48 protein-coding genes and 5 pseudogenes (2 of these 53 running past the window's edge) are annotated in these 57,671 nt (G+C 41.2%); 36 read left to right on the top strand and 17 right to left on the bottom strand.

Going from position 1 to position 57,671, the window contains the following annotated elements; translation table 11 throughout:
• The 3 genes and pseudogenes from LEP1GSC190_RS21085 to LEP1GSC190_RS10535 form a co-directional block, all read right to left on the bottom strand.
• Positions 1 to 1,102, bottom strand: the 5' portion of a protein-coding gene (locus LEP1GSC190_RS21085) for an Ig-like domain-containing protein (RefSeq protein ID WP_002747839.1). 401 nt of this gene lie to the left of the window's left edge; the window shows 1,102 of its 1,503 coding nt (coding positions 1-1,102); its start codon is at positions 1,100 to 1,102; the stop codon falls past the left edge of the window.
• 314 nt (positions 1,103 to 1,416) lie between these two features.
• A pseudogene (locus LEP1GSC190_RS10540) lies at positions 1,417 to 1,851 on the bottom strand (IS110 family transposase); the annotation flags it as partial.
• A 148-nt stretch (positions 1,852 to 1,999) separates the two neighbouring features.
• On the bottom strand, positions 2,000 to 2,872 hold the full coding sequence (locus LEP1GSC190_RS10535) for an LIC_11366 family protein (RefSeq protein WP_036048247.1): 873 nt from the start codon (positions 2,870 to 2,872) through the stop codon (positions 2,000 to 2,002).
• Between the two features lie 63 nt (positions 2,873 to 2,935).
• Between LEP1GSC190_RS10535 and asd the strand changes: the two genes are divergently transcribed.
• From asd to gmk, 19 genes and pseudogenes are all read left to right on the top strand, one after another.
• Entirely contained in the window at positions 2,936 to 5,167 is a 2,232-nt protein-coding gene (asd, locus tag LEP1GSC190_RS10530) for an archaetidylserine decarboxylase (RefSeq protein ID WP_036035388.1), read from the top strand.
• Positions 5,168 to 5,401: 234 nt separating this feature from the next.
• Positions 5,402 to 5,734: a DUF971 domain-containing protein gene (locus LEP1GSC190_RS10525; RefSeq protein ID WP_002747969.1), complete on the top strand. Its 333-nt coding sequence runs from the start codon at positions 5,402 to 5,404 to the stop codon at positions 5,732 to 5,734.
• A 773-nt stretch (positions 5,735 to 6,507) separates the two neighbouring features.
• Positions 6,508 to 7,569: a flagellar motor switch protein FliN gene (fliN, locus tag LEP1GSC190_RS10520; protein WP_002747806.1), complete on the top strand. Its 1,062-nt coding sequence runs from the start codon at positions 6,508 to 6,510 to the stop codon at positions 7,567 to 7,569.
• Entirely contained in the window at positions 7,566 to 8,375 is an 810-nt protein-coding gene (gene fliO, locus LEP1GSC190_RS10515; RefSeq protein WP_036035391.1) for a flagellar biosynthetic protein FliO, read from the top strand. The genes fliN and fliO overlap by 4 nt, the downstream gene beginning before the upstream one ends.
• Before the next feature lie 37 nt (positions 8,376 to 8,412).
• Positions 8,413 to 9,201 carry a flagellar type III secretion system pore protein FliP gene (gene fliP, locus LEP1GSC190_RS10510; protein WP_002747827.1) on the top strand — a complete coding sequence of 263 codons (789 nt, stop codon included), beginning with the start codon at positions 8,413 to 8,415 and terminating at the stop codon, positions 9,199 to 9,201.
• The gene (fliQ, locus tag LEP1GSC190_RS10505; RefSeq protein ID WP_002747735.1) at positions 9,198 to 9,461 is read left to right on the top strand and encodes a flagellar biosynthesis protein FliQ; all 264 of its coding nucleotides are present in this window, start codon (positions 9,198 to 9,200) and stop codon (positions 9,459 to 9,461) included. Before fliP ends, fliQ begins: the two co-directional genes overlap by 4 nt.
• A gap of 6 nt (positions 9,462 to 9,467) precedes the next feature.
• Complete coding sequence (gene fliR / locus LEP1GSC190_RS10500) at positions 9,468 to 10,250, top strand: flagellar biosynthetic protein FliR (protein WP_002747835.1); 783 nt, start codon at positions 9,468 to 9,470, stop codon at positions 10,248 to 10,250.
• A complete protein-coding gene (locus tag LEP1GSC190_RS10495) occupies positions 10,247 to 11,632 on the top strand; it encodes an EscU/YscU/HrcU family type III secretion system export apparatus switch protein (protein ID WP_002747753.1) in 1,386 nt (461 codons plus the stop codon). Before fliR ends, LEP1GSC190_RS10495 begins: the two co-directional genes overlap by 4 nt.
• Positions 11,633 to 11,641: 9 nt before the next feature.
• The gene (gene flhA, locus LEP1GSC190_RS10490; RefSeq protein WP_002747809.1) at positions 11,642 to 13,759 is read left to right on the top strand and encodes a flagellar biosynthesis protein FlhA; all 2,118 of its coding nucleotides are present in this window, start codon (positions 11,642 to 11,644) and stop codon (positions 13,757 to 13,759) included.
• Between the two features lie 51 nt (positions 13,760 to 13,810).
• Positions 13,811 to 15,100, top strand: a complete 1,290-nt coding sequence (flhF, locus tag LEP1GSC190_RS10485; RefSeq protein WP_002747784.1) for a flagellar biosynthesis GTPase FlhF — start codon at positions 13,811 to 13,813, stop codon at positions 15,098 to 15,100.
• A gap of 26 nt (positions 15,101 to 15,126) precedes the next feature.
• Entirely contained in the window at positions 15,127 to 16,038 is a 912-nt protein-coding gene (locus LEP1GSC190_RS10480; RefSeq protein WP_002747794.1) for a MinD/ParA family protein, read from the top strand.
• Between the two features lie 3 nt (positions 16,039 to 16,041).
• Positions 16,042 to 16,518 carry a hypothetical protein gene (locus tag LEP1GSC190_RS10475; RefSeq protein ID WP_002747895.1) on the top strand — a complete coding sequence of 159 codons (477 nt, stop codon included), beginning with the start codon at positions 16,042 to 16,044 and terminating at the stop codon, positions 16,516 to 16,518.
• 156 nt (positions 16,519 to 16,674) lie between these two features.
• On the top strand, positions 16,675 to 17,475 hold the full coding sequence (gene whiG, locus LEP1GSC190_RS10470) for an RNA polymerase sigma factor WhiG (RefSeq protein ID WP_002727432.1): 801 nt from the start codon (positions 16,675 to 16,677) through the stop codon (positions 17,473 to 17,475).
• A gap of 25 nt (positions 17,476 to 17,500) precedes the next feature.
• The gene (locus LEP1GSC190_RS10465; RefSeq protein WP_002747888.1) at positions 17,501 to 19,486 is read left to right on the top strand and encodes a FapA family protein; all 1,986 of its coding nucleotides are present in this window, start codon (positions 17,501 to 17,503) and stop codon (positions 19,484 to 19,486) included.
• A gap of 7 nt (positions 19,487 to 19,493) precedes the next feature.
• Positions 19,494 to 19,847 (top strand): hypothetical protein, encoded by a 354-nt coding sequence (locus tag LEP1GSC190_RS10460; RefSeq protein ID WP_002747993.1) that lies wholly within the window; start codon positions 19,494 to 19,496, stop codon positions 19,845 to 19,847.
• A 48-nt stretch (positions 19,848 to 19,895) separates the two neighbouring features.
• Positions 19,896 to 20,394, top strand: a pseudogene (locus LEP1GSC190_RS21080) (hypothetical protein); the annotation flags it as partial.
• Between the two features lie 128 nt (positions 20,395 to 20,522).
• A pseudogene (locus LEP1GSC190_RS21075) lies at positions 20,523 to 20,996 on the top strand (hypothetical protein); the annotation flags it as partial.
• Positions 20,996 to 21,277: a DUF370 domain-containing protein gene (locus LEP1GSC190_RS10450; protein WP_002727460.1), complete on the top strand. Its 282-nt coding sequence runs from the start codon at positions 20,996 to 20,998 to the stop codon at positions 21,275 to 21,277. The pseudogene LEP1GSC190_RS21075 and the gene LEP1GSC190_RS10450, both read left to right, overlap by 1 nt.
• Before the next feature lie 56 nt (positions 21,278 to 21,333).
• Positions 21,334 to 21,834, top strand: coding sequence for a guanylate kinase (gene gmk / locus LEP1GSC190_RS10445; protein WP_338034141.1), 501 nt, complete (start codon positions 21,334 to 21,336; stop codon positions 21,832 to 21,834).
• Positions 21,835 to 21,895: 61 nt separating this feature from the next.
• Here gmk and LEP1GSC190_RS10440 read toward each other — a convergent pair whose 3' ends face one another.
• The 3 genes from LEP1GSC190_RS10440 to LEP1GSC190_RS10430 form a co-directional block, all read right to left on the bottom strand.
• A complete protein-coding gene (locus LEP1GSC190_RS10440; RefSeq protein WP_002747943.1) occupies positions 21,896 to 22,759 on the bottom strand; it encodes a hypothetical protein in 864 nt (287 codons plus the stop codon).
• Positions 22,760 to 22,792: 33 nt separating this feature from the next.
• The gene (locus LEP1GSC190_RS10435) at positions 22,793 to 24,769 is read right to left on the bottom strand and encodes an ATP-dependent DNA helicase (RefSeq protein WP_002747897.1); all 1,977 of its coding nucleotides are present in this window, start codon (positions 24,767 to 24,769) and stop codon (positions 22,793 to 22,795) included.
• Between the two features lie 118 nt (positions 24,770 to 24,887).
• Entirely contained in the window at positions 24,888 to 26,480 is a 1,593-nt protein-coding gene (locus LEP1GSC190_RS10430; protein ID WP_002747804.1) for a sodium-dependent transporter, read from the bottom strand.
• Positions 26,481 to 26,839: 359 nt separating this feature from the next.
• Between LEP1GSC190_RS10430 and clpB the strand changes: the two genes are divergently transcribed.
• A complete protein-coding gene (clpB, locus tag LEP1GSC190_RS10425; protein ID WP_002748023.1) occupies positions 26,840 to 29,413 on the top strand; it encodes an ATP-dependent chaperone ClpB in 2,574 nt (857 codons plus the stop codon).
• A gap of 39 nt (positions 29,414 to 29,452) precedes the next feature.
• Here the strand turns inward: clpB and LEP1GSC190_RS21070 are convergent, their stop codons facing one another.
• On the bottom strand, positions 29,453 to 29,515 hold the full coding sequence (locus LEP1GSC190_RS21070) for a hypothetical protein (RefSeq protein WP_117340819.1): 63 nt from the start codon (positions 29,513 to 29,515) through the stop codon (positions 29,453 to 29,455).
• A gap of 1,069 nt (positions 29,516 to 30,584) precedes the next feature.
• On the opposite strand from LEP1GSC190_RS21070, the gene LEP1GSC190_RS10415 reads away from it, so the two are divergent.
• The 8 genes and pseudogenes from LEP1GSC190_RS10415 to LEP1GSC190_RS20590 all read left to right on the top strand — a co-directional run bounded on the left by LEP1GSC190_RS10415 (position 30,585) and on the right by LEP1GSC190_RS20590 (position 38,045).
• Positions 30,585 to 32,063: an adenylate/guanylate cyclase domain-containing protein gene (locus tag LEP1GSC190_RS10415; RefSeq protein WP_036035395.1), complete on the top strand. Its 1,479-nt coding sequence runs from the start codon at positions 30,585 to 30,587 to the stop codon at positions 32,061 to 32,063.
• Between the two features lie 67 nt (positions 32,064 to 32,130).
• The gene (locus LEP1GSC190_RS10410; protein WP_002747759.1) at positions 32,131 to 32,655 is read left to right on the top strand and encodes an ATP-binding protein; all 525 of its coding nucleotides are present in this window, start codon (positions 32,131 to 32,133) and stop codon (positions 32,653 to 32,655) included.
• Between the two features lies 1 nt (position 32,656).
• A complete protein-coding gene (locus tag LEP1GSC190_RS10405) occupies positions 32,657 to 33,028 on the top strand; it encodes a hypothetical protein (protein WP_002747741.1) in 372 nt (123 codons plus the stop codon).
• A gap of 5 nt (positions 33,029 to 33,033) precedes the next feature.
• Positions 33,034 to 34,428, top strand: a complete 1,395-nt coding sequence (locus LEP1GSC190_RS10400; protein WP_036048250.1) for a class I SAM-dependent methyltransferase — start codon at positions 33,034 to 33,036, stop codon at positions 34,426 to 34,428.
• A gap of 16 nt (positions 34,429 to 34,444) precedes the next feature.
• A complete protein-coding gene (locus LEP1GSC190_RS10395; RefSeq protein ID WP_002747983.1) occupies positions 34,445 to 35,842 on the top strand; it encodes a PP2C family protein-serine/threonine phosphatase in 1,398 nt (465 codons plus the stop codon).
• A gap of 387 nt (positions 35,843 to 36,229) precedes the next feature.
• Positions 36,230 to 36,664: pseudogene (locus LEP1GSC190_RS21065) on the top strand (IS66 family transposase); the annotation flags it as partial.
• Between the two features lie 584 nt (positions 36,665 to 37,248).
• The gene (locus tag LEP1GSC190_RS20595) at positions 37,249 to 37,596 is read left to right on the top strand and encodes an IS5 family transposase (RefSeq protein WP_036048251.1); all 348 of its coding nucleotides are present in this window, start codon (positions 37,249 to 37,251) and stop codon (positions 37,594 to 37,596) included.
• Between the two features lie 47 nt (positions 37,597 to 37,643).
• Positions 37,644 to 38,045 carry an IS5 family transposase gene (locus LEP1GSC190_RS20590; protein ID WP_036036267.1) on the top strand — a complete coding sequence of 134 codons (402 nt, stop codon included), beginning with the start codon at positions 37,644 to 37,646 and terminating at the stop codon, positions 38,043 to 38,045.
• On the opposite strand, the pseudogene LEP1GSC190_RS10370 reads toward LEP1GSC190_RS20590, so the two are convergent.
• The 3 genes and pseudogenes from LEP1GSC190_RS10370 to perRA all read right to left on the bottom strand — a co-directional run.
• A pseudogene (locus tag LEP1GSC190_RS10370) lies at positions 38,031 to 38,720 on the bottom strand (transposase); the annotation flags it as partial. The gene LEP1GSC190_RS20590 and the pseudogene LEP1GSC190_RS10370 overlap by 15 nt on opposite strands.
• Positions 38,721 to 38,786: 66 nt before the next feature.
• Positions 38,787 to 39,650: a flagellar hook-basal body protein gene (locus LEP1GSC190_RS10365; protein ID WP_002747920.1), complete on the bottom strand. Its 864-nt coding sequence runs from the start codon at positions 39,648 to 39,650 to the stop codon at positions 38,787 to 38,789.
• Positions 39,651 to 40,093: 443 nt separating this feature from the next.
• Positions 40,094 to 40,549, bottom strand: a complete 456-nt coding sequence (gene perRA, locus LEP1GSC190_RS10360) for a peroxide-responsive transcriptional repressor PerRA (RefSeq protein WP_002747713.1) — start codon at positions 40,547 to 40,549, stop codon at positions 40,094 to 40,096.
• A 262-nt stretch (positions 40,550 to 40,811) separates the two neighbouring features.
• On the opposite strand from perRA, the gene LEP1GSC190_RS10355 reads away from it, so the two are divergent.
• Complete coding sequence (locus LEP1GSC190_RS10355; RefSeq protein WP_173380625.1) at positions 40,812 to 41,303, top strand: ankyrin repeat domain-containing protein; 492 nt, start codon at positions 40,812 to 40,814, stop codon at positions 41,301 to 41,303.
• The gene (locus tag LEP1GSC190_RS10350; protein ID WP_002747754.1) at positions 41,303 to 42,760 is read left to right on the top strand and encodes a catalase; all 1,458 of its coding nucleotides are present in this window, start codon (positions 41,303 to 41,305) and stop codon (positions 42,758 to 42,760) included. Before LEP1GSC190_RS10355 ends, LEP1GSC190_RS10350 begins: the two co-directional genes overlap by 1 nt.
• A gap of 126 nt (positions 42,761 to 42,886) precedes the next feature.
• Here LEP1GSC190_RS10350 and LEP1GSC190_RS10345 read toward each other — a convergent pair whose 3' ends face one another.
• Together LEP1GSC190_RS10345 and LEP1GSC190_RS10340 are read right to left on the bottom strand one after the other, a co-directional pair.
• Positions 42,887 to 44,392 (bottom strand): di-heme oxidoreductase family protein, encoded by a 1,506-nt coding sequence (locus LEP1GSC190_RS10345; RefSeq protein ID WP_002747869.1) that lies wholly within the window; start codon positions 44,390 to 44,392, stop codon positions 42,887 to 42,889.
• Positions 44,393 to 44,407: 15 nt separating this feature from the next.
• Positions 44,408 to 45,928, bottom strand: coding sequence for an RCC1 domain-containing protein (locus LEP1GSC190_RS10340; RefSeq protein WP_002747796.1), 1,521 nt, complete (start codon positions 45,926 to 45,928; stop codon positions 44,408 to 44,410).
• A gap of 190 nt (positions 45,929 to 46,118) precedes the next feature.
• Between LEP1GSC190_RS10340 and LEP1GSC190_RS10330 the strand changes: the two genes are divergently transcribed.
• Positions 46,119 to 47,651 (top strand): NADase-type glycan-binding domain-containing protein, encoded by a 1,533-nt coding sequence (locus LEP1GSC190_RS10330; RefSeq protein ID WP_174232271.1) that lies wholly within the window; start codon positions 46,119 to 46,121, stop codon positions 47,649 to 47,651.
• A gap of 140 nt (positions 47,652 to 47,791) precedes the next feature.
• The gene (gene lsa20, locus LEP1GSC190_RS10325) at positions 47,792 to 48,382 is read left to right on the top strand and encodes an LIC11469 family lipoprotein adhesin Lsa20 (protein WP_036037176.1); all 591 of its coding nucleotides are present in this window, start codon (positions 47,792 to 47,794) and stop codon (positions 48,380 to 48,382) included.
• Positions 48,383 to 49,011: 629 nt separating this feature from the next.
• On the opposite strand, the gene LEP1GSC190_RS10315 is transcribed toward lsa20, so the two are convergent.
• A complete protein-coding gene (locus tag LEP1GSC190_RS10315; RefSeq protein ID WP_173380633.1) occupies positions 49,012 to 49,746 on the bottom strand; it encodes an MORN repeat-containing protein in 735 nt (244 codons plus the stop codon).
• 1,094 nt (positions 49,747 to 50,840) lie between these two features.
• Positions 50,841 to 51,116, bottom strand: a complete 276-nt coding sequence (locus LEP1GSC190_RS10310; RefSeq protein ID WP_001028883.1) for an RNA recognition motif domain-containing protein — start codon at positions 51,114 to 51,116, stop codon at positions 50,841 to 50,843.
• A gap of 47 nt (positions 51,117 to 51,163) precedes the next feature.
• Between LEP1GSC190_RS10310 and LEP1GSC190_RS10305 the strand changes: the two genes are divergently transcribed.
• Positions 51,164 to 51,388, top strand: coding sequence for a hypothetical protein (locus LEP1GSC190_RS10305; protein ID WP_002748046.1), 225 nt, complete (start codon positions 51,164 to 51,166; stop codon positions 51,386 to 51,388).
• A gap of 932 nt (positions 51,389 to 52,320) precedes the next feature.
• Here LEP1GSC190_RS10305 and rktP read toward each other — a convergent pair.
• From rktP to LEP1GSC190_RS10285, 3 genes are read right to left on the bottom strand one after another with little or no spacing between them, the layout of a single operon-like run.
• The gene (rktP, locus tag LEP1GSC190_RS10295) at positions 52,321 to 53,418 is read right to left on the bottom strand and encodes an Arg-Lys translocation region protein phosphatase RktP (protein ID WP_002747998.1); all 1,098 of its coding nucleotides are present in this window, start codon (positions 53,416 to 53,418) and stop codon (positions 52,321 to 52,323) included.
• Position 53,419: 1 nt separating this feature from the next.
• Entirely contained in the window at positions 53,420 to 54,235 is an 816-nt protein-coding gene (gene tatC, locus LEP1GSC190_RS10290) for a twin-arginine translocase subunit TatC (RefSeq protein ID WP_086004817.1), read from the bottom strand.
• Positions 54,232 to 54,489, bottom strand: coding sequence for a Sec-independent protein translocase subunit TatA/TatB (locus LEP1GSC190_RS10285; protein WP_002748039.1), 258 nt, complete (start codon positions 54,487 to 54,489; stop codon positions 54,232 to 54,234). Before LEP1GSC190_RS10285 ends, tatC begins: the two co-directional genes overlap by 4 nt.
• Positions 54,490 to 54,918: 429 nt before the next feature.
• Here LEP1GSC190_RS10285 and LEP1GSC190_RS10280 point away from each other — a divergent pair, with 429 nt between their 5' ends.
• The 3 genes in view from LEP1GSC190_RS10280 to LEP1GSC190_RS10270 are tightly spaced (at most 51 nt apart) and all read left to right on the top strand, a layout consistent with a single transcriptional unit that may run on beyond the window.
• A complete protein-coding gene (locus tag LEP1GSC190_RS10280; protein WP_002747874.1) occupies positions 54,919 to 55,728 on the top strand; it encodes a hypothetical protein in 810 nt (269 codons plus the stop codon).
• Between the two features lie 51 nt (positions 55,729 to 55,779).
• Positions 55,780 to 56,094 carry a thioredoxin gene (gene trxA / locus LEP1GSC190_RS10275; RefSeq protein ID WP_002748033.1) on the top strand — a complete coding sequence of 105 codons (315 nt, stop codon included), beginning with the start codon at positions 55,780 to 55,782 and terminating at the stop codon, positions 56,092 to 56,094.
• A 23-nt stretch (positions 56,095 to 56,117) separates the two neighbouring features.
• A protein-coding gene (locus LEP1GSC190_RS10270) for a cAMP/cGMP-dependent 3',5'-cyclic-AMP/GMP phosphodiesterase (RefSeq protein WP_002748041.1) crosses the window boundary here: on the top strand, positions 56,118 to 57,671 show its 5' portion. It continues 606 nt past the right edge of the window; only the first 1,554 of its 2,160 coding nucleotides appear in the window; the start codon lies at positions 56,118 to 56,120; its stop codon lies beyond the right edge, outside the window.

Below are 57,671 nucleotides of genomic sequence, written 5' to 3'. Positions count from 1 at the left end.
CGTTTGAAATTGAAACCGTCCCATTGTTGGAAGAAGTCCAATTGACCTGAGAAGTAATATCTAATGTAGAATGGTCCGTAAACGTGCCGGTAGCGGTAAACTGTTGTGTCAAACCTTTTGCTATGGAAGGATTGGAAGGAGTAACGGAAATAGAAACCAACTCAGCTGGAGTGACTGTAAGTATTTGAGTATTACTCGTAATTGCACCGTTCGAAGCGGATATTGTGGAAGTTCCCGTGGTTAAAGAAGATGCAAGGCCGGAAACGCTGAGAGTAGCAACGGAAGTATTGGAAGAGTTCCAAACAACTTGTGTGCTAATATCCAGCGTAGAATTATCCGAATAGATTCCAGTTGCAGTAAATTGTTTGTTTCCACCGATAGGAACTCCAGGATTTACGGGAGTAATTTGAATCGATACCAGAGATACTGCAGCGGTAGTTACAACTAAGGATACACTTTTCCCCCCGAAAGAACCAGTGAGAGTAGTCGTAGAACTATAACTTATTCCTGTAAGACTTTTGCCATCGGGTGCAAAAGCTGCTGCTACAGGATTGGAAGAAGTTAACATAGCACCGGGATTCAAAGTCAGATCTTGAGTAGTATGATCCGAAAAAATTCCAATCAAGGAATATCCCCTTGTAAAGCCTACGGGCAAAGCTCCAGAACTTGCGGCAACAAGTTGAAGAGATACCAACGCTGCATTCGTTACTTGCACGGAAGTAGAAGCTTCTTGTCCTTGATATTTTGCAGTGATATTCGAAGTTCCCACTTCGATTCCGGTTCCAACTGAGGACTGACAATCCAAAATTGAAGAGTTTAAAGAAAGGATAGTGGATGAAGAAGTAATATCCGAATGAGTTCCGTCCTCAAAAATTGCGGTTACCTGAATTTGAGTACTCGTGCCTTTTGCGATGGAAGATTCGGTTGTTGTAATTTCAATCCGTTTTAGCGAACTTTGTGAAGATCCAAACGGCAGAAGAAGGCGAGAACTTCCTTTTTTTTTATTAACGGCCAGCCCTGTAGCTCCCGTAAGCATAGGCCAAACCATACAGCCTTGCAGAAACAAAAATAAAAAAGTCAGGATTAAAAAACTTTTCTTCATAACAACAACCTTCCATTTTTTTTACTCACTTTTTATGAGTTTCATCAAAAAACAATCTGAGTAATTTCAAGATTCAATGGTTTGATATACGTAAGAGAATATAAGAAATCGAATTAACAATCCTACCACATGATAACTTGACTCATAATGATATATAACTTAACGAAAAAAGTGCTTACGGAAATTGGATCCATGATAGGCCTTTCTGGTTATTATGTTTTCGGTTTGCTCATTTATCCTTGTTACTTTTGCTTAATTCATAAGTCATTTACACAAGCGCGCTTGACACCCTCTTTTAGGGTTTTGGACAAACTCTTTATACCTTTTCTCAAGAGAAACTTCATCAACCTCTGACGATTCCTTCCCAAATCCAAACGAAGACTGTCACAGATCTCAAGTAATCTCTTATCGCTTTCGTTTTCTTCACTCGGAACATGAATCGATTCCAATATTCCACTTCGCAATAATCTCGCTATTTTGCCTCGGTATCCTTCCAGGCACTACGATTGTGCAATTCACTCTTAAAGACTTTAAATATCTGTAAAGTGGATAACCGATGACCCCTGCTTCGTAACAACAATGGATTTCATTCCCTTCCGATTTTAACTTTTGGATGAATTTTTTGATCTGAGTTTCTTCGTGTTTGATTTTCTGTCCTTCACCAAAGCCTTCATATTGCTCGTTAAACATGCTATTTGGATCGTTTCTTTGTGGACGAATCTCCGTTGAAAAGAGAAATTTTCTACAATTGTCGGTAAGACGCAGGCGTCACTCGCTTCTATAAAATAAAGATTGAATATTCAAAAAATAAAAAACTAAGAACTTGTCCCAAAACAAGAAGATTGCGCATCAAAGTTTTAAACAACGTAAAAGATCGTGGAGACTTTGGGACAAACCCTAAAATTTTTGAACGATTCCGAAGAACAATGTAGTTGTCAAAACTTGAAATTCTAATTTGCGAGAGAATTGGCGGGTCACTAACATCGCGGTTTGGTTTGTGGATTCGGTAAGAAGGGTCACATTTCCGTTTTCGCTCAGATAAAAACTCGCAGATTCCCCGTTAAAGGTTCCGGATAAGGAAGGAATGTTGATCCAGGAAAGCGCAACTCCCAGTTGAAGGTTTGTGGATTCGGCGATCTTTCTGCTGACGGCTCCTTCCAAACGGAATTCGATTCCAGTTCCGGTCAAAGAACCTTCTTGGCGAAAGGTTTCTTTTACCGAAGTTGCGTACCCTTTGGAATCCCAATATACTTGAGACATTCCGATTCCAAAACCACTTTGAAAGATCCAGCGTTTATAATTCCATTCGTGCCAATACATTAGAAGAAAGTAAGGATTCGAAAGTTTAAAACTTAAATCCGTGTAAAAAGGTTCCGAAGAAAATTGTTTCAATCCAAACTTTTGCCATTCTCTGTAACCGCCGATGAGTCCGGCCCAACTTTCGGAAGAGATCTTTTTACGAAGGAATAATTCTCCCTGAGCAATACGGTTCGGAGGGTCGAGTACGGTTTTGGAAGCGACTCTAGGATCGTAGGTGTCGGTAAAACCTCTCAAGAAAGAATTGAGTCTATCTTCTCCTTTATATCCGATTCCTGCTCTAAGCCCAAATTCCCAGTAATGTTCCTCTAGGCTTGGTAGTTCCAACGCGGGTTTGGTAGAATGAGCTTTTGTTTTGGGAAATTCGCTTTCCGCCTTTAAAATGGATTCGGGAAAGAGGAAAAAAAATAAGACACTCAAGAAGATCCCGAAAATTTTGCTGGTAGCCCTCATAATTACAGAATTTATAGCAAGGGCTTCTATACAAAGCGGATTTTCTTCCTATCGGGTAGGATCATGTTGCAATTTCATTTTTTTCAGTTTTTCGATTGGGACTTAGTCAGATTCTTTTTTTACTTCTTGAGCTTTATCGGGATCTTCCTAACGTTCAGACTTCGCTTCCCACAACTCCGGTTTTTCTTTCTCGCCGTAAAAATTTTCTCGGGCAATATGGATCATAAGGGTTCCCGCGGAAGGTTGGTTCACTCACAAGCGTTTTTTTCCGGAACTGCGTCTTCCCTCGTTCCGGGCTCGGTGATCGGCTCGGCTTTGGCTTTGATGATCGGGGGGCCGGGAGTTTTATTTTGGATTTGGATTTCTTCCTTTTTCATCATGCCTCTTCGATTTGTCTCTTCCACACTCGCAATTCGTTTTAGAACCAAAGCCGCATCCGGAAGATATCTTTCCGGTCCGATGTATTTCATTGAAAGAGCGCTGAAAGCGAAATGGCTCGCGATGAGTTTTGCGACCGTAGGGCTTTTGACGGTACTCGTGATGGGCGGAGCGGTACCGATGTTATATGTGACTCATATCACAAATCGAGCTTTTGAGATAACTGGAATGACGGTTCCCTTTTTGTTATCCGTGATTCTCGTATTTATCGTGTTAGGTGGGGTGAGAAGAGTCGGAAAAGTTTCGGCGTATCTGGCTCCGATTGGGATTCTTTTGTTTTTTTTCGGATGTTTCTTTTTGTTTCAAAATTCCCTGATGGACTTTAAGTATTTTCTCCGTTTGTCGTTTCAAGAAGCGTTTCAACCTGCGGCTGCGGTTACGGGAGGAAGTTTTGTTCTAGCTAGAATTTTTGGTATGGCTTCTGGAATGTTCTTCGTTTCCACGGAAACCGGGATCGGCAAAAGCGCCGGATTATCCGGAGTCGTAAGAACGGATTATCCAGCAAAACAAGGTCTCGTGAGTATGCTTGCTACTTTTTTCGAAGGTTTCATCATTTCCACACTCGTGATCTACGTGCTTTCTTCTTATGGTGCGTTTAAGATGGAAGAGCAAGTTGTATTCTTAAACGCTTTGTTTCAAGGACATATCAGCCCCGTAAAACTCGCCTTTTTCGGTTCTTTTTTGCTATTCGGGGTCCTTTCGATCACTGGTTGGTTTTACACGGGAGAGCAGAATGCACTCTATATGTTCGGGGAAAGGTTTGCGAACTTTTTTAGAATGCTCTTTCTGGTTACGATTCTTTCAGCCGCTTATCTCTATGTGAAGAATGGAGACCGAATTCTTTTCGAAGTTTTCAGTTTGGGGTATTCTCTCTCGATCATTACCGCCGTTCCGGTTTTAATTTCTTTGGTTTTGCTTGAAAAAATTGCGAGAATGGAGTTGAGACGATTCTTAGCGGAAAGCGGAGCGAGATATGAAGTTTTAAAGGATTTTTATCTTCTAATATTGTCCATCGTTCCTAAAAATTTACTTTCTCTCTTATTTGGACTTCTTGCTTCTTTCAGGCTTCCGCGTTTTCTTTTGATCCCGATTCTGAAGGCATTTGCAAGAGCGTATAAAATCAACGTTGATGAGGCGGAATTCGAAATCCAGGAATATAATTCTCTCAACGCATTTTTCACGAGAGCCTTAAAAGCAGGAGCTAGAATTATAGATTCCGCAGACAATGAAATGGTATCTCCAGTGGATGCAAGAATTACCGGTTATGGGGATATCAATCAAAGGATTATCATTCAAGCTAAGGGAGTTGATTATAATCTAAAGGAGCTTTTAGGGGGAGGCGGGTCAAAGTATATAGACGATTTTACGAACGGAAAATACATCACGTTTTATCTTTCACCCCAGGACTATCATAGGATTCATTCTCCAGCGTATGGAAAAATTTTGGGTTATTACTACGAACCCGGAAAATTATTTCCGGTAAACGAGCTGGCGGTTTTTGGCATTCGAGGGCTTTTTCCGAAGAACGAAAGATTGATCACCTATCTACAGACCGAGTATGGAAAGGTAGCTGTCATCAAGGTGGGAGCTTCGAATGTAGGAAGAATTCGAGTGACTTACGACAATAAGATCGTGACGAACAGTCTCATTCGAACTGCGAGAACCGTAGAATATAAGGAAGTTTCGATCATGATTGGCAAGGGAGCTGAACTAGGACGGTTTGAGATGGGATCAACGGTGATTCTTCTTATGGAAAAAGATACTTTTCAGTTCGATGCACTAACCGTGAATGAGAAAATTACTTATGGAACCACGATCGGAAGATTTGGAGAGAAAAAATGTAAACTTCCTAAGTAGTTAGGAGTTATTTCAAAAACTTTCCATTCACCTTTGAAAGATCGTCGTCTGTAAATCAAGAAAAGATTTAGGATAATAGGTTGTAAGGATTTGTGAATCTGAAGTTAGGATTTTATTTTTGGAAAACAATCTGATACTGAAATAATATAAGAACGATTAGAAAATGCCAAATGCGATTTTGAAATTACTCGTATGAACCATTTCGATGGAAACGCGTAATTATGGATAAAAATGATGCAGCTGAGTTTAAAAGCGACTACGCCCGATCAGATTGATTTTGATGAAAACTATCTGAAGATTACTTGGAAAGACGGAGTGACTTCGGTCTTTGATTTGTTGGATCTTAGAAAACGTTGTCCTTGTGTCGTTTGTAAAGGAGGACACGGAGGAAAAATAGGAACTACTACCGGGGCGATCCAGTCAATTCGGCTTTATTCCGTTAACAAAGTCGGAAGATACGCGATCAATCCAATCTGGAGCGACAATCATCAAACGGGAATTTATTCTTATGATTCTTTGAGAATGTTTGCGGATGGTTTGGGAGGGGAGCTTGTGAAGGAGGATTGATAGATTCATTCACTCGAATTTTGAATGAAAAAAATCGACTTGAATGACTTAGTTGTTCGACTTTTCCTACAAAAACGTTCATTTTTTCCCAGCATAAACCGTAGGGCATTATCAAGTTTGTGCTTGGGAAACGAGCGGTGTTTGACAAAAGACTCGCTCGGACTTCAATAATTTTGGAGAAAGTTATGAGTAGTCTCGACTCGGATCGATTAAGTATCGGTCAATTTCTTGGGGTTCGTATATAATCTGCAGAATTTCAAGAACTGTAATTCCTACATTTTAAACTGGAGATGAAAGCCTGAATCAGAATCGAAGCTTGTGGATAAAGCTCCGTAATCGACATGTAAGGCTTTGGTCAGAATAGTCTTGTTCGAAGTTCAAGTGGCGCGGGGCGGGGATGCCGCGAGTCTGCTCGGTCCGCAAAAGCATTTTAAGCTGCGACTAGAGATAAAATTTATGGAAACTCACTTAAGTGCCCGTCTCAAAACTTCAAAATGTAGGAATTACTACAATCTTAAACGACAGGAAAAACCGCCAATGTGAGTAATCTGTAGGAACTCCCACGTTTTGTAGAAACTTGCTGGATCGTTTAGAGATATTTTTTTAAGGTTTTTAAGAGGTTCTAAGTCGAAGATAAGGGCTCGGTTTGTTTTTTTGAAAAAAGGTTGTTTTCGCCCGAAAATTAGATGGAATCAGGCTGGGAAGAAAAAAAGGGGTGACAAAAATCCTTTTCTTATGTCCCATAAACTAAAATTCCCGGGAGAGTTCCCAAAATGGGTGAAGGTTCCCTTTCACAGGAAGAGATTGACGCATTACTCGCCGGAGCAAGTGATTCATTTGATTCGGGTGCGGTGGCATCTAGTGCTACACAAAAAGAAGTTCCAGGAATGTCTCCTGTGGATCGGGATATCCTGTCGGATCTTCTTTCTTCCTGTTTTCAAGTCGCTGGGAATACATTAGGTGCCGTTCTTTCTCGCTCTTCTGCGTTTTTAAACCCGAATGTGGAAACCAAGTCTCGAAAGGATGTGGAATCCGAACTTAAATCGGGATCTTTTCTTTTATATTCGACTCTGTCTGGAAGTGTAAACGGGAGAATCGTTCTTACGATGTCTGCGGAAAATGCGGTGAAAATCGCAAATTCTATGATGGGGGGTTTTGAATCGGGAGAACTGGACGAAGCCCAAATACAGACACTTCGAGATTCTCTTACTCCTGTAATGGGAGCCTTAATTTCTCAAATCAGCACGAAAACCGGAGGCGGGGTAAATGGCTCTCCTTCTGAAACTAGAAATGTAACTTCTCCTGCCGCACTGGTTTTACCGGACGGAGAAACTATGGTGCGTGTCTTTTTTAACCTTACCATCGAAAGTATTCCTTCCTTTCGAGTTCAATTCTTACTCTCTCTATCCACTGCCTCGGATTTGTTGAATCTTTATCGCCGTTCTGGGAGTGTCGGCGGAGATATGGGCAATATGGGAATGGGCGGGATGGGAATGGGAGTTTCTCCAGGTTCCATGTCGGTTAAGTCGGTTGCGTTTCCAAATTTAGGAGCTGCAAGCGGTGCATCCAACACTCCGAACTTAAATCTTCTCATGGACGTTCAGATGAGCGTAACAGTGGAGTTAGGAAGAACCAAGATGTATATCAAAGATATCTTAGGTTTGGGTGAGGGTTCCATCATCGAGTTGGATAAACTCGCGGGTGAACCTGTCGATCTTTTGGTAAACGGAAAACTGATCGCAAAAGGAGAAGTTGTTGTTATCGACGAAAACTTTGGAGTGCGCGTAACGGATATCGTAAGTCCTACCGATCGGATCAAGCCGGAGGGCAAGTGAGCTTCTTAGGCATTTTTCAAATGGATGGAAGGAAAGTCTTTCCCATTTTTTCGGTTTTAATTATATTCAATTTTACTGTTGTTTCTTTGGCTGCTCAATCCGAAAGGGAGCTTATGGACGAGGCTCTTAAAAAAGAGTTGGGTCGTTCTTCTACCAAAGATGAAAATAAGAATTTAGAAACAAATTCCGACGTAAAAAAAACCGACTCTTCCAAAGCGGAAGCTCCTTCTGCCGGAGTAAAATCTTCTCCAAATAATTCTGCTGAAACGGAGACAAATCCGGTCGCGGAACGTTATAAAACTCAAGACGAAGGACCCGGAATCGCCGGGACTTTGTTCCGAGTTGTTTTTATTCTTGGGTTGCTTTGTGTAGCACTTTATTATATTCTAAAATATGTATCCAAAAATCGAGAAGGTCGCCTCCCAGTCCGGGGTGAGATGACCCTCCTTTCGAGTATGATGCTCGGACCGAACAAACAAATTCAGATCGTGGACGTTTCCGGAAAGTTATTGGTCCTCGGAGTTGCGGACAACGGAGTCAACTTGATTACGGAGATTACAGATATCGAAGTCAAACATAGGATTTTGCAAAAGAAAGAAAACTTTCAGCCTCCTGAGGGAGGTTTTTTAGTTACGGTTCTCGAACAGATCAAGGATTTGAATTCTCGGGTTTCCGTTTCCGGAGAGGAATCGAACGAAAAGATGAAAGCCGCCCGGGAAGAGAAACGAAAGCAGGCCCGTAAGAAATTGGATGAACTCAAAGAGAAAACAAGCTCGCTTGAAAGCGGGCTTTTCGATTTGAAATGACTTGAAAGAGTCGGGAATTTAGGAAAAGATTCTTCAGGTGAAAATGAGACATAAAAAACTTATCAAGAACATAACGTGGATATTCCTGCTTGTGGCGAGTTTGTCCCTAGGTTCTTCTTTTTTGGGAGCTCAATCTCGAATTCCAATTCCTAATTTGAACATCAACGTAAACGAGGCGAAGAACCCAAGAGAAACGAGCCTTTCTTTGATGGTTCTATTTTTGGTTACGATTCTTTCCCTGGCTCCTGCGATCGTGATGTCTCTGACTTCCTTTACGAAAATAGTGATCGTTCTTGATTTTGTGAGAAGGGCTCTTTCGATTCAGAATCTTCCGCCGAATCAAGTGATGATGGGTCTCGCTCTTTTTATGACTTTTTTTATCATGGCCCCTACATTGAATACGGTCAATGAAAGAGCGTTGACTCCGTATTTGGAAGGTAAAATCGATACGAACTCTTTCTTTGAAAAAGGAATGGTTCCGATTCGTGAGTTTATGATGCGCCAAATCGGAACTTCCGGTGCCAAAGACGTGGCTCTGTTTTTAAAAATTGGAAAAGTCGAAGAGGTGGAATCCTTCGACGACGTTCCTTCTTACGTTTTGATCCCGGCATTTATGTTGAGCGAAATCAAAAAGGCCTTTTGGATTGGGATTATCATTTTCATTCCGTTCATCGTGATCGATCTCGTGGTAGCATCGGCGCTTCTTTCCATGGGTCTCATGATGTTACCTCCTGTGATGGTTAGTCTTCCGTTTAAGTTGATTCTGTTTGTTCTTGTGGACGGTTGGAACCTGATTGTTTACGAATTGGTCCGGAGTTATAAATGACGGAACTCGACGCAATGACTCTCATACGGGATTCGCTTTATATCACTCTGAAAATTTCGTCTCCGATTCTCCTTACCGCTCTGGTCGTGGGTTTGGTTATCGGGATCTTACAGACTACTACCTCAATCCAGGAACCTACGATCGCTTTTGTTCCTAAACTCGTGGCTGTTTTTGTCGTGATCGTGATCTTTTCCTCTTGGATGATTCAGACGATGACGGATTATACTCGGAATTTATTTTTGATGATCGAGAAATTTTAGTATATTATGGAATACTTTATCAATCATTTTCAAACTTTTCTGCTGATCCTTTCAAGGTTGATGGGGTTATTGTCCGTTGCGCCAGTATTCTCCTATCCGTCGATCAGCGTTCCTCAGAAGATGATTTTTTCGTTTTTGGTTTCCGTGATTTTATTTCCGGTGACCGCCGGTTTTTTGCCTCCTGTTCCCGCAGATATGGGAAACTATGGACTTGTGGTTATCGCGGAAGTTCTGATCGGAATGCTTCTCGGTTTTTTGATTAGCTTGATCTTCGCGGCATTTCAAATGGCAGGAGAATTTTTTAACGTTCAATTGGGTTTTGGTTATGCGGAGATTTTGGATCCTGTGACCCAGACTAGTTTGCCTGTGATCAGTACACTTAAAAATCTTCTGGGAATGCTTCTCTTTTTGACTTTAGGCGCCTATCGAATCATGTTTGAAAGTCTTGCATATTCCTTTGAGAAGATTCAGGTTTTAAGATTTGTTCCCGAGATTCAAAACGGAATTTACAGGGCAATGGAAGACGCGGTCGGAGCGATGTTTCTCGTCGCGTTTAAGTTGTCCCTTCCCGTTCTTGGAATCATTCTGCTCGTAACTGTTTCAGAAGCTTTGATGGGGAAAGCCGCTCCACAGCTTAATATATTGCAGCTATCCTTTCCGATCAAAGTTACGATCGGCTTGATCGTGATGATTTTTATTACCCCTTATCTAATTTCACAGATGGGGGCGGCTTTCGATTTGTCCTTTGATAAAGTCAATCTGATGCTTCAAGGATGGCCGAAACAATGAAGGTGACTTTCTGGAAGAAAGGAGTTCTTGAAGTTAGGAGAAACATTCGTATTATCGTTTGGAGATTTTGCAGTAATTCCGAATTCTTCTGTAATGCAGATATAACCTCTCCTTTGTTAGGTGGGCTGATGAAAAGAATCGGTAGATTTTTCTCTATCACAAAAAAAATTTTCCTTCAACGACAATTTAATCTTTTTATCGGAACCTTTGCATTTGTTGCTCGTTGGCAATCTCGCTCTCTATGGATCGCTCGATTTTTAGGAACTCCGACAAATACCACCGCGCTCGCCGCCGATTTCAAAATTCATCTACAACTATTTGCAGCGGAAGATGAAGGTCGAACCGAGCCTGGGTCCGAGCGGAGAAGAAGGGAGGAACGAGAAAAAGGGAATGTTCCCAAATCTCCAGAACTTCCGGCAGCGGTTGTATTACTCGCTGGGGTAATCCTCATATATCTCATGGGAGAATATTTCTTCATGAGAACGTTTTACATTCTCCGTAAATATATTCACGGAGTGGGACTTAGAACCGATATCAGTTCCGAGTCCGTGACCGAACTTTTAAAAAACGCTTCCACGGATTTATTCACTTTACTTTGGCCTTTGCTCGGAATTACATTAGTTGGCGCTGTGATCGGGAACGTTGCACAGGTAGGATTTATCTTCACACCCCGCGCTTTGAGTTTTAACTTTAGTAGGATCAGACCCAACTTTAAGAAAGTCCTTCCGACACGTCAGACACTCTTTAACTTGGGAAAATCCCTCGCAAAGGTAGGATTGATTGCGTGGGTTTCTTACATAATTATCATTAAGGATTTTTTTCCGATCCTTATTTCTGGAGAGATGGGACTTGAACAGGCAGTTGCTCTCGTGATGAGTAGTTCCTTTAAGATCTTTTTGGTCGTAGGGATTATTCTTCTCGCGATCAGCATCGTAGACTATTTATATCAAAGATACGAATACGAAGAGTCTTTAAAGATGACTCCTTCCGAAGCAAAGAGAGAAGCAAAAGAATCAGACGGGGACCGCTCCCTTCAAGCAAGAAGAAGACAGCTCGCTCGGGATATGATGAATAAGCGAAAGATGCTCGCGAAGGTTCCGGAAGCGGACGTTGTCATTACAAACCCGACTCACTTTGCAGTGGCTCTGGAATACAAACCCGGAATTCACAAAGCGCCGATCGTAATTGCAAAGGGTGTGGACGACTTTGCGCTTCTTATCATTCGAATTGCAAGAGAAAATGGAGTTCCCACCGTGGAAGATCGTATTCAAGCTAGAGGACTTTACGAAGAAGTGGAACTTGGGGCGGAAGTTCCACAGCAATTCTATCGTGCGATCGCAACCATTCTCTCTCGTTTGGAATCTTTCCGGAAAGCCGTATAAGAGGAAATTATGGAAAAGAAATGGTGGAATCAATCCGACGTAATTTTAGGAGTCGGGGCCGTTGCGATCGTCGCAATGCTCGTTATTCCTCTTCCCGGACTTATATTAGATATTTTGATTATTGTTAGTTTGGCAGTTGGGCTTTTGGTTCTTCTAACTTCGCTTTCGGTCAACGAACCTGCTGACTTTTCGATTTTTCCGAGTTTACTTCTCATTACTACGTTGTATCGGCTTGCGCTCAACGTATCGACTACGAGACAAATCCTTTCTAAGGGTCCTGCGATGAACAGTCACGTCATTGATGCTTTTGGGTCTTTTATCATAGGAAGCGAGTCAGGACTTTCTAAATATGTGGTGGGATTTATCATATTTATTATTCTCGTTCTTGTTCAGATTCTCGTGATCACAAAGGGTGCGACTCGGATTTCGGAAGTTGCGGCTCGTTTTACTTTGGATGCCTTACCGGGCAAGCAGATGGCAATCGATATGGAACTTTCTTCCGGAAATATCAATGAGGAGGAAGCCAAAAAAAGGAGAAAGAGGATTGAAGCCGAAGTGGACTTTTACGGTTCCATGGATGGAGCGAGTAAATTTGTTCAAGGAGATGTACGAGCCGGACTTATCATCACCGCCATTAATCTGTTAGGCGGAGTGATCATCGGTTCTTCGATTCGAGGAGAATCCTTCACCCAGGCCATTGAAACCTACGGAAAGTTCACCATAGGGGACGGACTCGTATCTCAGATTCCCGCGCTGTTAACAACTGTCGCAACTGGTATCATTGTCACTCGTTCCGGTTCCGAATCGGATCTTGCCACTCAGTTCAAAAGTCAGCTCTTCAGTAATTCCAAGGTTCTTTATGTGGTTGCGGGAAGTTTGGGATTTTCCGCGTTTATTCCGGGACTACCGTTTATTCCTTTGGTTCTTCTTTCGGCGGGGATCGCTTACTTGGGATATTCGCTTGAGCAAACTGTCAAGGAGCAGCTCGAATCGATTGAGAAGAAAGAAAAAGAATCCGGTCAGGATCGTAAACCGAAAGATTTTTACGAAGAACTCAGGACTGATCCGATCGAAATCGAAGTCGGTTATCATTTAATTCCGTTAGTCGATACTTCCCAAGGGGGAGCGTTGCTGGACCAAATCAGCAATCTCAGAAAAAAGTTTGCTCAAGACAACGGAATTGTAATCCCTCCCGTGAGAATTTTGGACAACTTGGATTTGAATCCGGATACGTATTCGATCAAGATTAACGGAACTGAGGTGGGAACTTCCACGGTAAAGCCGGACAAGTTGATGGCTCTCAACACAAGTCCGGGAACGGCGGAATCGATTCAAGGAGAGGATTTCTTGGAACCTTCTTTCGGTCAAAAGGCGAAGTGGATTTCCTCCGAAGATAAGTCAGAGGCCGAAGCGAAGGGTTACACCGTGGTCGACGCGTCTACCGTGGTTGTTACACATTTAAAAGAACTTTTGGCGACACACGCATCTACCTTACTCGGAAGAGAGGAAGTCAAAAAACTTCTGGATCATTACAAAGCGAGTTATCCGACACTCATTGGAGAATTGGACGCGGACAAACCGGGTAACCTAGGAATCATCCAACAAGTGTTACAGAATCTTCTTAGAGAAGGCCTTGGAATCAGAAACCTCGTACCTATACTTGAATCGATTGCAAACAATTTATCTAAGTATCAGAATCCGTATATACTCACGGAATTGGTGCGACAGGCCGTTGCAAGAACCGTGGTGAAAGATTATCTTTCCATGGACGGTAAACTTCGGGTGATCACTCTTGAAAGTAGGATCCTCGATCGGCTTAATAAATCGATCACTCAGGACAGAATCGAAAACAGAGACGTTCTTTCTTTGGCCCCCGATTTTTACAGACGATTAATTGATAGCGTTGCCGAACTCTATCGAAATTTTCGAATCGAAGGAAAGTTTCCGATTTTTGTAGTAAACCGGGAGGTACGTTTACCATTTTCGTATTTACTCGCAAAGGAGTTTCCTCCTCGGAATTTTGGAGTTCTTGCGTACGAAGAAATACATTCTTCCGTGGATTCGGTTATAGAGGCCGAACTAAAACTTCCTCAAATACAAACCGTGGGAGTAGAGGAAGAAACATGATGTTATTGGAATATTCAATCTTTCTAAAAGGAAAAGATCAGGGAGTTAAATATGGAATTCGCTAAAATTCGTGGCAAAAGTTACCAAGACTGTTTGATGGAAATGAAAATGAAGTACGGTTCGGAAGCGACTGTAATTTCTCAAACCGTAGTTACCGAAGGCGGAGTGATGGGAACGGGGCTTCTCGCTAAGAAGATGATCGAAATTCAGATTGGGATTCCGGAAAAACAGGCTTCTCGTGAAAAAATAGAACGTAAACTTCAGGATCTAAAGGATCTTTTAAAACAAAAGTCTTACGTTACTCCGGAGAAAAAGAAAACACTCCAAACTTTAAAGCCTCTTTCTAGAGCTTTAGAAGAAAAGGAAACTACTACTACCGTTGCAGAACTTGAAGAAGTCATGACTGAACCGGAAAGAGTCGGTCTTTCCTTCGAAAGGGAACTTTTTGAAAGAAATTCTCCGAGCCGAAAAGAGACTTTTACTGTTCGAGGGAAAAAAGATTCTCCCTTGAGCAGATTAGGAGAAAGATGGGTTCGGGAAGGAATGAGCCAGGGTTATGTGGAAGAAATTCTTTCCAAGATCGAAGAAAGGCTTTCCCCGATCGATCAAGGGCGTAATCACGCTGTTTCCGAAAGGGCGACTCAAGTGCTTGTCGAAAGGGTCAGCGTGGATCCGGACCTTTTTCGAGGGACCGGAAAAAATCAGAGAAAAGTGGTTTTCCTCGTAGGGCCTACGGGTTCCGGTAAAACGACAAGTATCGCAAAACTCGCCGCAAAATATTTCTTACACATGGGGAGATCCGTGTCGCTTTATACGACGGATAATTATAGAATCGCCGCGATTGAACAACTTAAACGTTACGCAGACACCATGGGAATGCCGTTTTATCCAGTTAAAGACATAAAAAAATTCAAAGAAACTCTGGCCCGAGACGGTTCGGAATTGATCCTTATCGACACCGCGGGTTACAGTCATAGAAATCTCGAACAACTGGAAAGAATGAATTCATTGCATTCTTGTTTCGGAGAAAGGGACTCGGTGGAAAATCTTCTTGTCCTTTCCGCCATTTCTTCCTACCATCATACGAACACAGTATTGAAAGCCTACGAGTCTTTAAACTATCGAAGAATTCTTCTCACAAAATTGGATGAGGCGGATTTTTTAGGTAGTTTTCTCGAACTGGCCGATACATACTCTAAGAGTTTCACATACTTCAGCGTGGGTCAGGAAGTTCCTTTCGACATTCTTCCTGCCGATAAAAATTTGATGGCCGAGTGTGTGGTAACTTCGGAGAAAATTGCTGAGCTAAGAGGAGAAGTTTTCACCGTCACGGGGAGCTGATCCGAAAGCTCTTGAAGAGGTAAAGAATGGATCAGGCGGCTCATTTACGGAAACTCACCGAGGGAAATACGAGTCTAAAAGTTCTGTCATCCAGAAAGCCCAGGACAAAGGTCATTGCTATCGCGTCCGGGAAGGGAGGAGTTGGGAAGAGTACCGTCTCTGTGAACCTCGCCATCTCTATGGCAAGAGCCGGACAAAAAGTCCTCGTATTCGACGGGGATTTGGGGCTTGCTAACGTAAATGTAATTCTTGGGATCATTCCAAAATACAATCTTTATCATGTCGTCAAAGGTCATAAAAGCCTGAAGGATATCGTCATTCAAACTCCAGAAGGAGTGGATATCATTGCAGGGGCTTCTGGATATTCTCAACTTGCAAACTTAAACGATACCCAAAGAAATTCTCTGATCAAAGGTTTCTCCGAATTAGATAATTATGATGTTATGATCATTGATACTGGTGCTGGAATCAGTTCGAACGTCATTGGTCTGACTCTTCCCGCAGACGATGTGATCGTGATTACGACTCCGGAGCCTACGGCGATCACCGATTCTTACGGACTGATCAAGGCAATCGTATCTCAAAGCAGGGATAAAAATTTGAAGATGGTCGTAAATCGAGTAAGAAGTGCGATCGAAGGGAAAAAAGTCGCAGATAGAGTCATCGATATCAGCGGGCAATTTCTTGAAGTAAAGGTCGAAAATTTAGGATTTATCTTTCAGGATGAGGAAGTGGAAAAAAGTATTCGGGAACAAAAGCCATATATCATCGGTTCACCGAAAAGTAAGGCGGCGGCGTGCCTGAATCGTATAACGTATTCCCTTTTAAATCAGGAAATAGAACCCTTGGAAGATGCCGGTATCAGCGGGTTCTTCAAAAAGTTTTTTAACTTTATGGATGTCCGGAATAAAGAATTCGATACGAGCGACGAAGAATAGTCCTTGAATCTTCAGATCCTATTCATAGGCGTTTTTGCCCTTATCGCTTTGATCGTAAGCTCGTTTTGCGGATTTTTTATCGGAAATGCTTTCGGGCATATTATTTTTGTAACTATTCTTTCCATGATTGCGTTTGCTGTTTTCGGGTTCGGAGTGCACGCGTTTTTGGAAAAAAAAGTCCCCGAGTTTTTGAATTTTCTTTCCAATATTGGGGAAGGGGCTTCTCCTGCTGCTTCCAATTCGGAAAGCATCGGAGTAGGAGGGTACGATTATACAAGTCATGCAGGTGACACTGAATTTTCTTCGAGTGACGAGCCTTCCAATACGGAAGTATTTGTAGCAGCGGCTTCGAAACCTCAAAAAAGCGGCAATTTCGGCGATCATATTATGGTCGAAAATATAGCGATCAAAAATGAGCCCAAACTGATGGCGGAAGCAATTCGTACGATGCTGGCTCGAGATGATATGGGTGAAAAATAGTTATTTCTTTTTAAATTTCTGCCATTCGGTTTTAGGAATCGAATGAGACAAAAAACTGCTTGATTTCCCCGTTTTTGCCTTAAAAAATGCTATTGCAATTTTCTGAGAAGCTCGACACTTTAGAATGAAGGTCAAGATTTTTCCAGATCCGAGCTTATGTCCAAAAAATATGAGAAATATAACCAGCAGGATGAGACTGAGCTATGGAAATCCTATCGGGATACCAAAGATCAGGACATCCGATCTTATCTTGTAGAAAAATACTCTCCTCTAGTCAAGCACGTCGCCGGCAGAATCGCGATCGGAATGCCTCAAAATGTTGAATTCGACGATCTTGTATCTTACGGAGTTTTCGGACTTCTGGACGCGATTGAAAAATTCGATCCGGATAGACTTATTAAATTCAAAACGTATGCGATGACTCGGATTCGAGGTAGTATTTTCGACGAACTGCGTTCGATTGATTGGATTCCTAGATCCATTCGCCAAAAAGCAAAACAACTCGAACAAATTATCGGAATGTTGGAGAACAAAGAAGGCCAGCAAGTCGACGACGATGCGATTGCAAAAGAATTGGGAATTTCCATGGAAGAATATAATTCTCTTCTTACGAAAATCAGCGGAACTTCCCTCGTATCTTTGAATGATATCTGGTTTCTTGGAGATGAGAACGACGAAGTTTCTTTTATGGAAACTCTAGAGTCTCCGATGAATATGAATCCTGACACGATCATCGAAAAGGAAGAGATCAAAAATGTGATCGTGGAAGCGATCAAAACTCTTCCTGAAAAGGAAAAAAAAGTAATCGTATTATATTATTACGAAGATCTAACTTTAAAGGAAATCGGCGAGGTTTTAGAAGTAACTGAATCCAGAATTTCGCAGCTACATACGAGAGCGGTTTCCAGGTTGAGAAGTAAACTCGGTAAAGTAAAATCCGTCATTTCTCGCAAGTAATCATCGATTTACTAGGACGGAGAATATGGGTTCCCTAATTCCATTTTTAGAAGACCAAAGCCGGGAGCTGGATCGAATCCAGAAAGAACAGGTCGAAGTATATGGAGACACGTTGGAAAATTCTCTCCGGCTCGCATCAAAACACTTTAAAAAACAAATCCACGAATTAGATTATGTGGTCTTAAAACGTGGAAAGAAAAAACTTTTCGGGCACGAACCTTGGCATATCCGAGTTTCGATTCTTCCGGAAGACACCTTTCTCGACGAACTCACCGAACTCGATCAAAAGCTTACCGGCGGTTCCGGCAAACTTATGTCTAAGGATCTTAAAGAGTTCATTCAACCCAAAGACAAGGACGGCAAAGCTCTGGTTCAGATTCTACGCAACGGAGTATATCTTACCATTTTTCCGCCGTTAGGCGAAGGTCGTTTCGTGGATGTGGACGATGTCTCTAAAAAACTCATGTTAAAAGGGGTTTCCGGAGAGGATAACAAACTCGTCCGTAAAATTATAAAAGAGGCAAAGGGAGAATCAGTTCTCATCTCGGAACAAAAACCGAGATCAGGAATGGAAGCGAAACTCATTTTGGATATTTCTTCAGACAAGATGAAAGCCAAAGTTACCATTCTTCCTCCTAGACCCGGCGGGAGGGACCTTGAAGTTCGGGATATCGTCAATCAACTAAAAAATGCAGGCGTTAAATACGGATTTAAAGAAGAAGAAATTCAAAGAAAGCTTGAGGACGAATTTTTCAATCAACCGTTTATCGCCGCGGAAGGGGATTATCCGATCAATGGGAAAAATGCCCAGGTTATCTACCACGTTCGGACTTCCAAAAACGTTTCTTTTCGAGAAGACGAAGCGGGTAGAGTGGATTTCAAGGATTTGGATTTGATCGAAAACGTGGTCGTCGGTCAATTACTCGCGGAAAAAATTCCCGCTGAAAAAGGAAAATATGGCCGTACTCTTTTTAATGAACTTCTTCCCGCAAAGGACGGAGCGGATACCGATCTCAAACAAGGTAAGGGAACGATTCTTTCCGAAGACAGAAGTAAACTGACAGCGGAAGTAAACGGGCAGGTTCTTTTTGCAACTGGAAGACTTTCCGTGGAAACTGTATATAGAGTTAACGGAGATATTGGTATCAAAACCGGTAATGTTACATTTCTCGGTTCGATCGTAATTACGGGTAACGTAGAAGATAATTATTCCGTCAAGGCCGCGGGTAATATAGAAATTTACGGAACCGTTCAAAAGGCAAGAGTAGAAGCCGACGGTGACATTATCATCCGTCAAGGGATTTCCGGTAGAGAAGACGCTCATATAGAATCCACTGGAGGAAACGTAATCGCAAAGTTCATACAAAGTGCAACTGTAATTACCGAAAAAGACGTTCTTGTTCAAGAGGGAATTTTACATTCCTTCGTGAGTGCGGGCGGGAAAATTCTCTGCAATGGGAAAAGAGGTCAGATCGTGGGTGGAACGGTTCGCGCTTCCGAATTGATCGCTGCACGAAGTATCGGTTCTTCCGCAAATCCGGCGACTGAGCTAGTAGTGGGAATTGATCCGAAAGTTCTCAAACAAATCGCGGATTACGAGTCCAAAATGCATGAAAGTCAGGCGAAACATGAACAGGTGTTTAAAAGTCTTAAAACTCTTCAAGCCAGAAAGGAATCTGACCCTGCTTCTTTTACGGAGGAGCATGAAAATCAACTCGGTAAAATGCAAAAAGCGGTGGAAAAGCTCGATTCTCGGATTCAGGAATTTGAGACTGAAATCAATAACCTCAAAAACTACATGGAAGAAAAGTCCTCTTATGGCAGAATCAGTATCGAAAAAGTTCTCTACGGTGGAGTGACTATGAGGATCCGTAACTCGGATTTCAAAACGAGAAACGAGATTAAGAATAAAACTTTCGTAGAAGAGAACGGGATGATCCGCCAGGTCCCTTACGAAGATCCGGAACCTGATAAAAAAGACTGGAGAAAAAAACGAAATCGTAGTAATTAAACCTTAGATGAGACTGAGCGATACTTTTTTAGGCTATGGTCAGGCTCCGGATATGATCCGGAGACAGCAGGTAGAAAATCCTTTCACCATGCCTCATATGATTTCCGAAACCGCTCGAATGGTTAAGGAATACAATGATACCAGAAAATATGCGGTCGAATTGTATACAGACGTTTTTTCCCTTTCTCCTGAATCCAGGGAAAAAATGGCCTTTGCCAGAAATCAAAAAATAGACCAAATTAAGGACCGGTTAAAAACATACAAGCCGGCCTCAGAAGATAGGAGCGAGACTTATTCCGCCGACGGCCAAAAAGAGTCTAACGCACCGACCAATCGAGGTAGAATCGAATTTTTCGCTTAAACTTTTTCCGAAGGAATGTTGTTGGAGACGGTACCGGGAGAAAAAGGTATGGAGTTATTTGCAGTTTTAGCGATCAATGCGTTCGTTTCCGTAATTTTATATTATACGATCACTTCGAAAGTAACCGAAAAAATTCGCACTCATATGTTGAAACGGATCAACGAAGAAATTCGGGATTTCGTGGACGAGTTGGAAACGGAATCACTCAGGCAAGTGGATTTAATTGGTTCTAGGATCCTCACTTTTAAAGAGATGACTCTCAAGGTGGAAGAGCTTGTTAAGAGGATCGAACAGGCTACCACTCCGGATATTTTGGATAAAATCCGATTAGAAAATCCAGAAAACGTGAATCGTTTTATGGAAACTTCTTCCTTAGCTTCTGAAAGCGGTTCTTTGGGGAAGAATCCTTCCTTTTTGAAAGTCGGTGAAGAAGAAAAACCTACTTTAAGAAATGCGAATCTAGCAAAGGTTCCCGGTTCTGTCCAACAAGGAATCGGTCATATCTATAAGGAAAATTTGGACCTTATAAGAGAAGAAGGTGAGGTCCCAACTGTACATATCGATTCTGCTTCCGTTGTCCGAAAGAACACGGTACAAAATTCTTATATCCAAAAACCTATACCTGCGAATGCGCAAAAAAATTCTAGGCCGCAAATTAAATCCGAAGCCGTAGGTTCTACTTCCAATCTCGTTTTAGAGACGATCGGCAAAGGAGTTCGTAAATTTTTCGGGATTCAGGAAATCAAAACGATCCGGAAAGAGGATACTTCCGTGAACGATTTTTTTCCAGGAACTCGAAATTCCACTTTGGATATTTCCCTGGATGAAGACCCTTTTTCCCCCGTTCCAAGTTCCGATTTTGCATTAGGCGGAACACCTATTTTTAAGGATAATCTAAAACCCGCAGATTTCGGTAGGATTCTCCAGGAAAATATAACCGGTTACAAACCTATCAAGCCGGATTCCACTCGAATTTCAGCGGAAGCGGCACTACTTGAGATCGGAGAAGATTCCACAAAAATAGAGAAAGTTGTTTTCCTTTTAAAAAGAAAATATACTCATGAAGAAATTTCGGAAGTTTTGGATCTGGCGCTCGGCGAGGTAGATATCATTGAAAGATTCAGGTTGGACAGAAATAGGAGGCTCTGATGTCCCAGTTTAGCGTACTCAACGTAGGATTCGGGAATATCGTTCTAGTTTCTAAGATCGTTAGTATCATTCATTCGGATTCTGCGTCTGCTAAAAGAATTCGGAACGAGGCCAAGAGCAACAACAGTTTGATTGATGCGACTCAAGGCAAAAAAACTCGTTCGATCATTGTGACCGATAGTAATCATCTTATTCTTTCCAACCTAAGAGTGGAATCTCTTGCCAAAAGAATCGAATCCAGCGATAACTCGATCGCTTCCGAAGAGGAAGATCTAGACTGAATTCTCCCAAACTTTTCGTTCTTTCTTCCGTTGCAGGAGGGGGAAAATCCACACTCATTCAAAAACTCAGAGAAAAACATCCCGACATTCTTTTCTCGATTTCGTGCACTACCCGAGCTCCTCGTCCAGGAGACAAGGAAGGAGTCACGTATTTTTTTCTAACAAAGGAAAGATTCGAAAAGGGAATTGAGGATTCCATGTTTTTAGAATGGGCTCTCGTTCACGATCAGTACTATGGTACTCCTTTGAAATTTATTGAAGAGGCATTTCAAAAAGGTTTTTCCGTGATTATGGATATAGACGTTCAGGGTGCCAAAATCATTAAAGAAAAACTTCCGGGAAGGATTGTGACGATTTTTATTCTTCCTCCGAACGAAAAGGAATGGGAAAGACGTCTTCGAGCTAGAGGAACTGATTCGGAAGAAAGTATCTTGAAAAGAATCCGAAATGGTAAGTCTGAGTTGGAACGTCAAAACGAATTCGATTATAAGATCGTAAACGACGATCTGAATCAGGCTCTTGCAGATTTGGAGAAAATCATTCTTTCGAAGTTCTAGATAAGCGACTGCATTTGACAGAAGGCGAAGATCTATCTACTCGTCGTAGTTTCCTACAAAATCATTTATCTTTCAAAATAATGACCCTACAATTTTTCAGAGCCGATCTGGTTTTAGGGGAGGCAAGCAGTTTCCTTGCGTCTTCTGCTGCGATCACTGGGTTTACGGGATAATGGCCAGTGACACTTAACGCAGTTACGTAGTAGGGTTTGATACCGGCGATCCGGGAACGGAACGCTTCTTCCGGAGTTTTCATATAACTTACATAACCGTTTTGAACCGCGTTTTCCTTGGAAACGAAATAGGGAGAATAAAGACTATTTCCTTCTTCCGAAAGAATTTCCGGAAACAAAGCGGTATCCAATTCCAGGTGTCTGGCGTCTATGATGAGAGAAGTGAATTCCGCGGCCAGTGTAGGAGCTGGATATTCCGGAAAACTTTCCGTATTGTAAGGAAGAAAAACGTAATTCAGAATACCTCGTTTCCCTTTGAATTGAATGAGGCCTTTTGAGATCGCTCGATTTTCCACAAAGTTGACCGTTGTAAACATCGGTTCGATCTCGAAGATTTGGTTGAAGATTTCTCGAAATAGAGAATCTTCTTTGATTTTTTCTCGAAGAGTAAATTCCGAATCTAATTTCAGAGTGTCTATTTTTCGAAAAAGAAATTTTTTGAGCTCTTCCTCCGCGTTTAAGGAAGCCTTTTTTCTTGCTTCGGTCAGATTTTTTGCGGTGTTTTCTGCGCCCCAATTCGGATCCTCTACGGAATAAGTAAGCTTCGGAAGTTTGAAGGAAAGAGTTTTCTGAATCTCTCCCTTTTTCCAGTCAATCACTGTATCTGTGTAATCTCTACTCTCAAAGGAGAATGGGGTTTGAATCGGAATCCAAAAAAGAAGGAGTAGGAAAAATCGAACTGTGGAATTCATTTGGTTCTCAAAAAACGAAAGTACGTCTTCTACTTATTTCGGCAGATTAGCGAATTCTCTCTTTAAATCTTCCCGGTTCTGAATCAATTTGGCGGGAGGAAGGGACTTCAAAAGATCCTTCCCATAAGATTTTGTGAACATTCTCGGATCCAAAATGGAAACGATCCCTGTGTCCGTACCGGAACGGATCAAACGACCGAATCCTTGTTTGAGAACTGTGCAAGCGTATGGAAGTTGTAACTCCGCGAAAGGATTTCCGCCGGATTCTTTTAACTGTTCGCTTTTGGTTTCCAAGACTGGATCGTTCGGAACTTGAAACGGAAGTTTGGCGATGATAACCGATTTGAGCTTGTCTCCACGGATATCGATTCCCTGCCAAAACGTAGAAACTCCGAAAAGTACACTGTTGGGGGTTTCAAGATACATTTGTTTGGCTCCATCCGGTCCCAGATCGGATTGGGAAAATAGTGGAACATCGGTATGGGGACAAATCGCTTCATAAACTAGTTTCAAGGACTTAAAAGAAGTAAACAAAACGAATGTATTACCCCGGGTCAATTCGATGAGCCAAAGGATTTGTTTTGCGAGATCTGCGTGATAACCGTCCGGATCTCCGACGGGATCCCGAATTTCCTTCGGAATATACAAAAGAGCGTTTTTTTGATACGGAAAAGGAGAAGGAACTGTAAGATTGGAAGCCTGTAAGGTCCCGATCTTTTTTTGAAAGTATTTAAAATCGTTTCCAGATGTAGAAAGAGTTGCTGATGTAAACACGATCGACTCCATCCGAGAGGCAAATAAGTCGCGAATAATTTCGTCCGGACTCAAAGGTTCCATGCAAATTTTATAATAGATCTCTTTCGAACTCTGATCGGGAGGTTCAATCCAATACACGAGGTTCGGATCGTCCACTTGACGAAAAGTTTCGAGACCGGCTGCGATCTCACCGATCCTTACAGCTAACATCTCTAAGGCGAGAGCGGATTCTTTTTCCGCGATGTCTTCGCTATCCTTGGACAATTTGGAAAGATGTTTCTGGAGGATTTCGGCGATCTCAATAAGTACCGCGGCAAATGCGCCTCGATCCAATTTCAGAGGCCTTTTGATCCTTTGAGGGCTATAAAAATTCAAAGGGACTTCTCCAGAAAGCGAGTTGAAAAAAACGGTTAGAGTTTCACCTGCCTTTGTCGCTAAATCCTTGAGAATGTTTGAGGAAATCGAAACCGCGACTCCAGTGTTTTTATTCGGAAGCCAGATTTGTTGCAGAAGTTTTTGGATTTCTTGAGAACGGATTTCTCGGCGAAAAGAAGAACCGATGATGTTTGGAAAGTTATGCGCTTCGTCCAAAATCACTCGACTGAATTCGGGAAGAATATTGAAATCGCTCGCGATATGCGCTGCCAAAAGGTGATGGTTTACGATTAGAATGTTACAGCGTTTCCATTTTTCCCTTTCTAGAAAATAATAAGAATGAGAAAAATTGGGACAATTTCTTCCGAGGCAATTGTCCGCCTCTCTTGTGACTCTGTTCCAAAAATCGTAAGAAGCCATTCCGGTAAATTCCTGTTTTCTTCCGGATTCGGTGGTTTGGATCCATCGATTGAAAGAATCCAAATGGGGAATCATCTCTGGACCGAAGGTTCCGTCCCGCAACACATGATTCATTTTTCTTTTGCACACATAGTTGGATGCGCCCATTGCGACTTCCGCTTTTAGATCCCTTCCTAAGATTTTGGAAACCATCGGAATGTCTTTTAAAAGGAGCTGCTGTTGAAGGGATTTGGTTTCGGTGGAAATAACGACGGGTTCTTCTTTTTCGATCGAAGCAAGGGCCGCGGGAATCAAATACGCGAGAGACTTACCGACTCCCGTTCCCGCCTCTGCAATCAAATGAGTTCCGTTAAAGAGGGAATCTTCTATCTTTTGGGAAAGTTGAATTTGGCCTTTTCTGGGTTCGAAATCGTCCCAGATCGTGGAAAGTTTATCAAAGTATTCTAAAGAACGGTTCAATGGTTTCTGGTTTTAAAAAGTTTAAAAATGCAGAATACGGCAAGACTACTCACTAAAAACAGGGAAAGAGTCATGATCGAAACTCCTTGCCAAGTCAGGCCTTTTTGGGCTAAGAACATCATTTTGAATTTACTCTATTTTCTTTATATTTCAGGGCGTAGTGTACGAGAAGCACAATCAAACTGAAGACGATCAGAATTCCGAAAAAAACGGATCTTGAGATGATCGCTTTCATACGGGCCGCTTCTACGGAAGTTCCCTGAGCGATTGCCTGTGAGATCATAGTGTCCACGCTCATTCTTTCAAAATGGCCGGGAAGATTTTGAATGAGAAAGGCGATAAATACGACGAGTAAAAACGCTGGAGTTATGTATTGAATCACGAACCAAAAAAATCTTGGAAGTTCAAAATGAGAACCTTCGTTCCCGTCTTCAATGCCTTTTTTGGCTCCGATTTTCCAACCGAATAAGAAAATTTGAATACTTGCAAGTATGAAGATCAGAATGGTCCCGACCCAAAAGTCGGCGAGCTCAAGCGCCTGAAAGTTTTGATTGAAGTAAAGGATCGGAAAAGAAAGGTTTGCGGTGAACAGGAACAAGATCAGACAAGAAGTTCGTCTTCTAAGCCCGAAGGATTCTTCCAAAAATATGATTCCCGGTTGTAACATCGTAACGGAAGATGTGATTGCTGCGAGAAAAAGAACAAAGAACCAAATTGCACCAAACCATTCTCCTCCGGGCATCAAAGAAAAAACGGACGGAAGTGCGATGAATCCCATACCGAACGTGCCGAAGTCGTTGATCGAAGAGCCTAAGAAAAGAAAGGCGACCGGGATCGTAATCATACCGCCGATTGCAACTTCCACGAATTCGTTTAAGGAGGCGGCGGAAAGAGAGGAAAGGACTACGTCGTTGTCTCGCTTGAGATAACTTGAGAAAACAAGTGCGATTCCGAAACCAGCAGATAAAGTGAAAAAAATCTGACCCGCCGCGGCGATCCAGACCTCTGATTTTAAAAGAGAGGACCAATCCGGGTTCCACATTTTTCCGAGACCAATCTCGATGTTGTCTAACGTAAGAACTCTAACGAGAATGATCGCAGAAGAGATCAACATTAAAGGAACCGCGATCTTGGCGAAGGTTTCGATTCCCTTGGAAATTCCTCGATAGACTAGAGCAAAGTTAAGAATAAAACAAGTGATCGTGGCGTAAAAGATTTTACCAGAAATTGCGTCCCCATTTTGTCTGGCCCCGGTCAGATCCAAATAGTAATTTCCTGCGGCTTGAATGATTTGGGATTGAGGAATGTGTCCATTCGTGTTGAACTGAATTTGTCCGGTTAAAAATTCAAAAGAATAAGCAAGGCACCAGGCTTCGATGAAAATATAATATATGTATATGAGAATGGGGATCGTAATTCCGATGGCTCCCACGATTCGGAGGGGAAAGCCAGATAGGAAACTTTTGAATAAAAAAGGGGCACTATGACCGGTGCGACCTCCCATCCTTCCCATGATCCATTCTGTGACGCAGACTGGGATTCCGACAAGAATGAAGCTAATGATGTAGGGAACCATGAAGGCTCCTCCGCCGTTTGCCACTGCTTGTCCGGGAAATCGGATGAAATTTCCGAGGCCGATCGCTCCGCTCGCCACGGTGAGGATGAGTCCAGTTCTGGATTTCCAGCTTTCTTTTGGGGGTTCTTTACTCATGATGTTTTCTTGTAAAACGCACGTTAAACCCTTCACTGTCAAAGGAAAAGTAAATGGTTTTGCAAAAAACGGGACATAAAATGGATGAGATACTTTTAATTCGGCCTTAGAGTTTGGAATGTTCGGTTAGGCTCCTTTCGATTTACATTCCCTATTTATGGCAACTAAGCGTTAAAGGTTCGGAAGTTCGATATGAAAATTGTATCCTGATCTCGAATTTTATTTCTGCAGTAGTTCTCATATTCTAGAAATGAATGTGGGTTGCATGTTAAAATATGGATGCCAATATGGCAGAAAATTGAGATTTTTTTAGAATCAGAGAGTCTAAATTCTAAATGAAAAAGTTGGAGAATTAGGAAATGAAACTAGATAAACTCACTGCAAAATTAAATGAAGCGTTACATAACGCACAAGTTTCCGCTGAGAAGTCGGGAAATCCAGAAATCAGCGAAGAACATATTCTCAGAGAAGTTTTGGTACAGACCGACGGACTCGTTCCACTTTTGATTTCAAAACTCAATCTAAATCCGAAATCCTTTCTTGAGAAAATCGAAGATGCGCTGAGGCGGCTTCCGAAAGTTGGAGGAACTTCCGACGTAGGATTTTCACGTTCTGCGGTTTCTCTTTTGAAGACTGCGGACGAAATTCGTAAAGAATTAAAAGACGAGTATTTATCGACAGATCATGTACTTCTCGGGCTTATGAAAAACGGAACCGGACCGTTGAAGGAGGAATTTTTAAAACTAGGATTAGAATATTCTAAATTACTTAATATTACTTTGGAAAATAGAAAGGGAAAGGCGATCATGGACGATTCACCCGAAGGAAAAACGGACGCTCTTGCAAAGTATGCGAAAAATCTAAACGACCTCGCTAAACAGGGAAAACTCGATCCCGTTATAGGAAGAGACGAAGAGATAAGAAGGACGATTCAAGTCCTCTCCAGAAGAACGAAAAACAACCCGGTTCTTATCGGAGAACCCGGAGTAGGTAAGACTGCGATCGTGGAAGGACTTGCGAACAAGATCGTACAGGGAGAGATTCCGGAAGGAATCAGGAATAAAATCCTTTATACCCTGGATCTCGGTTCCATGATTGCGGGAGCCAAGTATAGAGGGGAGTTTGAAGACAGATTGAAAGCTCTTCTCGACGAAGTTAAGGCCTCGGACGGAGAGGTCATTTTATTTATAGATGAGATTCATACTCTTGTAGGTGCTGGGGCAACAGAAGGTGCATTAGACGCTTCTAATATGTTAAAGCCGATGCTTGCAAGAGGAGAACTCCGATGTATTGGTGCGACCACTCTGAAAGAATATCAGAAATACATCGAAAAAGATGCCGCTTTGGAAAGAAGGTTTCAACCCGTTTACATAAAAGAACCTTCCGTCGAAGAGACGGTTACGATCTTAAGAGGACTGAAAGGGCGTTACGAGCTCCATCATGGAATTCGAATCCTTGATTCTGCGTTGATCGCGGCGGCTACTCTTTCCAATAGATATATCGCGGACCGTTTTCTTCCCGATAAAGCGGTGGATTTGATCGACGAGGCGTCTTCTAAGATGAGAATCGAAATCGACTCCATGCCAGAAGAATTGGATCGTGCGAGTAAACGGATTCAATCCTTAAGAATCGAAAGAGAGGCTTTAAAAAAAGAACAGGATTCCGCTTCGAAAGAAAGATTGAAATCTCTTGAAAAGGATCTTGCGGAACAAGAGCAGAATTTTCAAACCTTGAAAGCGAGATGGGATTTGGAAAAATCCAAAATCTTGCGATTGAAACAAATTAAGGAAGAGATCGAAAAGTATAAAAACTTAGAGGCGGACGCGGAAAGAAAAGGGGAAATCAATAGAGTCGCCGAAATTCGCTACGGAAAACTAGTCGATCTACAAAAAGAATTTGAAACAGCAAACGAAGAATTAAAAAAACAAGAAGGAGCTTCTCGGCTTTTGAAAGAGGAGGTCTCCGAGGAAGACATTGCGAACATCGTTTCTCGTTGGACTGGAATTCCCGTATCCAAAATGCTTCAAGGGGAAAGAGCAAAACTTCTTTTGATGGAAGACGCTTTGAAGACAAGGGTCATCGGTCAGGATCACGCTCTCAAGTTGGTATCCGAAGCGGTACAAAGATCAAGGGCTGGAATTGCGGATCCGAATCGACCAATTGGAACTTTCTTATTTCTAGGGCCTACGGGAGTTGGAAAGACGGAAACCGCAAAGGCTCTCGCCGAATTCTTGTTCGACGATACAAATGCGATGCATCGAATTGATATGAGCGAGTATATGGAAGCGCATTCTGTTGCGCGACTTATCGGAGCGCCGCCCGGTTACGTGGGATACGACGAAGGAGGACAACTTACTGAAGCGGTGAGAAGAAGACCATATTCTCTGATTCTATTTGACGAAGTTGAAAAGGCGAACCCAGATGTATTCAACATCTTTCTTCAAATTTTGGATGAAGGAAGGTTGACCGATGGAAAGGGGCGTAACGTTGATTTCAAGAACACAGTGATCATTCTTACTTCCAATATCGGATCGGACATTTTGGGTTCTTTCGAATATAGTACCGAAGAAAAAGAAAGATTAGTCGAAGAACGTTTGAAAAAACAATTCAAACCAGAATTCTTAAACCGAATTGACGAAGTGATTCTATTTCATTCAATTACTAATTCCGTGATTCACAAGATTGCGGATATTCAGTTGGAAGTGTTGAAGCAAAAGGCGAAGGAGAATGGTTTGGATGTTCAGTTTACAGACGAATTGAAAGACTATATTTCTAGAGTCGGTTTCGATGCCGAATACGGAGCTAGGCCTCTAAAACGTTTGATCCAAAGAGAAGTTGGTAACGTTCTCAGTCGCTACATTTTAAATGGTAAATTTTCGGACGGACAAAAAGTGACCGTGGATTATAAACAGGGAAAAGTGATCGTAGTGTAAACTGAAGCCGTTTGTTTTATTGTGAAACGTGCGGGGCTATTATACATTATGACCTGAAAATACATAAAAGTCACCGTCTAACGCCTGTATATCGATTGGCATGTGAGAAACGGCTTGCGGGCCCCGTCACAAAAACCTTTACTCCAAATTAATGTGCTCGTTCGATCATGGTACAACGGGGCAACTGTATCTAACGTGTTGACACTGGTTAATAGATACGAGTTCAGTTTTTAGACGATAAGTCTTTTGTGTTCGCTTGAGATCCCTTGACGGTGAGATCGTCTACTGGAACGACTTTTAATTTCGCTCCTTTTTTTCGCACAGAAAATTTGCCAAGATACGATATTGGCGCGGTATTCAAGCCAAGTGATGATGATCTTCTCGTTATCTTTGTCTATGTTTTGTCTTTCCCAGGTTTTGAGAGAGGGTTGATCGCTTCGTCGCTTCTCGGACGAGTCCGATTTCTTTTGGGAAAAAGCGTTTAAAAATTGAGCGGTTTTTTCTCCTGCCGTTTCGGTAACTATAGCAGCTAATATGTGCGAGCTTCTACGGATGTTCGAATGCCTTGTGTTCGTAAAATGCCGAGATTCGATTGATTCTTTGAATTGCTTTCCGTTTTTTGAATATCAAAAATAACTAGTTGACTAAAGTCAAAAAATCTGTTAGTCCGTACTGACGATTTACCGCAACAATCAATTGAGGCCTTAGAAAGGTCTTTCGCTACCCGAATCGGAATCCGTTTCAGAACGGTTCGACGCGTGAAAATTACGGTGAAAGGGGTACTATGTTCACTTCTCACAAAATTAGTTCGGAAGTAGCCGATCTCAATCAGAAGTTTTTAGATACTTTCTTTCGTAAGGTGGTATCTAAACCCGAACTCGTTCTAATTATAAATTTAGTCAGAGCGGGTCACTGTCAATTCCTATGTGAAAGAGGCCATCCAAACCTTTAGTGTTAAAACGTTGCCAATATACATGGTTCCAGGCGACTGAGATGATTTTAAAAGCACAAATAAACATCTTCAGTTTTTAACGAACGAACACTTAGGTTTTGATTATGCGCAACAAAACAGGATCGAAAACGTTCAAGGGACAATTTCATTTTATCTATCGTCAAAGCCTGAATAAGAATCTTTTTTTTGAATCGATTCTTACCTTTCATTGGTGCTAAGATGTTAGAATTTGCGAATAGAGCGTCACAAGCTTCACGGATTCTTGTGGTTGAGGACGAAAGAATCGTAGCGCGTGATATTCAAGAGATTCTACAGAAATTTGGTTACACTTCGATTGGTCTTGCGACTAACGGAGAAAAGGCAATCCAGATGGCCCGAGAAACTCGCCCGGATCTTGTGTTGATCGACATTGTTCTCGGCACCGGGTTTATCGACGGAGTTGAAACCGTCGTCAAGTTAAAAGAGATACTAGATGTTCCTGTGATCTATGTGACTGCGCACAGCGACGAAGCTACTCTGAAAAGGGCTCGTGTTACGGAACCGTTCGGATATATTCTCAAACCGGTGAATGTTCGAGAACTTGAGATCACAGTTGAGATGTGTCTCTATCGACATAAGATGGAAAAACGTTTTCGTGAAGATGCAAGCTGGTTGACTACCACTTTGAGTTCGATAGGAGACGGAGTAATCGCTACCGATTCGATTTCCAGAGTTAAGTTTTTAAATCCGGTTGCGGAAGCCCTTTTGGGAATGAGTGAGAAAGCGGTTCGAGGTAGGATAGTAGATGATGTAATGCATTTAAGAGACACGAAAGGTGCGATCATTCAAAATTTAGTTTCTTATGCTACGATCAATCAGTCGCCCGCCGTTTTTGAACACGTGATTCTTTCCGGCTCCAATGGGCGGAGTATTCCCGTTATCTGCACGGTAGCTCCGATTCATGATACGAATGGAACTTCTCACGGTTGTGTTTTCACCTTACGAGATATAAGCGAACTGCATGCTAAATCCCAAGAACTCAGCAAACGAATGGAGGACGTGGAACAGGCAAAACGTCTGTTGGAGAAATACTTTCCTGAAAACTTGGTGGATTACCTCATCGATGAAAAACGACAAACGGAACTTGAGGGAAAGAATGTTCAAGCTACGATGTTATTCTGCGATGTTCGAAATTCCACGGGAATTGCCGAAACGTTGAATCCAAATGAATTCGCGGCTTTTTTGAGCGAGTTGTTTACGGGGCTTATGGATATTACTTACGCGAACGGAGGCTCGGTAAATAAATTACTAGGAGACGGACTTTTGATCACTTTTGGCTGTCCTTTCCCGGAAGAAGAGGATACAATCAATTGCGTTCGATTGGCTCTGCAAATCCGAGAGTATCTACGTGCGTTCAATGATAACCGAAATCCAAAAATTATCACTCCCGTGGCAATGGGAATTGGGATTTCGACGGGGAACGTATTTGCAGGAAACATAGGTTCTTCTCGACACATGGAATATACCGTGTTAGGCGATGCGGTCAATACTGCGAGCAGACTGGAAGTTCTTACGAAAACGACGGGTCATGATATACTTTTGGATTCTTTTACTTCCGATTTTATTCGTCATGAAATCAACGTCAAAGCAGTCGGTACGTTTTTGCTACGAGGTAAAAAAGAACCTCAAGAAATATTCTTCCCGGTTGGTATGTTATGAAAGATCACCGCGCTTCGTCCAACGTTGGTGAGAGATGTGTTGGCCCTAACAGGGCGGAGGGGTTCTGATGCAAAATAGCAACGAAGGCAAACTGCTTGAAATGAAACTTCGTCCTATTTGGGCGGAGATTGAAAGGGCAAGAAAAGAGTGTCGTAATTTTTTGGAGGAGTTGGGTTCATCGGACGAAACTAGGGACGCGCTTTGTATGATTGCATCCGAAATTCTTGAAAATGCGATTAAATACGGCCACTTCACAAGTGAAAGCCAAGAGTTTACTTTTAAATTAGAATCCGGTAAGGATGGAATGCTCGTGCAAGCCTGGAGTCCTCTTCCTTCTGCAGGAATTATAGAAAATCTACGTCGTCTTGATTCTATCATTCAATGGATTCGAAGTTTTCAATCTCCGTTTCAAGCTTATTTAGAAAGACTGAAACTTGTAGCAGGACAACCCTTAGAAGACAATGAAAGCGGACTAGGGCTAATTCGTATCGCTTATGAAGGTGAAGCAATTCTTGATTTTTATGTAAACGAAGATGATATTCTCTATGTATCGGCCCTACAACCGAAAATAGATAGAGAGCAGGTGGTTTAACATGAGCTTGAATAATCAGATTTTTTCGGAAGACCAACTTCAACTGGAAGTTGTGGACGGTGACGAGATTCTAATTCGTTGGCTCGGAAAAAGTGTTCAGAGAAACCCGAGTCAGTTCATTATACCAACGTTGTCGGATGTAATGAAACGAGGTACCGATCAACACAAAGCGGTAATCTGGGACTTTAGACAACTTGAATATATGAATTCTTCTACGATTACTCCTGTGATTAAAACTTTGGAAATGATTAAGAAAGGAAACGGCAAGGTCAAACTCATTTACAACAAGACTAAGAAATGGCAGGACTTAAGTTTTTCCGCTCTACGGATCTTTGAGACTAAAGACGGAAGAATTCAGGTCATGGGACAGTAGTTTATATGATTGTTGAACATACAATCGTGGGCCTACTCCAGACGAATGGGAGCATTACGAATGTAGAAGTGTGTGGGCATTCGCGCTATTCTTTTCAAATTCGGCTTCCAAAGGCGCCGCCATACATCGTTCCATTTAACGCCGACGGATTTATCATCGAGCTGGATGGAAAAAGAATCGAACTCGGTAGATGTAGAATGCTTCCCGTTAAAAATGCGGCCACTTCCACCGCTCTTCCTCAGTATTTGGTATTGCTTCTCGATGATACAGTAGACGTGGCCGATCTGATCGGCAAAAAGAGATTCACCGTATACGACACCGGACTTTTTAATTTACAATTAATACTCAATCAAAAAGAAAAAGTGAATCAACGTTTTAAAGAATACAGCGCCAACCTTACGTTCGAATTGAACGTATATAAACAATTCTTCGACGACTTGGATCGGAAATTTTTAAAAGAACCGGGGCCGGTTCAGGAACATTTGCATCAGATGATTCTAGATCGGGAAGGTCAGACGTTTATGGAATTTTTCGAATCCAAAGTGCAAGAACTCCAGGAACAAACAAAAAATTTCTCAAAGGACGAAAACGAAGCGCACGGATTTTTTTTCAGAAAACAAGTCTGGGATTTTATTCTTCATTCCGCTTTTATGCTGAGGACGAATTTAAAACCTCGCGGATACGCGGGAGACTATGAAATGATGAAGATGATTTATGAAAATGAAGTCATGGGTAAGTCTCTTTTTGCAAGGTTATTGCACAGTTATCCTCTACAAATCCCAGCAGCGAATGCGGTACGCAATCGGCGCAGGATGATCGCGGATCAAATTCAAGAGGCCGTAGAAAATCACGGTAATTCTGATTTTCGCGCTATGTCCGTCGCTTGTGGTCCCGCCGATGAAATTGGAGAAGCTTTCAGCGATATGGTCGGGTTGAAAAAAATTCATTTTACATTACTCGATCAGGATATGGAAGCACTTCGAGTTGCTATGAACACGGTGAATCAACTCGAACTTGAGAAAGGTCTTTCGATCCACGTTAAATATATCAACGATTCTGTACGTTCTATGCTCCGTATCAGAGATCTTCCGGGGGCTTGGGGAAGATTCGACTTTATCTATTCGATGGGACTTTTCGATTACTTAACTCCTCCGGTTGCAAGAGCGGTACTTGCGAGACTTTTCGAGATGCTCAGGCCCGGCGGTAGGCTGATTGTAGGAAACTTTCACGTCAATAATCCTGATAAAGCGTTTATGGAGTATTGGCTGGACTGGGTTCTGTATCATAGAACGGAAGAAGAAATGTTAGAATTGGCTTCCACTCTTCCGGGAGATAGTCGCGTCTTTTTCGAAAAAACTGGATGCCAGATGTTTCTGGAAATGCGGGCGCCTAACGGTTAAAAAACGGTTTAAAAGTATGCAGTTCACACTCAAAGACAAAATAGTTATGAATCCGAAGGTAAATGATGATTTTGAAATATACCTTCAGGGAATCGTCCGCGAATGGATGCAGGTACTCACGATGCTTTGTATGATCCTCATTCCATTTTTTTTACTTTTGGATTATTATACACAACCTCCGCATTTGCATCTTCGATTCGCAATTTACAGAGGAGCAACGACGGTTCTCGTTATCATAGAGTATCTTCTAATTCGTTTTACTCATCCTAATCGTTCTTATCCTTTGCATGGATATATTATTTCCTCCATGATCAGTCTGATGATCGTTTTAATGACCGTGGATCTAGGAGGGTTCAATTCAAGTTACTATGCCGGTTTGATGCTCGTGCTTATGGCGGTGAACATTCTTCTTTCCTGGCGTCCGATCCATTCCGTGGTCAATGGATTTCTTGTGTTGTCCATCTATCTCGGATTTAATATAGTAGAGGGTCAACCCTTCGATCCGAGAATCATTGTGAACAATCTCTTTTTTCTTGGATCTACGATTATCATCACCGCCGCGATCTCTTGGGTGAGATTCAAACTTGTTCGATCCGAATATTTCTTAAGAGCCGAACTTGTGGGGGCCAATCAAAACCTGGACAACTCTCGCGCGGAAGTGCTGCGAGCCAGAGACGCTCTCTGGGGTGAGATGCAGTTAGCCAAAATGATACAAACGGCTCTTCTTCCACGTAAGTCGAACATAGGACATTACGAGGTAGCGGCTCTTATGGTTCCCACGGATTCGGTGGGGGGAGATTATTACGACATTATCGATGCATCTAACGGAGAAAAGTGGGTGGGAATCGGAGACGTTTCCGGTCACGGAGTAGAATCCGGATTGATCATGATGATGGCTCAAACTGCGATACAAGCAATCGTTCAACAAAAGACAATGCTTAACCCTTCCGAAGTATTGAATGAGGCTAATCGAGTCATTAAAGAGAATATCGCACGCTTGGGGACGGATCGTTATATGACGATGATGCTTTTTCGACTGGAAGACAATTATTTACTCGTGTCCGGAAAACACATGGATCTGATGATCTATCGCGCCCAAGAAAAAAAAGTGGAAGTGATTCCTACGACCGGTTCTTGGCTTGGAATCGTCGACGATTTAGGAGAAGTTCTGGAAGACCATAGAGTTCCTATGTCCGTTGGAGATATCGTACTTTTATACACGGACGGAATCACGGAAGCCCGCAATCAATCCGATGAACTATTTGGAGAAGAAAGGCTGATCAAATTGCTTGAGTCCAACGCAAAACTTCCGCTTAGACAACTCGGAACTGAAATTTTTTCAAAGGTGACCGATTTTGAAAAGGTTCAGAGCGACGATATGACTCTACTGCTTTTGAAAAATAAGGGAGCGTGAGTTCTTTGTATTCGACAAACGGAATTTTGTATGTAGACTTGTCAAAATTTATTCCCGGAGGATTTCCGTTTGAGTTTTACAATCCATTTTTTGTTTATCATTTTTTTAATAACCTTAATCTTTGGAAACTGCATTTTACTGATCCCTATAAAAAAAAGTACCTAAACGGCAGCTTGTTTCCAATAACTATCGAAACTGACGATCCGATTTCAATATTCTTAAAGAAAATTTTGTTCTTTGAATCAATTGGCTAAGATTCTCCGGACAAAAATTAGCCATATAGTTTTTCTGTAAGCGCTCAATTACCCGCATCTTACGCAAATATAGATGACGTGTTAAACTTCCGTATATGAAAAAAACGAATATCGACTGTCAGAAAGAGATTGATTACAAATCGACGAGACGGTTCTCCAAGTGTTAAACGAAGAAGGAAAACCTAATACACCAAAATCGTATATGTGGTTGATTCGAGGTTTTATTCGAGAGAAACCCGTTGTTCTTTATCTCTATGAAACGAGTCGAAGCGCCAAGTTTTTAGAGGAATAGATTTCCGGTTTTTCATACTTCGTATGAGAGCTTTCGATTACGCTCCGCTATCTTCAGCTGAAACGCTCTCTATGGGTCGCGTTTCATGGAAAAAGTTGATTTTGTTTTTGGATTACCCTGAGGTGCAGTTGGATACGAATCTTGTCGAGAACGATATTCGTCCTTTTGTTGTCGGTAGAAAGAACTGGCTCTTCTCCGGTTGTCCGCAAGGCGCGACTACGAGTTTCGTTGATTCAGTATGCGAAGCTCGCAGGTATTGATCCTTCGAGTTATATAGACAACAGCTTAATAATATCTAAGTGATAACCTTTGATGAATTATTCGAAAAAATGAAAGTTCTAATATCACTTTTAGAAAAAGATAACTGACTTTTTGCGCGGGTTGGCTTCGATTCAGAGCACATACAACTGAGGTGTTTTAAAATTAGATATTCAACAAAAAAGCTTTTCCACTTTCAAAAACTTCCCGAAAATGGAAGTTGAACAAATTTCGGAAGGTTATTGGATTATAGAATAGAGTTTTAATTTACAGAATATTAAGTCGTTAGGAGTTCTAAAAAATTAATATAACAGAAATGAAATGGACCAAGAAGATACCATAGTCTATTACGATCAAATTAAAAAAACTGTTTCTAAGCTAGACCAACGAAATTTAGTCAAATTCATAATAAAAAACATTCGAGAAACGGAAAGGATTTTAGATATTCCGAAGCGACAATTTGATTTATGAAATCTTTTGTTTCTGCTTAAAATGGCCGTTCGATATAGTTCATCTTTTCCGCACATGATCATTAAGGATGAGCACTTAGAGCCGGTCTCAAAACTGGTTGTACTTTTGAATCGTAATTATTTACTTGTGAAATGGACAAATATTATTCAGAGATCCCCGATGCACTTTGGGAAAAAATAGAACCATTAATCCCAAAAGTTAGGGCAAATCTCCAAGGAGGTCGCAATCGATTACCTACAAGAGTGGTAATGGCGGGGATCATCTATCGAATGAAAACAGGCTGTCAGTGGCGGGCAATTCCGAGTAACTTCGGATCTGGTCAAACTTGTCACAGAAGATTCCAAGAATGGGAGCGAGCGGGAGTATTCAAAAAGGTTTATAAATCTATTTTAAAATATTATGATGTGAAGAATAAGATAGCATGGGACTGGGCCTTGATGGATTCCGCAATTGTTAAAGCTCCCAAAGGGGGAGTTTAACCGGCAAAAACCCTACAGACCGCGCCAAATTAGGGGTTAAACGGCATATCCTTACGGATGGAAATGGAATTCCATTGGCCATAACATTGAGTGGAGCCAATGTTCATGACAAGCATAACGTAAAAGAGACTTTAAATTCAATCCTGATTTTTTCCGGTAGAAGAAAAAAGAAACCAAAACATCTCTGTCTTGATAAAGGATATGACTTTAAAGATACGGAAAAATTAATTAGAAGAAGAAATATCCGGCCTCACATTCGAAGAAGAGGCGAGAAACCATTGATCGGTAAATATAAAGGAAAGCCTCGAAGATGGGTCGTTGAAAGAACTAACAGTTGGCACAATCGATTCAGGGCTATCCTTATCCGGTGGGAAAGAAAATCTGAAAATTATATGGCTTCTCTTTACCTCGCGAGCACTATTATTGTTTTCAATTTCTTTAATAGATAGTTTTGAGACCGGATCTAAGGTTCCAACCTGTCTTCCACCCAATTTGTCGGAGAGGTAGATTGAGGCGGTTGCTCCACCATGTCGGTATCTCTTTCGTCCCTGATTGGCTCTTTCGCTTGCAGAATACAATACTGCAGTGTCTGCACAGACATAGGGCTTGTTCTCCATCTTCTTCATTACGTCCGCTTCCTCATCTGCTGGTAAGGAGAAATTCTTGAACTCACGATTTAACGCATCAAAGGTAAGTTGTTTGTATTTGGGTAATTGATCGGAAGCAAAACATTGAAACCTTTTCTTCAGGAGTGCCGCAGCTTTGTAGGAGATTCTCAGTCGTTTGCTGATCTCTGTTGAGGTTACTACTTTCGGGTGTTGGATCAAGCTCTCGTAAAGGACGTAACCAAACATCCACATCGGAAGTTTGAAGTGGTGCAAGGGTGTGTAACTCAACCTCGAAGTCAGGTAACGGCAGTCGTCACAACGGATCAGTTCAGGACGAGTTGAGATTTCCTTCGTCAGTAGTTTGTCTTCGCAGTTAGGGCAGTATTTTGGGTAGAAGTCGTTCAGGATCTTCTTTGTTATATTCGTAAAGAAAGGAAGATTAAGCGCTGGATTGTTGCGTTTGTCTTGGGTGGAAATTTTTGCGGTACTAAAACTAAGATCCACAGGGATCTTCATTTTCGTTTTCTCAATCTGCTGAGTGATCGAAAAGAGTCGCGGTTCGGGATTCGACTGGAGGGATAATTATCTTAATACTTCGTTGATCAATTTTCCCAACAAGCTATCTTGAGTTTGAACGGTCTTCTGATTGGCTTCGTAAGAACGGTTGACTTCGATCATCTCGACCATTTCTGTAACAACACTCACGTTAGACGCTTCTAAATATCCCTGTAAAATTGAAGGTTCATCTTTGAGTTCGAAAGGTACAGGCTCGCCGGATTCGGGGGTATCGGCGTAAAACGAATCGCCTTCCTTGTCGAGATGCCGGGGATTTTCAACGGTCCTAATTTTAAGCCTATCTAAAAGAACAGGAGTTTCAAAACGGTTCTTATCAATGGAAGTTCCGTTAACGGGATCATTTCCGATTTCTCCGTTGATCCAGACTTCTCCGTTTTCTTTGATTAAAAAATTCCCTCTTGCTACGCGGATCGGACCGTTTTCTCCCATCAGAGGAAAACCTTGAGGAGTAACGAGATAGCCGTTCGTGTCCATTACGAAGGCTCCGCTTCTGGAAAGTTTTTCTCCTCGATTTGTCATAACGCTGAAAAAAGCGGGATGTTCGTTTCCGGGTTTGTCTTGGAGCATGATATCAAACGGGTTTTCTGTTTTTTTCACTGCGCCTTGTTCAAAACGTGTGTAGACTTCGTTGACTTCACCACCTAATCCGAGTTTACCGACTACGGGTGCAGTATCAAAGGAACCCATCGGCACTTTGCCGACTCCGTCTTCGTCGAACCGATGGAGCAGGAGTTCGGGGAATGTCTTAAAAACGGTCGTGTCTTTTTTAAATGCGGTTTTATCCACGTTTGCAAGATTGTTTGAAATCACATCCATCCGAGTCTGTTGGATGATCATCCCGTTTGCACCCGTATACATTCCTCTGAGCATATTTCTTCTCCTGATCCTTATTCTAGGATCGGCGGTTTTTAAAAATCCGATAACAATTTTGAGGACATAAATTGGAAAAGAATAAGGAATAGTCTATATTTTCTGTATTGATTTGGAGAAATAAAAAAATCTGATTCTAGATGAAATTTAATTTCTCGTATAAAAAATTGAGGGATATTATTTATGGATCGCCATTTGACAAAAACGTGCGCACTTGTAACAACAACGAATTGAAATCTCTTTGGCAATTGGGTATCAGGTTTAGAAGAAAATCGAACATTACCGGTACCAATAAGAAGCCATTATGGGAAAGCGTTTAAGATCGAATTTGAAATCTCCGAATTGCCGTTTGGATAAAATTGCGTTTTACAAAGAAACTCGTAAAAGCGTTTAAGTCATCGATTCATTTCTCAGGATAAATTTAGAACGTTGGAAAAGAAGGATCAATTTCGAGTATTCTTGTTTTTCTTTAACTTTCCTTTTAATGTAATCAATAAATTACAGTTTTCTAAAGAACTGCCCGTTTTTGCCTCGAAGTCTTTCCTAAGTTCCGAAAGAATTCTTTCCTGAAGTTTGGGATCCAGATTTACGTCGAAAATTTCCCCGGTTTCTTCATCAATCGCGTGGTGATGATGATTTACATTTGAATCATACAAAGTAATTCCAGATTTGAGTTCCAAAAGCTTCACGATTCCTTTTTCTGCAAATAATTTCAAATTATTGAATATGGTTGCGCGAGAAGCGTTTGGAATATGTTCGTTTATCAATTGAAACACTTGGTCGGCGGTCAGATGTTGTGGTTTTGAGAGCAGTAGGTTGGCCATCTGTAATCTTTGAACCGTGACATTGATTCTGGCGTCTTCCAGAATCTTTTTGCTTCTTTCGTAAGAATCATTCATGTGACAATTCTCCAGGGGAGATAATTTTTGTCTATAATTTAGACTTATTCTAAAAAAAGACTTGAGCTAATTTTATCTTATTTTAGAATTAATATAATTTTAAAATAAGTTTAAAAATGTATGATTTTGATTTAATTATAAATTAAAATTGAAAAATTATGGATTTATTTTTCAATTTAATGGAGGTTTTGAGATGAATTTTGAATTTCAAACCGATTGAAAACACAGTTTGGAAGGAAAAATTCCCAAAGAAACGACAACAATGGTTTCTAAAGCTTGGATTGAGTATCAAAAAAGTATAAAGTCGGAAAACCCTTGTTTTGATTCGGCAAGACGAGGGGACGTAGAAGCCTTAAAGGTACAGATCGGGACACTGAGACACATAGATGAAAAAAACCGAAAGGGTTATACATTATTGATGTTAGCCGCTTACAACGGACAAGAAGAAGCAAGTCTATTTCTAATCTCTCAAGGTGCAGACCCGAATTCCACGGATTTAGAAGGTAATTCTATATTGATGGGAGCGGCATTTAAAGGACATACAAAGATCGTAGAGATTCTCTTAAGTGCTGGGGCCGATAAAAATTATCGAAACTCTAAGGGACAAAATGCATTTCAATTTTCTAATATGTTTGGTCGAACGGAAGTCGGCAAACTTCTAGGTGAATCCGAATCGACTTGGTTTCAACGATTATTAGATTTTTTTAAATCTTGGATTTTATACATCATTCAAATTACAAAAGGAGAACAATAGTGAGTAAAAAGACCCTTACTACGGCTGGAGGTCATCCGGTCGCACAAAATCAACATTCAATCACGGCCGGGCCCCGAGGTCCAGTCCTCATTCAGGATACTCATCTGATTGAAAAACTTGCCCACTTCAATCGAGAAAGAATTCCGGAAAGAGTCGTTCACGCAAAAGGAGCGGGGGCTTATGGAACTCTGACGATCACACGCGATCTTACAAAGTATTCCAGGGCCTCCGTTTTTTCAAAGGTGGGAAAACAAACTTCTCTCTTTCTACGTTTTTCAACAGTTGCAGGAGAAAAAGGTTCCGCGGATACGGAAAGGGATCCGAGGGGTTTTGCGATCAAGTTTTATACGGACGAGGGGATCTGGGACCTTGTGGGAAATAATACGCCCGTATTCTTTGAGAGAGATCCACTGAAGTTTCCGGATTTTATCCATTCACAAAAAAGAGATCCGATTACGGGTTATAAGAATCCATTTCGTATGTGGGATTATTGGGCAAAGGCTCCCGAAGCGTTACACCAAGTTACGATTCTTTTCGGAGATAGGGGAATTCCGGACGGTTATCGTTTTATGAACGGTTACGGAAGTCACACTTTCGGACTTTGGAATTCTCAAGGACAACGCTTTTGGGTAAAGTTCCATTTTAAGACCATGCAAGGAATCAAAAATCTGACTTCGGAAAAAGCATCTGCGTTAGCCGGAACTGATCCGGATTACGCGATTAGAGATTTATTTGAGGCGATTGAAAGGAAAGAATTTCCTAAGTGGAAGTTTTGTCTGCAGATCATGCCTGAGAAGGAAGCCGAAACATATCGATACAATCCGTTCGACCTCACAAAGGTCTGGTCTCACAAAGATTATCCTTTGATCGAGGCGGGAGTGTTGGAATTGAACGCTAATCCTAAGAATTATTTCGAAGAAGTAGAGCAGGCTGCCTTTTCGCCTTCCAACATGCCTCCGGGAATAGGCGCTTCTCCGGATAAGATGTTGCAGGGAAGGTTATTTGCATATCCGGATGCACAGAGATATCGTTTAGGGATACGGTATCAACAACTTCCAGTAAATAGACCTAAGAACTTAGTGAACGTTTATCATAGGGACGGAAGTGTGAAGTTTCAATATGATGGGAACTACGATAATTATGAACCGAACGGTTTTGAGGGACCGGTAGAAGATTCTTCTTATGCAGAACCTCCTTTAAGAATCTCTGGAGATGCAGATCGTTACGATTCACACAAAGGAAACGACGATTATTCTCAAGCAGGGGATTTGTATAGAATCATGAATATGGAGGAAAGAGAAAGGCTCACTTCTGCGATCGCTTCCACGATGCGCGGTCTTCCTAAAAGAATACTCGTTGCAAATCTCAAACATTTCTATCTCTGCGACCCAGAATACGGGACCAAACTGGCGGAAAAAGTGGAAGTCCCCTTAGAAGATATAAAAACCTGTCCTTAGTTCCTAAGGAATTCAATGTCGCACATCCTAAGGAGTGTGCGACAAGTTCAAACTCACGGAATTGTGTTGCCTATTACATTTCTTCTTTAGGATATTTGAGGCGTTTTGTGATGAGGCTCGAATTTTTTAAAGCGACTTCAAAAAATTAAGGAGATGAGTTCGATCCCGAATATTCAATTTGAGAATGTAATCTTTGCTCGACTCCGCTTCTCCTCCGTGCCAGAGGATCGCTTCCATCAGGTTTCTAGCTCTTCCGTCATGAAGATATCTCGTATGACCATTTACGACTTCGAATAAACCGATTCCCCAAAGGGGAGGGGTTCTCCATTCTCTTCCGTTTGCTTCTTCGTCCGGCCTATTATCCGCGAGTCCGTCTCCCATGTCGTGTAACAAAAGGTCTGTATAGGGTCGGATGGTTTGGAAAGATAGTTCAGGGAAGCTTTCGTTCAGACCAGTTTGAGTCTTTGGAAGATGACAATTTTTGCATCCTGCTTGGAAAAAGATTTTCTTACCCAAAAGGACGCTTGCATTATCGGCCTTTCTTCTTGCAGGAACTGCGATGAGTTTCAGGTAGTTTGTGATTGCGGTGATTTTATTTTGAGCAATCTCTGGGGAACCGCCGTTTCTGGAAGCCCGACACTGAACCTGGTTGTTCGTACAGTTCTCGTTTTGAAACATAAGAGAGGTGATTCCCAAATCTCCTAAAAAGGCCGCAGAGCTTTGCCTCACCAAATCGGTGTTATTTGCTTTCCAGCCGAACCTTCCCAGAGTCGTTCCGATTCCGTTTAAATTCCGGACATAGTTTGGTCGACCCGAAATCCCGTTTCCGTCCCTATCATCCGGATCGGCGAGCGCGAGAATTGTATCTTCGGGAATCGTTTCCAAAAGCCCGAGTCCTATGACCTGAGGTGGTACTCGAACGGAAGTTCTTGTGTCGTTTGAAAAAGGACCGTATCCTAAATTTGAAAATACTAATGAAGGATAACGTAATGTATATTTCGTACCGTCTTCAAATTCTCCGGCAATTTCCCTATATGTGAGGGTGGCATCTCCTTCTTTAACCACTCCCTCGACGGAGTTCGGTTGGAATTGTCCTCCGTAACTGGGTTCTTCACGGTTCGAATTGTTACCGACGCTGAGTCGAACAAGACTGGAGGTTAAGTTCTCTTGGTCCTCTTCAAGTGTTCTTCCATTTGCGTTATGACAAGCGGAGCATGCGTTTGTGTGGAAGAGTGGACCAAGCCCGTCCCTGTCTGGAATGGCGGCGGAAAAGCCGGGAATCCAAGGAACTTCGAATACGGTTTGCCCTACTGTATATTCAGAAATAGATCTCAAAGGGGCATTTCGGGCAAATTGACGGAATGCCATATCTCCGAATTCGAAACTCGTCATTGACCTACCACCTTGGTATTCTTCTCCGTCTTCGTATCCCCAGTCCATATCCGCGGATTCCGAAAGGATTGCTATCAGAATGGCTCCGATTTGACAATTTTTAGAAGAACAAAATTTTTCCTTGGGAGCGCAGGTTTGTGTCGACAAAAAAGCAAGAAATAGGGCGCCTCGAAAGATTTTTCCTGAAAAAGATCCGAAAAAGATCGGAATAGATAAAACAAAACGAGAATTCAAACTCATTTTAAATCCTGAATATTAAGGAAGCTTAATTGATACGGGATTCGAGGCGCCCCAATTTGCCTGTAGGTCTTGTCTTCCTAAAGAGCCTTTGAAATTCCAGCCCCAACCGTAGATTTCTCCGTTTCCGAGTAGTACAAAGTTATGAGTTGCTCCGCAACCGAAGTGAATGACATTGTCAATTCCGACAACCGCTTTGTTCGGTTCGTAGACTTTTAGAGTGTTTGTTTCTCCAATTGCTAAATTTGCGGTGTTACCGTTAGCTCCCCAACCTTTCACTTCTCCGCTTTTTAAGATCGAAAAACTTTGAGTTCCTCCTGCCCAAACGGATGAGGCATTTAGAATATTCAAAACTTGTGTTGGAATAGGCGTCGGGTTCGGAGAGCCATTTCCTCCTATTCCCAACTGGCCGCTTGCGTTTAGTCCCCAGGAATAAATTTTTCCGTCCGAAGCCAATGCAAGAATATGATCCCTTCCGTTTGCGATCTGTTTGATTCCGGAGAGCCCCTCGACTTTTACGGGGGTAGACTGGGCCGCGTTCGCGGCTGAAAGTCTCCCATTACCGAGGTTACCATATTGGTTTCTGCCCCAGACATAGACTTCTCCGTTTTCGGTAAGCGCTGCTGAATGTTCCGAACCGGCAATTACTTGAATGACGTCCTTAAGACCCACGACTGCGACTGGGTTCATAGAAAACGAATCGGCATTCAAATCGTTCGCTCCGTTTCCCAGTTGACCCACGTTGTTTTGACCGAAAGAGACGACGGTTCCATCTGATTTCAAGATCAGAGCATGATTGAAGCCATAAGCTCCCATAACCGCATCGTCGATTCCTGGAACTAGAGTAGGAGGCTGTCTATTTCCCGCCGTTCGAGGATTGGCCGGGTTCGTGTTGTTATTTCCGATACCTAATTGTCCTTTCGCGTTGTTTCCCCAGGTATAGACTCTTCCGTTTTTTGCAATCGCCATAGAATTGTTTTGATTGAAATGAATGCTAAAAATATTGCTGATCGAATTGAGTTTCACGATTACGTCATTATTATCATCTCCTGTGGAATTGCCGGTTCCGAGTTGGCCGAAATTGTTTCTACCGGTCGTATAAACTTCTCCATTTTTCAAAAAACCGGAATGGGCTCCACCTGCACCGAGTTTAGTTCCGAAATAGAAGTTTACTTCTTTTTGAAGAATCGAACCGTCTGGTTTTTTAAAACGAACTTGGATCGTATTCTCTCCGTTTTTGGGTTTAAAAGGAGGAAATGTTTGAGAAGTGGGGGAATTAATCGGAACGGAAAAAAGTTTTTGTTCTTCGTCATAAATCTCGAATTCCCCTAATGTATCAGCTTGGATCGTCATTTCTAATTGGTAGACAGTAATGATTTCTCCTTCTTTGGGAGAAAGAATTTGGAAAGAACTTTGGTTAGACTCGGCTTGATTGGCACCGATTCCTAATAGAAAGAAGGGAATCAGATCAGAGCGTGAATTCGGCTTACAGCTAAGTGCCAAGATGATAGAAAAAATAAGTGCAACTTTTCGTTTCAAGATTGCTCGCCTCTTTTAATTTCTGATAATGAGTCTTATTATCATTATTAATTTCAAAAAAAATCTACACAATGTGAAGTCAAGAATTTCTGGATTTTATTAGTCTTGAGTTCCGAATTTCTCTTTTACATTTAATGGGTAGAATTTTGTGTGAAGAATCGTGAAAATTCTTTTCCGGGAGAATCCGCCCATGAATTCTAAAATCCATTTTTTGTTTACGGTTTTTTTCCTCGTCTTCGTCTCAGTAAGTTGTAAAAAAGAACTGAGTGTTTCTATGGCTACCTCCACTTCCTTGAGTGATAAACTCGCGTTCGCCGCACTCGGAGAAGGCGGTTGGAAACCAGAAGAGGGTGCCGAATTCGTAAAACTTCATTTTTATCCGGATGAAGGATTCCAATTGAAAAGGATGGAAGTGGATTCCTGCAAAGGAGAATTCACGGATGAGGTGATGGTCTATATCAACTTTGACGAGTTAATTGCCATAGCGAACCTTTCCAATAAGAAGGGGGTCGTGAGTTTTAAAAAGGCGGTATTTGCGAGATCCGTAACGATCAATTTCAGAAAGAACAAAGATCTCTGTATCGGGCAGATACGCTTTTACGACGAAAAAGACAAGCAATTCTCTTTAAAACTTCCTAAAATCGTGGAAGGTTCGGTAATAGCTTCCGATACGTTAAGTCCGGTTTCGTCCTATGACGTGATGAATCTTTTCGACTCTCGTTACGAGTATGCTTGGGCTTCCGACGATAGGAAAGGAAAGGGGGTCGGTGTCACTTTGGATTTTCAATTCAGCGAGCGGCAAACAATCACAAAAATCAAAATTTGGAACGGATATCAAAGATCGGATCAACACTGTTATTCGAACGGGAGGTTGAAAGAGGCGACTCTTACCGGAGACAACGGATATAATCAGAAGATTCAAGTTCAGGACATATTCGGACCTCAAGAGATTCAATTGGAGAAACCGTTCGAAGGTAAAAATCTTCGTCTGACAGTAACCGATATTTATGCGGGAAAAATGTACAAGGGAATTGTGCTCAGCGAAATTCGTTTCGGAGAAAAGAAAAATTGGATTCTAATCGATCCAATCAAAAGATCTCAAAGTATCGCAGAATCGAATCATCTTCAATTTACCGCTTCCAATTTGGACAAAATTTTAAATCGAGGACTGATCGGATCGGAAATTTCTCGTGCGCCTTTTGAAGACCAAAATACTCAAACAATCGAAAGCGCCGAGACGGAGGAATTGGATCCAGAAAGAAGAGTAGGATCAGGCTGGTCCCTCCGCATACGTTCTGACGGTTCTTTTTTTATGGAAGGTGACGTTCATGATCAAAACAATCTTGGACAAAAAGTATTTCCGACTAGTTCCATACTTTTGACAGATTTTGTCCCTGGACAAAAGATACTTCATAAAATAAGCAGTTTTTATGCGATCGGAAACTACGAAGTAAAGGAAGCTACTTCGGAAGGTTTAAAATTAAGAGTGTTCGGATATATGCGAAAATATTCATCTTCTTTTGAAACGGATTATAGAAGTAAGGACATGGATTGCAACGGTTGTGGTCGGGATTGTAATATGGGAAATCAAGATCCGAATGAAAAAGAGATTATCTTTCAAGATTTCATTACGATCAAAAAATGGGATGAAACAATTTACGTCCAAAATACGAGTCCGAGTCGTAAACTGGATTTTCAGATCTTAAAAATGACTCTTGAGTAAGTTTCCAAAGGAATTGTACATTAGAGTTGTTGAAAAGTTCGGATCAACAAAATGCTTCCATCGATCATTTTCATTAAACAGAAACGGATGGAGAATTGATTTTTCGACAACTCTATTTTAAAATTTTAGGTTATTTTCAATTGAAAAAGTTAATTTATAAGATTCTAATTTTGATTCTTTTTTTATATCTGCTTGGTTGTAAGAAAGAAATTTCCAATTCTGAAGATTTGGAACCAATTTCTTTCGATCCAAATCGACAGATTGAGGTTCGGATTCTTTGGGAGAAAAAAAAATTTCCTTTGGAAATGGAACTCTACGAGGGAGCTTCTCAGAGGCCTATCGAACTCTGGGCCACGGGAAACGTCAGAGATTTGTCGGAGGCTCCGGTTTCTTCTAAGATAGAAGGATCCGAGCTTTATCTCAAACCAGGTTCTAAAAAAAGATTCGTATTGATTGTAAAAAATACCACCGAACAGGATTTTTATTTTTTTGCCGCCCCTCATTCTATGGAACCGGCTGAAGCCTCCTTAGGATTTAAGTTCAAATGTCTTTGTATCAATCACGCCTTTTATATTCCTCCTCGTGAAATCTGGTTCAGAGTCGTGGAGTTAAGGGTAGGGGGAGAGGCGTTGGGAAAAGAATTAAAAATTTCTCATACACTTGTGGGAATGGATGAAGATAGACTCCGCCTTTATCAAAAGGGAATCGGTACTACCCCCGGCGAAGATTAAAACCGCTTTGCGGCGAGTTCTGAATCCAGGTTTCACGAAATCTTATTTTTTACTTGTTCTGGCAAATGCTCGAACCGAAAAATATTCGAAACCAGAGACTTCAAGTCCTTTAGAAACGGATTTGGTAAAACATCTTTTATCGTAAAAATTATTATGAAATAAATTTTGAATTTAATAAAGTTTGTCAATCTGCGATTTGAGGATAGCAATGCGGTCTTAAGTGATCTTTTAGGGATTCGAAAAGGACTCAGAAATAGAAATACTTGGGTCCAAAAGATAGAGTCTGTTCAAACCAAAATCTAAAAAGAAGTCAGTTTTTTAATCATTCAGTAGGATCGTAATAAAACGCTGGGTTCCCACAGAAATTGTCTTTTGGGTACTTATGAACTTTTGAACGATTTTATTGTTATTCAATTTTTACAGGAGTTTTCACATTCTAAAAGTGTTGGACAGACTCTTAGTCGTTTAAATTCGAAACAAACCTTTCTTCGGATAAGCTTGCAATTATATGAAAAAAGTGGATATCTCGCTTTGCTGGAAGGCCCAATTTAAATTTGAGGAATATAATAACCGAATCAAAATGGCCCTTTATTGAGTTTAGGAAATGTGAATCGAGTAAATCGTTTGATTCAATGCAAAGGTTTGATATCCTCAGATTCAAGTATAGGTCCACCACAGAGAACTATTTTATTTTCGATTTTGCAATGTCTTTTGGAATGATCGAAAGAAGAATACATAACTCCTTCGGCCGAATTTTTTTCGTCCTGAAATTCCCCTTCGTATATACTCGTATCAGGGAAACGAACCTTACCAGGACCGATCATTTTTCCCATTTGAAACGTCCCTTCCAACATTGCTCCGTTTTTAAAGATATATGTTCCTTTCCCGTCTTTTAAGTCGTCTTTGAAGTTTCCTTCGAATCTATCTCCGTTCTTGTATTTCATTTTTCCCGGACCGTTTCTAAGATCGTTCGAAAAGGAGCCTTTATATTCGTCATCGTTATCGTAAATATAGGTTCCTATTCCAGAAATACAGTCTCCTTGGATACAACCTCGGATTGGATTTACTTCCGCACTGATCGAACGATCGGAGAAAGACGAAGAGGTTTGTTCTTCTTGTTCAGTTGTATCGTTTTTGTAGGAATCGGAATTTCCGGTGTCGTTTGTAGGTTCGTTAGGCGAAATCTTTTTGTCTCCGTAAGAACATTGTACTGCAAAAATAAGGAACATAACTCCTAAAAGAGAATTGTACAAAGTTCTCGTCAAAAAAGGAGAATAGATCCTATTCGAAATTGAGTTTTGGATTTGTTTCAAGAGAATCATATTTTTTGAATACGAAATAAAAACGTTTGCGCTAACAAATATAGTCAAAATTTTATTTGTCGAAGTGGAATATGTCAAACTCAATTCTTGTTATAATCTATTTCAGAAGCTTCTTACTTTGCATTATACCGTCGTTAAACGACATTATGAGTTACTTTTGGGATAGCTTTGGGAGTCCTGAAAACGAGTATCTTTAGATTGACTAAAAAAGGAATTCTGATCGAATTTTGTTTCTAAGAATAAGTAGATAAGGGGAATGAAAGGGGATTCGTTTAAACAGTTTCATGTTTTTTCGCTTTTGGATGAATTATTTTAGGATTACTTTAGACATAAGTTTTCGCGGAAAGTTTTGTAAAGGTTTGGCTTGTCTGCAAAATTCAATCTCGAAAAATCTATGATTTATCTCAAAATGTGATTCTTTTATTATATGGGGTGGCGCCCCGAAGTGAAATGTCTTCTTTCAAATCTTCAATTGTATTATAGCATTAGCATTTTTTACTTTGCAAGGGTGGGTGGGATATAATGATTTGAAGTGAGCTGATGACTCGTAAAGCTCAACACACTTGTTTGACACATACACTTGGAAAATTTCATGGAGTATTGCCTTTCTTATAGACCAAGGAATGTAATCGATCCGTGGAAAGAGAAATGGAACGTCTTAAAAATAGCCGACGTAGATCTCCATAATTCATCCCTCTGTTTTCGTGTGTATCCTATATTTTAACCTCCTCTTTCATCCATCCGTATAAATTCGATATAAAAAAGAAATATGGATCGCGTCGTATGTGTTACTGATTAATAGATAAAGAGTACCTAATATTTTGCACTGAAACAGCGCTTTGGAATAGAATTTACGGTACCCAATTTTATTGGGATCATTAATTGAGGAAATAAAAATAGGGAAGGATTCCCGATCGAAAATTAAGCCTAATTTAGTTCAGAGGAATCGTTTCATTAGGAAAGATCGAATAGCCAGAGTTTGAATCGAAAGCTTTCATTCAATCGAAGTGGAAATGATCCTAAACGGTAAAAGAGTCCGAATTTCAAAAAGAGAAAATCCTACCCCGAAGAGCGATATGATGTCGACTTGGTTCTATCGAGGGAGAAAAACAAGTGTCTTTCTCCCTTCGAAAAAATCAATATCTGGATCGGGATTTTTCGGGAAAAGGTTTTTTAGGAAGAGCTTCGTTGACTTTAATTTCTCTTCCACGGATTTGGGTTCCGTTTAAGCCGTCAATCGCTGCATTTCCTTCTTCTTTATTTGCCATTTCCACAAATGCTAACCCCCGGGATTTGCCGGAAAGTTTATCAGTAATGATACGCACTGAGGTCACTTCTCCAAAGGATTCGAATGCTTTGCGGAGATCATCTTCGGTTGCCTGATAGGCGAGATTGCCTATATAAATGTTCATGAGAAAGGGTCCTTACAAAAAATTACTGGCTTCTAAATCCGAATAGAATGCAAGGCGAGACCAATCAATCGGCGGGATTCGAAAGAGAAATGACCTTTCCTGGTGCTCTATCGTTTAAAAGTTCTCAACTGACCCGGGAAAAGGCAGCTAAAAATTCCAGTCGCGCTTACGGTAATCATGGTCAAAAAATTGTCAAGAAAATCTCACATTTTGTGAATTTATCCTTTCTAAAAAATCGAACAATGTTTCGAACTTTTCAATTGATATCTTGAAATCGGATCTATGTCTCTCTCACGAGCTCTTTTTTGAGGAAAAACTTTTTAAATTCTTTTCCGACAAAGAGAGGAAACAAAAAAATGCTTTTTGAACATAAGAATTTTCTGATTCTCTCAAATAGAGAGAACATGCCTCTTGTATACAAAACCGATTTGAAATTGAAAAAAAGGTTTTTAAAGAGCGAGTGTGGGTCGAAATCTACCTTAGGTTACATATCGATCGGTATATTTAAGAGTTCAGTGGTTGGCTTTGTTATTCTTTGAATTTTATGGCCTGAAATAAGAAACCGAGGGATAGATATCCTTTTTTCAAGGTTGGAGTGGAATCCGTGTTTAACGGAGATGATTGAGAGTGCAGATCGAATTCTGAAAAATCAAACGATCGATTTGCTCGTCTATATTTCAAAACTCATCCCAACAAAGGTCAGTTTCAAATTTTCGGATATGCTTTCAAGGATCTGATTGGTAATTTAGAAAAGTTTTATGCACTTGGAGGAGTCGTTTACGGCTCTTCCGAAATCGAAGACTACAAAATCCGAATTATCCTTCCAAATTTTAGTCGTTTTCATCGAAGTATTTCGTTATCCAAAGCCGAGCAACGAGAAAGAACATACTTTGTAAAAAGTGATGTGATACAAATCTTCACGTTTGATACAGAGAATACTTTCCTATTTCCAAAAAACAAATTGAAAAGATAGAAGATGAGAAAGCAGAATTTTATCCAGCAGTAGATTCCAAAGTTGATCTTTTCGGGCCTAAAAGAAACGGATTTTTATCCGTACTTTGGACGGTTTGGAATTTAAAAGAGGTTCGGATTCTTCAAACGGAGATTTTCAATAACGAACGTGCAGATGTTTGTTACTCATCTTGATTTGCTGGGGTCGGATGGGCTTGAAAAATGAGATCTCAAAAATCGAAGATTGCGAGTATTATTGTTTTCGGGCTACAGCGAGAAGAGAGGACGTTTCCAGAATTTGTTTCCCAAATTTTTTTTCTAAAATTCTTCCGCAATTTAAAACCAGATCTCTGGAATTTTGGAGATTTTTCCCCGCTAGACCGTCTTGAAGTTCTTTCGTGAATTCGGAGTCAGAGACTCCGATTGCGGAATAAGTTCGATCGGAGACTAAGATCCAATATTCTCCCATTTTCAGAATGGTTTTTTTCACGTCCAAATTGATCGCCTTGTAATCGAAGTAACGGGTTTTTGTCTTTTCCAAAGAGTTTAATTCACCGTTTTTGTAAACGAATGCAGGAAGCTCTTGGAAATGAACAAATCCGAGTTCGCCGGTTTTTGTTATGAGATAGAAAAGAGAAAGGTTTAAAAATGGAACTGGCATTTTGGAAAGAATTTTACCGATCTTAAAGATCAGTTCCTCTCCTCGAATTCCACCGGTTTCGTTGGCTAAGGAAAAAATCCCTTCGAGTCTCGCTTTAAATGCGGATTCTAAAACCCCGGAGTTTGGAAATCCCGCCAGGATTCCCACGCAGCCATCTGTACTCGGAATGACGTTCACATAATCACAGTTAGAGTTGCCGCTCATTCTTGGAAGAAGAGAAACGTCCAGGTTCTGAATTTTAGGTAAATGGATTCTGTAAAAGGCTCTTTGTATCGAGTCCGAAAGCTCTTTGGTTTTTTCGCCCAAAGCTTCTTGGGAAGGGGCATCTTCCAATTCTTTTTGTTGAAAAAATTTCAAACGAAAGGCCCGAACTAACTCACCTATCTCATCGTTTCTTTCCGCGGCTGGAGTTTCTTCGTAGACGTCGTCGTTTCCCCAGTCTTGAACGAGTGTGACTAACGAACGCATTGAAGAGTATATTAGTTTAACGGAATAGAACACGAGAGACGCGAGTAGAGTAGAAAAAGAGATGGAAATTGCAAGACGAATGGAAAGAGCAATTGCCTTTTGTTGACCCAAAGACGACTTGAGAATGATATCGTCCGTAACCGTGTAAATGAGAAAGAATAAAAAACTTAAGACAAAAACGGCGATGGATAGTTTGAGTTTAGAAGGAATTTTTGTTATCAAGTTATGCTCTCTCTATTACCTTCATGAGAACGATTGACACCACGAACAAAACTGCCAGTGGAACGAATAGAAACAACATCGAAATCAAATCCGGTCCCGGGGAAAGAACAGCGGCCGCAATCGCAAGAACGATGATCGCTTCTCTCCATTTTAAAAGAAGGAAAGAAGAGCGAATGATTCCTAAACTGCCAAGAAGAATGAGTAAAATAGGAAGCTGAAAAGATAAACCGAAAATCAAATGGATGTTAAAAAAAATTTCGTAGTACTCATCGATGGGAAGTTTGGCTTCGATATCGGGCGGACGAAAATTGACGAGAAAAATCTTAAGAAAATTCTCGAAGGCCTCGGTCCAACAAAGCCAAACGCCGAACCAAAAAAGCAAGGTGCTGAAAAGAATTAAAAATTTACCGTAACGATCAGCTTTAGAATCCAGAGCCGGAGAAATAAAACCCCAGAGAAAAAAGAGAACGAAGGGAAGGCTCAACAATACAGAGATCATAAACGAACTTTTCAAGTAGATCATAAACGGAGCCATTAACTTGATCTGATAGAAGGTTGCTTGAGGGCCTAATACATTTTTATATGGTTGAGTGAGAATTTTATGAATTTCTTCTCCGAAAAATAGGGAAACTCCCATAATTACAGCGATCACGAGAATAGATCGTAATAGAACCATTCTCAGTTCTTCTAGGTGATCTCCGAGAGTCATATATTTTTCTCGATCTCTTGATACGGACTCTCTTGAAGCATCCGGATAGGGAAGGAGGGGCGGCTGTGACTTTTTTTTTCCGGCCATTCTGTGAATGGGTTTTGTCAAGCGGATTTGGATTTTTTAGATTTAGAGGTTTTGGATTCTTCCTTCGGAACCGATCGCACTTGCTCTTGGCCGATTTGTTGGGAAGAATCATCCGATTCTCCCATTAAGGACTTGCGAAACGATCTGATTCCGTCTCCCAGATCCTTTGCCAAAGAGGGTAATCTTTTTCCTCCGAAGAGTAAAAGAGCGATGAATAAAATGAGGAGAATTTCAGTCCAACCGAGTGATCCGAAAATTGCTAAGGGTGCAAACATATAGAAATACCTCAAATCAGATGTTTTAGGTGCGAAAACCAGGACCGCACATAGAAAAACGAACAGTGTCCGCTAAAAATGGGACATTTCCCACCTTGCCTCTTTGTTAGACTTTCCCTTTGCATTTATCTGTCAAATAGTAAGTAGAAGTGGTGCGATCTGTTAAAGGCTCAGGTCCGGAAACATGGATTGAGTTGTCAAAAATACGATTCATGGATCCATTACACTGGTTGGATGCCATGAATTTGAAAAAAATACAACTGATCCTGGGGCTAAATTGAATTTGTAGATAAGTTTGGACTTTTATTTTTGTGCCAGGAACGAAATTTCCGTAAAAATGAGAGGATTCTCGTAGGTTCTATCCTTTTTCATTTTAAAACTTACCGATATTTAAAGTATATAAATCGGATTGGGAAAAGATTGTTTTAGATGGCATTGAGCAAAGAGCAAAAGCAGGAATTTACGGAGAAGTTGACGGACTTCAAAGTCTATTTGGACGATCTCAAAAAAGAAAATAACCTATTTAAGTCTCAGTTGAGAAAAGATCCGAGACTTGAGCCCTATTACCAAATTGCGCTGTCCGTAAATGCGATTAAAACGATCAATACTTGTCTTTTGGTGAATGATCTGAGTGTAGCGATCTTGGATATCAAGAGCGATACTTATTTAAATGCGGGAAGGAAAGAAATTTACAATGCGATTTCCGTAATGGAAAAAGTTGTAGGTGCTGACTTTGAGGGAAGTTTGGCGGAAAATAAAGAACTTTTGGCGAAGATTCCGGAATTTATTCCTGTTCAGAGACTGAACTTTATCAAAGCGATCCGCCAAGTAACGAACAAAACAATAGAGGCGTTCGGAACTAACAGCAAGTGGAAATGGAGTTTTCCGGAAATCCATTTTAAGATAGCCGTTCTATGTAAAAACGTTTTCGATTTTCGAGCTTTTGAAAAAGAAAGGGATTTGGAAAATCCGCATTATTACGTTCGACAGGAGCACTTTAATTTGATTCTTGAACTGTGTAACTTTGCTGCACAGGAATACCGAGCTAAATTTGATCTTTCGACTCAGGATGCCGGGGATTTGAAAAAATCCATCTCGATGTTAGAAGTAAACCGCAAAATTCTCCAAACAACCGGAGAAACGGAGGATTTGGAAAAGACAAAAACGCTGATCGAATCTCTCAAAGATAAAGTCGAATCAATAGAGGCGGATAAAGAGAAAAAGAAAAAGAAAAAATAGACCCAATGAGTCTGATATATATTATAGGAAAAAAAGGAGACTGAATCAAAGATGGCATTGGCAGAAGTCAACGATTCAAATTTTAAGAGCGAGACATCCGGAGGATTGGTTCTCATCGATTGTTGGGCGGAGTGGTGCGGCCCTTGTAGAATGGTTGCCCCGGTTCTCGAAGAACTATCTAGCGAGATGAACGGCAGTGTAAAAATCAAAAAACTCAATGTGGACGATAATCAGGATACGGCTCAGAGCCTAGGAATTTCTTCTATACCTACACTGCTACTATACAAAGACGGACAACTTGTAGATAAAGTGATCGGGGCACTTCCGAAAGCTCAAATTAAGAGTTTTATCGAAAGACATAAATAATTCTTTTCCTTCCATTACGTATTATGCTGAAAGAAACATACAAAGGTTATACGGAATTGCCTAGGGGGGGGTATCTGATTGATACTTCCGAAGGATATCTTCAAATCGGTTCTCCGCCGGAAACGATCAAGGACACAATGGGGTTTGAAAAAAAAACTCCATTGGTTTTTATTCTACCAAACAAATTTTTTCACGTAGAAAAGGGAATCAGCACAGCCGAATTAGAATTCCCAATCTATTATAATTTCTTTTTAAGACAGAAAAAAACTTTTATCGTTTGTACGAAAGAACAAAAAGTGCAGCTCATTACTGTGCTCAAAGAGTCTCTTATGGGGCCCGATAATATCAATCTCAAAAGCGAATACCTCAATGGGGAAGAATCCTTCGGGTTTCCTGACATGAAAGCGGAAATGGCTTATTTCCGTGGATACAAAGGACTCGAAGACGTAGTAGAATTTAAGGTTTTTGATAGCGACAATAAAGTATATTACGGAAATATAAATATTCTCAAATTGGAAAGTGGGGATTTTCTCATTCAGGATGGAGAAAGAAAAATCGAAGTTCCGGGAGAAGTAGGATTTAATATTAAATATGATATCGGAGAAAGGCCGACCGAACCGTTTCAAGCTCCGATTATCGGAATTACATGTCTTGGACCGTCGCATGGATTCGATCCCGAAGACAACACATCCGGCTTTATCATTTGGCTGAATCACCAAGGGATCATGGTCGATCCACCGGTAAATTCTACAGAATGGCTGCGCCAATCAAACGTAAATCCGAAGCTGATCAACCACGTTATTTTGACGCACTGTCATGCGGATCACGACGCGGGAACGTTTCAAAAAATTCTCGAAGAAAACAAGATCACGATTCACGCAACGGAAACCGTGATAGACAGTTTCTTAAGAAAGTATTCCGCACTGACAAAAATTCCTAAGAAGGAATTACAGGAACTCTTTCATTTCCAGCCGATCATCATCGGAAAGGCGACAATGATCAACGGAGGAGAATTCAATTTTCATTATGCACTTCATTCGATACCTTCGGTTGGATTCGAATTTTTCTTTCAAGATCAGTCATTCATTTATACTTCGGATCATTTGAACGAGCCCGAAATTCACGATAAGATGCACGCCGCGGGGATCCTTCCCGAATCGCGTTGGAAGTTTTTCAAGGAGTTCCCTTGGGATCGGCGAATCATTTATCATGAGGCCGGAATTCCGCCTCTGCATACGAGGGTGAGTTATCTTGCTTCTCTTCCGGAAGAAATTCAGGAAAAGATCACCGTATATCATATCGCGAGAAAGGATATGCCTACGGGAACCAAGCTGAAACTTGCGAAATTTGGGATCGAGAATACTCTTTATCCGGAAATCACTCCTCCAAAACATATAGAAGCGTACAATCTTTTGGACGTAATGACTCAGATCGATATCTTTCAGGGATTTCCGATTGAAAAGGCGAAGGAATTCCTACTCATCGTAAATGAAGAAAGATACAAACGCGGAGATCAGATTATTCAGAAGGGGACTCCTGGAGATAAATTTTATATTATTGCATCCGGAAACGTGAAG

Origin of the sequence: Leptospira mayottensis 200901116 (assembly GCF_000306675.2) — a bacterium.
Lineage (GTDB): Bacteria > Spirochaetota > Leptospiria > Leptospirales > Leptospiraceae > Leptospira > Leptospira mayottensis.
This window is presented reverse-complemented; position numbering and strand designations above follow the sequence as displayed.

Excerpts from the sequence above, each read along its gene's own strand:
- LEP1GSC190_RS10525 (WP_002747969.1), top strand. The coding sequence starts at position 5,402 with ATGCAGCTGAGTTTAAAAGCGACTACGCCCGATCAGATTGATTTTGAT.
- LEP1GSC190_RS10400 (WP_036048250.1), top strand. The coding sequence starts at position 33,034 with ATGATTGTTGAACATACAATCGTGGGCCTACTCCAGACGAATGGGAGC.
- LEP1GSC190_RS10480 (WP_002747794.1), top strand. The coding sequence starts at position 15,127 with ATGGATCAGGCGGCTCATTTACGGAAACTCACCGAGGGAAATACGAGT.
- LEP1GSC190_RS10345 (WP_002747869.1), bottom strand. The coding sequence starts at position 44,392 with ATGAGTTTGAATTCTCGTTTTGTTTTATCTATTCCGATCTTTTTCGGA.
- LEP1GSC190_RS10535 (WP_036048247.1), bottom strand. The coding sequence starts at position 2,872 with ATGAGGGCTACCAGCAAAATTTTCGGGATCTTCTTGAGTGTCTTATTT.
- LEP1GSC190_RS10405 (WP_002747741.1), top strand. The coding sequence starts at position 32,657 with ATGAGCTTGAATAATCAGATTTTTTCGGAAGACCAACTTCAACTGGAA.
- fliN (WP_002747806.1), top strand. The coding sequence starts at position 6,508 with ATGGGTGAAGGTTCCCTTTCACAGGAAGAGATTGACGCATTACTCGCC.
- asd (WP_036035388.1), top strand. The coding sequence starts at position 2,936 with ATGTTGCAATTTCATTTTTTTCAGTTTTTCGATTGGGACTTAGTCAGA.
- LEP1GSC190_RS10305 (WP_002748046.1), top strand. The coding sequence starts at position 51,164 with ATGCAAGGCGAGACCAATCAATCGGCGGGATTCGAAAGAGAAATGACC.
- LEP1GSC190_RS10415 (WP_036035395.1), top strand. The coding sequence starts at position 30,585 with ATGTTAGAATTTGCGAATAGAGCGTCACAAGCTTCACGGATTCTTGTG.
- LEP1GSC190_RS10365 (WP_002747920.1), bottom strand. The coding sequence starts at position 39,650 with ATGCTCAGAGGAATGTATACGGGTGCAAACGGGATGATCATCCAACAG.
- whiG (WP_002727432.1), top strand. The coding sequence starts at position 16,675 with ATGTCCAAAAAATATGAGAAATATAACCAGCAGGATGAGACTGAGCTA.
- LEP1GSC190_RS10285 (WP_002748039.1), bottom strand. The coding sequence starts at position 54,489 with ATGTTTGCACCCTTAGCAATTTTCGGATCACTCGGTTGGACTGAAATT.
- LEP1GSC190_RS10465 (WP_002747888.1), top strand. The coding sequence starts at position 17,501 with ATGGGTTCCCTAATTCCATTTTTAGAAGACCAAAGCCGGGAGCTGGAT.
- trxA (WP_002748033.1), top strand. The coding sequence starts at position 55,780 with ATGGCATTGGCAGAAGTCAACGATTCAAATTTTAAGAGCGAGACATCC.
- LEP1GSC190_RS10310 (WP_001028883.1), bottom strand. The coding sequence starts at position 51,116 with ATGAACATTTATATAGGCAATCTCGCCTATCAGGCAACCGAAGATGAT.
- LEP1GSC190_RS10330 (WP_174232271.1), top strand. The coding sequence starts at position 46,119 with ATGAATTCTAAAATCCATTTTTTGTTTACGGTTTTTTTCCTCGTCTTC.
- LEP1GSC190_RS20595 (WP_036048251.1), top strand. The coding sequence starts at position 37,249 with ATGGACAAATATTATTCAGAGATCCCCGATGCACTTTGGGAAAAAATA.
- LEP1GSC190_RS10430 (WP_002747804.1), bottom strand. The coding sequence starts at position 26,480 with ATGAGTAAAGAACCCCCAAAAGAAAGCTGGAAATCCAGAACTGGACTC.
- LEP1GSC190_RS10495 (WP_002747753.1), top strand. The coding sequence starts at position 10,247 with ATGAAGGTGACTTTCTGGAAGAAAGGAGTTCTTGAAGTTAGGAGAAAC.
- fliQ (WP_002747735.1), top strand. The coding sequence starts at position 9,198 with ATGACGGAACTCGACGCAATGACTCTCATACGGGATTCGCTTTATATC.
- perRA (WP_002747713.1), bottom strand. The coding sequence starts at position 40,549 with ATGAATGATTCTTACGAAAGAAGCAAAAAGATTCTGGAAGACGCCAGA.
- clpB (WP_002748023.1), top strand. The coding sequence starts at position 26,840 with ATGAAACTAGATAAACTCACTGCAAAATTAAATGAAGCGTTACATAAC.
- LEP1GSC190_RS10395 (WP_002747983.1), top strand. The coding sequence starts at position 34,445 with ATGCAGTTCACACTCAAAGACAAAATAGTTATGAATCCGAAGGTAAAT.
- LEP1GSC190_RS10460 (WP_002747993.1), top strand. The coding sequence starts at position 19,494 with ATGAGACTGAGCGATACTTTTTTAGGCTATGGTCAGGCTCCGGATATG.
- flhF (WP_002747784.1), top strand. The coding sequence starts at position 13,811 with ATGGAATTCGCTAAAATTCGTGGCAAAAGTTACCAAGACTGTTTGATG.
- LEP1GSC190_RS10280 (WP_002747874.1), top strand. The coding sequence starts at position 54,919 with ATGGCATTGAGCAAAGAGCAAAAGCAGGAATTTACGGAGAAGTTGACG.
- LEP1GSC190_RS10410 (WP_002747759.1), top strand. The coding sequence starts at position 32,131 with ATGCAAAATAGCAACGAAGGCAAACTGCTTGAAATGAAACTTCGTCCT.
- LEP1GSC190_RS10450 (WP_002727460.1), top strand. The coding sequence starts at position 20,996 with ATGTCCCAGTTTAGCGTACTCAACGTAGGATTCGGGAATATCGTTCTA.
- LEP1GSC190_RS10440 (WP_002747943.1), bottom strand. The coding sequence starts at position 22,759 with ATGAATTCCACAGTTCGATTTTTCCTACTCCTTCTTTTTTGGATTCCG.
- LEP1GSC190_RS10355 (WP_173380625.1), top strand. The coding sequence starts at position 40,812 with ATGGTTTCTAAAGCTTGGATTGAGTATCAAAAAAGTATAAAGTCGGAA.
- fliR (WP_002747835.1), top strand. The coding sequence starts at position 9,468 with ATGGAATACTTTATCAATCATTTTCAAACTTTTCTGCTGATCCTTTCA.
- flhA (WP_002747809.1), top strand. The coding sequence starts at position 11,642 with ATGGAAAAGAAATGGTGGAATCAATCCGACGTAATTTTAGGAGTCGGG.